The organism is Lysobacter arenosi (genome assembly GCF_016613475.2).
In the GTDB taxonomy this organism is placed as follows: Bacteria; Pseudomonadota; Gammaproteobacteria; order Xanthomonadales; family Xanthomonadaceae; genus Lysobacter_J; species Lysobacter_J arenosi.
Window position 1 is genome coordinate 2897214 of record NZ_CP071517.1, and the last position, 55298, is coordinate 2952511.

Sequence of the window (55298 nt, forward strand, 5' to 3'; positions counted from 1 at the left end):
CGAACCGGCGCAGCACGCGCCGCGCATGCGGCGTCGCGCTGACATCGCGTGCCATCGTTTTTGCACAACGGCCTTCGCGCTGCAGCGCGTCCTGCCTCGCCTGCACGTAGCCGCGCATGTGCGTGGCGCTGAATTCGGGATGGAACTGCACGCCCCAGGTGCGCTCGCCCCAGCGGAATGCATGGCAATCGTCCTGCTGCGAGCGGGCCAGCACGGTCGCGCCCTCGGGCGCGCGCAGCACGGTCTGCAGGTGCGTGGCCTGCGCGGCGAACTGCGCCGGCAGGCCGGTGAACAGCGGGTCGTGCTCGGCGTGCGGGTGCAACTCGAGTCCAATCGTGCCCATCTCGCGTCCGGCCGGGTTGTCGCCGACCTCGCCGCCGAGCGCATGCGCCAGCAACTGGTGGCCGTAGCAGATGCCGAACAGCGGCATGCCCGCCTGCGCGGCGTCGCGCAACCACTGCGCGCTGCGCTCGCTCCAGTCGCGGCGCTCGGTGACCATCGCCGCCGAGCCGGTAATGATCGTGCCGGCGAAACCTTCGCGCCCCGGCAGCGCCTGGCCGCCTTCGACATTGACCACCACCGCCTCGTCGGCCTCCAGGCCGGCGGCGACGCGTATCCAATGGGGAAAGCCACGATGACGGCGCATCGAGGCAACGGGCTGGCCGGTTTCGACGATCAAAAAGGGTCGCTTGTGGCGATGGGTCACGGTGCAGACAACACAGGCAAGGGTGGAACGACTCCCTGCGACTAGCGACTGGGCGCAGGCAGGAAGGGCAAAAAATCCAGCGGCATCAAGGCCCGCGGCTATACTAGCGCGCTTTGCAGCACGTCAATCGGGAACCATGGCCGCACCTACCTTCCAGGAACTGATCCAGCGACTGAACGCCTTCTGGGCGGACCAGGGCTGCGTGCTGATCCAGCCGCTCGACCTGGAGGTCGGCGCAGGCACGTTCCACCCGGCCACGTTCCTGCGTTCGCTCGGCCCGGAGCCGTGGAATGCGGCCTACGTGCAGCCCTGCCGCCGCCCCACCGACGGCCGCTACGGCGAGAACCCCAACCGCCTGCAGCGCTACTACCAGTACCAGGTGGCGATGAAGCCCAGCCCCGACAACATCGTCGAGCTGTACTTCGACTCGCTCAAGGCGCTCGGTGTGGACCCGCTGGTGCATGACCTGCGCCTGGTCGAGGACAACTGGGAATCGCCGACCCTCGGCGCCTGGGGCCTGGGCTGGGAAGTCTGGCTCAACGGCATGGAAGTGACGCAGTTCACGTATTTCCAGCAGGCCGGCGGCATGGAATGCCGTCCGGTGCTGGGCGAGATCACCTACGGTCTCGAACGCCTGTGCATGTACCTGCAGAACGTCGACAACGTCTTTGATCTGGTCTGGACGCACGGTCCGGACGGAACGCCCGTTACTTACGGCGACGTCTACCACCAGAACGAAGTCGAGCAGAGCGCCTACAACTTCGAACACGCCGACGTCGCCGAACTGTTCCATCGTTTCGACGCCTGCGAAGCCGAAGCGCAGAAGCTGATCGAGCTGGGCCTGCCGCTGCCGGCCTACGACCAGGTCTGCAAGGCCAGCCACAGCTTCAACCTGCTCGATGCGCGCCGCGCGATCAGCGTGACCGAGCGCCAGCGCTACATCCTGCGCGTGCGCCGCATTGCCCAGGGCGTGGCCGAAGCGTATTACGCGCAGCGCGAGAAGCTCGGCTTCCCGGTGCTGAAGAAGACGCAGCAGCCTGCGTAAGAAGAACGAGAAACGTGACGACATGAAACCGCTGCTGATCGAACTGGGTACCGAAGAACTTCCCGTCAAGGCGCTGCCCGGCCTCGCCCAGGCCTTCTTCGATGGCGTGATCGATGGCCTGCGCAAGCGCGGCGTCGCCTTCGCCCGTGGCGAATCCAAGCCGCTGTACACGCCGCGCCGCCTGGCCGTGCTGCTGCCCGGCGTCGCCGACGAACAGCCGGAACAGAAGTCCGAGGTGCTCGGCCCGTACCTCAACATCGCCCTCGACGCCGACGGCCAGCCGACCAAGGCCCTGCAGGGCTTCGCCGCCAAGGCCGGCATCGACTGGACCGCGCTGGAGAAGACCAGCGACGGCAAGGGCGAGCGCTTCGTCCACCGCGCCGTCAAGGCCGGTGAGCGCACCAGCGCGCTGTTGCCGGAAATCCTGCGGGAGGCCATCGCGGCCATGCCGATCCCCAAGCCGATGCGCTGGGGCGATCACGACTATGGCTTCGCCCGCCCCGTGCACTGGCTGGTGGTGCTGCACGGCAAGGACGTGGTCGATGCGCAGATCTTCGGCGTGACCAGCGACCGCATGAGCCGCGGCCATCGCTTCATGCATGACAAGCCGGTCTGGTTCAGCACGCCCGGCGACTATGTCGAGTTCCTGCGTGGCGCCAAGGTGCTGGTCGACCCGGACGAGCGCCGCGAACGCATCGTGCTGGAGGTCAACGCCGCCGCGACCGCGGCTGGTGGCAGCGCGCGCATCGACAGCGGCATCCTCGAGGAGGTCAACGGCCTCACCGAGTGGCCCAAGGCGGTGTCGTGCAGTTTCGAGCGGCAGTTCCTGGCAGTGCCGCAGGAAGCGCTGATCGCCACCATGGAAACCAACCAGAAGTTCTTCCCGGTGCTGGACGCCGAAGGCAAGCTCAGCGAGCACTTCATCGGCATCGCCAACATCGAGTCGCGCGACGAGAGCGAAGTGCGCAAGGGCTACGAGCGCGTGATCCGCCCGCGCTTCTCCGATGCCAAGTTCTTCTTCGTCGAGGACATGAAGCAGGGCCTGTCGGCGATGAACGACGGCCTGAAGACGGTCAAGTACCAGGACAAGCTCGGCTCCATCGCCGACAAGGTCGCCCGCGTTGCGACGCTGGCCGAGATGGTGGCCGCGCAGGTCGGTGTCGACCCGCAGCAGGCGCGCGAGGCCGCGCTGCTGGCCAAGGCCGACCTGCAGTCGCGCCTGGTCGGCGAGTTCCCGGAACTGCAGGGCATCGCCGGTCGCTACTACGCCGCGGTCGAAAACCATCCGCTGGAAGTCGCCCACGCCCTCGACGAGGCCTACATGCCGCGCTTCGCCGGCGATGCGATCGCGCCGAGCCCGCTGGGCCAGGTGCTCGCCATTGCCGAGCGCCTGGACACGCTCGCCGGCGGTTTCGCCGCGGGCCTCAAGCCCACCGGCAACAAGGACCCGTTCGCACTGCGTCGCAATGCGCTGGGCCTGGCGCGCACCCTGCTCGAAGGCGGGCACGACGTGGTGCTGCACGACCTGGTCGAGCGCGCGCTGTCGCTGCAGCCGGTCCAGGGCAAGGACATCAGCAGCTACGACATCACCAGCTTCGTCTACGACCGCCTGCGCGGCTATTACGCCGACCGGGGCGTGGCCGGCACGCAGTTCGACGCGGTCGAGAACGTCGCGCACGACTCCTTGCCGGACTTCGACCGTCGCCTCAATGCCATCGGCGAGTTCGCCAAGCTGCCCGAGGCCGAGGCACTGGCCGCGGCCAACAAGCGCATCCGCAACATCCTGCGCAAGGTCGAGGGCGTCGTTCCCGACGCGATCGATCCGGCCCTGTTCGTCGAGCCGGCCGAGCGCGAGCTCGGCGAGGCCGTCGACAGCGCGGTGGCCGATACCGATCCGCTGCTCGACGGCCGCGATTATGTGGCCGTGCTCGGTCGCCTTGCGCGCCTGCGCCCGCAGGTCGATGCGTTCTTCGACGGCGTGATGGTGAACGTCGACGATGCGAGCATCCGCAACAACCGCCTCGCCCTGCTCAAGCGCCTTTCCGAGCGGCTGGGCAGCGTGGCCGCGATCGAGCACCTGTCGATGTAATGCCAACCCAGGCCGCGGCTGCAATGCGCCGCGGCCGGCTCACGGATTGTTCACTGGCTGACGGATGAAGCCCGGTTATCCTGCATTGATGCGCCCCAAGTACCGTCTGTTGGCCACCGCCGTGTTGACGATCGCCGCAGCCGGGAACGCCCAGGCGGCGAAGGTCACGGCTGTCGATATCCGGGGCCTGGGCGAGGTTGAAACGCTGAACGTGCGTGGCGCCTTGTCGCTCGTCCAGGCGATCGGCAAGGACCTGTCCGGACGCCGCCTTGGCTACCTGGTCCGCGAAGCCGATGACGAGACGCGCGAGGCGCTGGAGCCGTTCGGCTACTACTCGCCGAAGATCGAAGTCACGCGCGAAGGCAGCGGCGACAACACCAAGGTGATAGTCACTGTCGCCCTCGAGGAGCCGGTGCGCGTGCGCCGCGCCGACATCGCCATCATCGGCGAGGGCAGCGAAGACAGATACCTGAAGGAAGACCTGGCGGCGTTCAGGCCGCAAACGGGCGACATCTTCGACCACGCGCTTTACGAGGCCAGCAAGACCAAGATCACCCGGCGCCTGGCCGAGCGCGGTTACTTCGATGCCGACTTCACCTCGCGCAGGGTCGAGGTCACGCGCGCGCAGCATGCCGCTGACATCGACCTGGTATGGACCAGCGGCGGCCGCTACGACATGGGTCCGATCACCTTCGTGCAGACGCCGCAGACGATCATCCGCAACAGCCTGCTCGACAAGCTGGTGTACTGGGAACAGGGCAGCTACTACCACCAGGGCAAGCTAGATCGCTTCCGCGAATCGCTGGCGCGGCTGGACTACTTCTCCTCGATCGAAATCGAGCCAGATCCCGAGAAGGCCGTCGACAACCAGGTGCCGGTCGCAGTGACCCTCACGCCCGCCAAGCGCACCGTCTACACCGCCGGTGTCAGCTACGGCACCGACAGCGGTGCCGGTGTGCGGCTGGGCATGGAGCGCCGTTACGTCAACGATCGCGGCCACAAGGCACTGGGCCAGATCGACTGGACCGAAACGCGCAAGACCGCGACGGTGCAGTACCGCATTCCCGCCTTCGCCTGGCTCGACGGCTGGTACACCTTCAGTGCCCAGTACTACGACGAGCAGAGCGATTACATCGACACGCGCAAGGTCGAGCTGGTCGCCAGCCGCAGCGGCCAGATCAGCCGACGTCTCAATGCGATTGCCTCGATCCACGCACTGCGCGAGCGTTGGGCGTATGTCGCCGACGACGATGGCGACGTCAGCACGCCGGTGCAGTACCGCAACGCCACGTTCCTGTATCCGTCGCTGCGCGGTGATTACATCGATGCCGACGACCGCATCTTCCCGCGCAAGGCGATCGGCATCACGCTGGAGGTGCGCGGTGGCCTGGAAGGCGTCGGTTCCGATGCCAACTTCCTGCAGACCTGGGGCGTGGCCCGCTGGTACCACGGCATGGGCGCGAACAATCGCCTGATCGTGCGTGGCGAAGCCGGCGGCACGTTCACCAACGCGCTGGTCGACATGCCGCCGAGCCTGCGCTTCTTCGCCGGTGGCGACCGCAGCATCCGCGGTTATGCCTACCGTGAAGTCGGGCCGTCGACCATCGGCAGCGACGGCAAGAAGTACGCGCTGGGCGCCAAGAACGTGCTGACCGGCTCGGTCGAGTTCGAGCATTACTTCAACGACACCTGGGGCGCGGCCGGCTTCGTCGATGCCGGCGATGCCTTCGACGACACGCCGGACATCCACACCGGCGTAGGCTTCGGCGTGCGCTGGAAGTCGCCGGTGGGACCGGTGCGGTTCGACATCGCACACGGCCTGAAGGACCCGGACTCGCAGTACGAGATCTACCTCAACATCGGCGCAGACTGGTGAGGTGGTCATGAGCGAACAGACACCGCAAGGCAGCAACCAGACGCCCCCCGACCCGCACGAGGAGCGCATCGCCGAGCTGCGCCAGCGCCGCCGCGCACGCCTGCGCTGGCTGGCGATCCGCGCGAGCCTGCTTGCCGGCGTGCTGACGCTGGCGCTGGCCGCCTTCGTCTACTGGCTGCTGACCACGATCGGCGGTCGCGACCTGTTGCTGGCGCAGATCGTTTCGCGGCTGCCGGAGAACGCGGCGCTGTCGTGGCGCTCGGTCGACGGCCCCCTGACCGGCCCGCTGACGATGAACGGCGTGCGCTTCACCTATGACCGCATCGTGTTCACCGCCGACCGCGTGCACCTGGATCCGGCGATCCGGCCCTTGATCCGCAAGCGCCTGCGCCTGGATGCGTTGCAGATCGCCAATGCGCACCTGGAGCTGCCCAAGAGCGACGAGCCGTTCGAGCTTCCACGCTGGCCGGAGGTGCTGCCGGAGATCGCGCCACCGCTGGAACTGCAGGCCGACGACGTGCGCGTCGATCGCTTCCTGGTCACGCAGGAAGGCGAGGAGCTGATCGACATCCGCACCCTGCGCACCGGCCTGGATGCGCAGCAGGGCAAGCTGCATGTCGAGCGCCTGTACCTGGACAGCAGTTACGGCCGCTTCAACCTCAACGGCGACTACGTGCCGCGCGAGGACTACCGCACCAACCTGACCGCGAGCGGCCTGCTCGCCGCCGCCGATGGCCGCACGCCGGCGCGCATCGGCCTGGTCGCGCGCGGCGACCTGTCACGCATGAACGTCGCCATCGCCGGCCACGTTCCCGCACCTCTGCATGCGAGCCTGGTGCTGCACGGCAAGGACGATCCGCACTGGAACGTGGTCGTCGATGCCGAAGGCCTCGACCTGGGCCTGGTCACGGCCGCCGAGAAGAGCGACGACGACCAGCTGCTGATCGGCAGCTTCAGCGCCGACGGCGTTGGCGGCAACGCCAACCTGCGCGGCGAGTTCCGCCAGGGCGACCTGGTCGCCACCGTGCTGCCGTCGAAGGTGCGCCTGGAGAACCAGGTGCTCGACGTGCAACCGCTCGCGCTGCGCGTGTTCGATGGCGCGGTGACGCTGCGTGGCCATGCCGATTTCAAGGATCCGGAGAACGCCAGCTTCCGCTTCGCGGTGAACGCACGCGAGCTGAAGTGGGGCGGCGAGAAGAGCACGGCGCAGACATCCGGCGGGGCGGCGGAAGCATCGCCGATGATCGGCGCCGATGCCGACCTCGGCTTCGCCGGCACGCTCAAGGCCTGGGCGGCGATCGGCAACGCGACACTCAGTCGCGATGGCGAGAAGGCGCTGGTGCAGTTCGATGGCCGCGGCAACGACGAACGCATGCTGCTCAAGACGCTCAAGGCGACGATGCCCAGCGGCAGCCTCGATGGCAGTGGCAGCGTGGCCTGGGCGCCGGCGCTGGGCTGGGACATCAATGCCCGCCTTGCCGGCTTCGATCCCGGCTACTTCGCGCCGGAGTGGAAGGGCTCGATCAACGGCCAGCTGGCGACGAAAGGCTCGACGCGCGACGACGGCGGACTCGAGATCGGCGTTGACGCGACCAATCTCGGCGGCCGCCTGCGCAACCGCCCGCTCAAGGGACAAGGCCGCTTCACCATGCACGGCGCCGGCACGACCGGCGGCGAGACCGCCTACGAAGGCGATGTCGCGCTGTCGCTCGGCGGCAGCCGCATCGATGCCAAGGGCAAGGTCGCCAGCAATCTCGACGTCGACGCGAAGTTCTCGCCACTGGTGCTGAGCGACCTGTTGCCCGACGGCGCCGGCACGCTGCGCGGGACGCTCAAGCTCAGTGGCCCGCGCACGGCGCCGGACGTGGTCGCCGACCTCACCGGCAGCGGCCTCAAGTACGGCGACTACCGCGCCGATTCGCTGAGCGCGAAAGGCCGGCTGCCGTGGCAGCGCGGCAACGGCGCGATCGCGGTGCGCGCCAGCGGTCTCGATGTCGGCGTGCCGGTGTCCTCGCTGACATTGGATGCGCGCGGCGCCGTCGAAGCCCTGCAAGTGCAGGCGCAGGCGCGCGGTGACATCGGAACGCTCGAGTTGTCGGGCAATGCGAACAAGCGCGGTACGACCTGGGAAGGCGCACTGGCCAGCTTCCAGTTGGCGCCAGCCAAGGGCGCATCGTGGCGGCTGCAGCAGGCCGCGCGCTTCCGCTGGGACGGCCGCAATGGCGCGTTGAGCAACAGCTGCTTCGCCTCCAGCGGCGGCGGTTCGCTGTGTGCCAGTGCCGACTGGCCACGGCGTGGTCTCGACCTGCGCGGCCAGGGCCTGCCGCTGACCCTGCTGGTGCCCTACCTGCCCGAGCGCGAGGAGCGCCGGCCATGGCTGCTGCGTGGCGAGATCTCGCTCGAGGGCCAGCTGCGCCCGGTCGGCAACGCCTGGCGCGGCCAGTTCAACCTGCGCTCGGCCGGTGGTGGCCTGAAGAACAGCGAGCGCGCGCGACGCGAGATGCTCAGCTACGACAACCTCGTCCTCAATGCGACCTTCGATCCCCGGCGCATCAATGCCGAGCTGAGCACGGCGTTCAACAGCGGTGGCCACATCGACGCGCGCATCACCACCGGCTGGGACGACTTCGCGCCGATCGCCGGCGAGGTGTCGGTCAACACCGACGAGCTGGTGTGGATGGAACTGTTCTCGCCGGACATCGTCGAACCCAAGGGCCGGCTCGATGCACGCATCACCCTGGCCGGTACGCGTGCGCGTCCGCAGCTGGGCGGCCAGGCGCGGCTGTCGCAGTTCACCACCGAACTGCCGTCGTTGGCGATCGTGCTGGAGGACGGCGATATCCGCCTCAACGCCCAGCCCGATGGCAGTGCGCGCATCGATGGCCTGGTGCGTTCGGGTGAAGGCATCCTCAATGTCGACGGTTCGCTCAACTGGCAGAACATGGACGCGCCGCTGACGCTGACATTGCGCGGGCAGAACGTGCTGGTGTCGGACACGCGCGACCTGCATGCGGTGGCCAGTCCCGACATCCAGGTGCGCTACGCCGCAGGGCAACCGTTGCAGGTCACCGGCACGGTGACCGTGCCGTCGGCGAAGATCGACCTGGAGCGGCTCGACCAGGGCGTGTCGGCGTCGCCCGATGTCGTCGTGCTCGATCCGGAGGACCCGGAGAACACCGGCGCGACGCCGCTGGAGCTCGACCTGACCCTGGCGCTGGGCGACGACGTGCGCCTCAACGGCTTCGGCCTGGACGGCAGCCTGGGCGGCAAGATGCGCGTGCGCTCGCATCCCGGCCGCGAGATGACCGCCAGCGGCCAGCTGAGGGTGCAGGGTCGGTACAAGGCCTACGGGCAGGAACTCGACATCACCCGCGGTGAGTTGTCCTGGTCGAACGGTCCGGTCGCCGACCCGATCCTCAACATCCGCGCCGAGCGCGTCGTCGGCGATGTCACCGCCGGCGTCGACATCCGCGGCCGCGCCAGTGCGCCGACCGCGAACGTCTGGTCGGATCCGGCCAGTTCGCAGTCCGAGGCGCTGGCCTACCTGACCCTCGGCCGCCCGCTGGCCAGCGCCAGCACCGACGAAAGCAAGCAGCTCAATGCCGCCAGCGCCGCGCTGTCGGCCGGCGGCAGCCTGATCGCCTCGCAGCTCGGCGCCAAGCTCGGCCTCGATGATGCCGGCGTCAGCGACAGCCGCGCGCTCGGCGGCAGCGTGCTGGGCATCGGCAAGAACATCTCACCGCGCCTGTATGTCGGCTATGGTGTGTCGCTGCTCGGCACCGGCCAGGTGGTGATGCTGAAATACCTGTTGCGCAAGGGCTTCGACGTGCAGATCGAATCGAGCACGCTGGAGAACCGCGCGTCATTGAACTGGCGCAAGGAGAAGTAGCGCGTCGTGCTAGCCTGCCCGCTCCCCGGGGAGGACGACCATGCGCACGACACTGCTGGCACTGCTGTTTCTGGTTCCAACTCTTGCGCTGGCCGGTACTCCGCTGCCCGATGGGCCGCACCTGGTGGTCACCGGCGAGGGCAAGGTTTCGGCCAAGCCCGATTCGGCACGCATACGCTTCGATTTTTCCAGGCGCGCTTCACGCCCGCTGCCGGCCAAGCAGCAAGTCGATGCGGCGGTGAACGCGCTCCTCGATGGCCTGCATGGATTTCCGATCAAGGCCGACGATGTGAGGGCCTCCGATCTGTCGGCATCCGAGGACATCGACTACAACGACGACGGCAAGCCGGTTTCCAACGGATTCCTTGCCGAGCGCAACGTGACGGTGGTGCTCAACGACCTGACCCGCCTCAACGAGTTGCTGGATTTCGGACTGGATGCCGGCGCGAGCGGAATCGGCAATGTCGAGTTCGCCTCAAGCCACGCCAAGGCGCTTCGCGACGATGCCAAGCGCAAGGCTGTCGACGATGCCCGTCTGCGCGCGGGTGAGCTTGCCACTTCGTTCAACGCCCAGATCGGCCCCGTCTACAGCATCAACAGTCTTTCTGCGAAGCTGCAAGAGGGATATCGGTACGGCGAGTCCACCACCCTCGACTCCATCACGGTCACAGGCACCCGTGCGCAGGGCCGCTACCTGCAGCCGGAAGTCGAGTACCGCGAGTCGATCCAGGCGGTGTTCGAACTGAAGCGCTGAGGCAACGGCTAGAATCCTGCCGTGCCTGCGTCACGGCGACGGCGGCATGATATGGACTGGTGATTGATGACCCTCATCCTGCAGACGCAACGGCTCAACCTGCGCGAGCTCAATGAACTCGATGCACCCTTCATCCTCGAGTTGCTGACCGATCCGTCGTTCCTGGAGAACATCGGCGACCGCGGCGTGAGCGACCTCGACAGCGCGCTGAATTACATCCGCACCGGTCCCGGCGACAGCTATGCGCGCAATGGCTATGGCCTGTGGCTGGTCGAACTGAAGGACTCAGGCATTCCGGTCGGCACCTGCGGCCTGATCCGCCGCGACACGCTGCCGGCCGCCGACATCGGCTACGCATTCCTTCCGCGACACTGGGGACAGGGCTACGCGGTCGAGGCCTGCGCGGCAGTGCGCGACCGCGCGCTGCGCACTCTGGCGATGCCGCAGTTGCTGGCGATCGTGTCGCCCGGCAACGATGCCTCGATCAAGGTGCTGGAGCGGATCGGGCTGAGCTTTCGCGAAATGGTGCAACTGGGCGCAGATGCCGAACAGTTGAAGCTGTATTCGCTGGACGCATGACGACCCGCGACCGTGGCTAGTTCGCCAACAGTTTGATCAGCCCGGCGATGAGGCACCCGCTCCACAGAAGCGAGAGAGTTACCCGTTTGAATCGACGCTCCATCTCCGATCCCCCTGATCGTGCGAATTCCTGCGCACGTTGTACCCAAGGATTGTGTCCTTCGGTAGACAGCCGAGACTTATTCTCATAAGGGCGACGGATGCCCGCGCGCCAGCCAAGCGTGACGCAAATCCCACTTCTCCCGCGCCGCTGAATTCACCTGCCGGCATCGAGATGCGTCAGGAACAGCCGCAGATCGAACTCCAGCTGGTGGTAATCCGGCTCCATGTGCGTGCACAGCTGGTAGAAGGCCTTGTTGTGATCGGTCTCTTTCATGTGCGCAAGTTCATGGACGACGATCATCTTCAGGAACTCGGCCGGCGCATCGCGGAACACCGTGGCGATGCGGATCTCGCGGCTGGCCTTGAGCTTGCCGCCGTGCACCCTGGAGATCGCGGTATGGGTGCCCAGCGCATGCTTCATCACCTGCAGCTTGCTGTCGTAGACCACCTTGCCCAGCGGCACCGCCTTTCGCATGTGCCGGTCCTTGAGCGCCTGCACGTACTCATACAGCTGTCCGTCGCTGCGCACGGCGTGGGCCTGGGCGTACTTGTCGGCCAGCATCGCGCCCAGCCGGTCCTGCTCGATCAGTTCGCGCACCCGCTCCTGAACGTGTGGCGGATAGCCGGCGAGGTACTTCAGCGGTTCCATCGGTGCGGGGCGGGTGCGAAGGGGTCGGAGGGTATGATGGGCCCGAAATCCCCAGGCACGAATCAGCGACATGGCGAAGGCGAATCCCCTTCAGGAACAACTGCTCAAGGCGGGCCTGGTCAAGAAATCCAAGGTGGCCGAGGTCGCGCGCGAGCAGAACAAGGCCCGCCATGCCAAGGGACCGTCCGGCCCCGGCGAGATCCAGCTGGAAGCCGAGCGTGCGCGGGCCGAGAAGGCCGAACGCGACCGGACACTGGCGGCAGAGCGCAAGGCGCAGCTGCGCGTCGCCGAACTGCGCGCCCAGGCGCGACAGATCATCGAGGACAGGAAAGTCCCGCGTTCGGGTGAGAGCGAGTACCGCTTCACCGTGGACGGCGCCATCCGCACGCTGCTGCTGAATGCGGACCTGCGCAAGAAGCTGTCCACCGGCGCCCTTGTGATCGCCCGCCTGGACGACCGCTTCGAACTGTTGCCGCGCGAGGCCGCCGACAAGGTGCGCGAGCGCGATGCCGGCATGATCGTGCTCGACCACGGCCAGGACGCGGGCACGGATCCTGCCGCTGCAACGTCCGAGGACGACGCGTACTACGCGCAGTTCCAAGTGCCCGACGACCTGGTCTGGTAGTAGCGCGGTCCAGTCGCCCTTACAGCGGTTCCGTGACCGGAACCGGACGCCCCTGCTGACCGGCGATGGCGTGATTGACGTCGCGATGGCCGGCTTCGTCGTCGCGCACCGCGATGACAACCTCGCGCAGCCGCGCATCGGCCGGCAACTTCCAGTACTCGATCGCGATCGCCGGCGCCGGCACGTTGTCGATGCGACCGGCGTCGATCTCTTCCAGGTAGCGCGTGTAGCTCACCACCGCCTCTTCCTCGAAGTAGCCGACCAGGCGGTGCGCGGTGCGCGAAGAGACGATGTAGAGCAGCAGGTAGAAGGTGAAGAACAGTGCCTGCGCGATCAGCACCATCATGCGTTCGAACCAGCTCGGTTTGGCGATCTCCATGAACGTCATCAGGTGCATGCGTTCGTTGTCGGCCTCGTCCAGCAAGGTGCGGATCCAGCCCTTGTCGTCGCGCATCCAGCGCAGGCAGCGCAGGTGCAGCAGCGCGCCACCGACCATGCCGGGCACGGCGGCGACCGTCTCCAGGACGATCGCGCGATTGCCGTAGCGCTTGGCGAACAGAGTGTCGGCGAAGAAGCGCAGGAAGCGCGTCGTTCCGTAGGCAACGCGGTCCGACAGGTTGCGCACGGGGTGGTGCAGATCGACCGGATGGGTGGATCCAGCGTTCATCGGGAGTCTCCGGACCGGACGATGGCCCGGCCGATGGCAAAGGAATCTAGGCGACGCGGTCGTTCGCGACCAGCCATGCCGGTGGACATGCGCTGTTGAGCAACGGGCACCAATCGACAGCGCCTATGACGCGGACCGTTCATGAGGCCTGGCGCGTCGTGCGCGCTCCGTCCAGAAAGATGTCCACGGCCTGGATCACCCTTGGACTCCACTCGCGCTCCGTCAGCGGTGGGCGCACGCCCAGCACGACTTCGAGGTGCGAGTCGTCGCGCAGCATGCCGATGAAGTGCTCGGCCGCTTGCGCCGGGTTGGCGAGCGTGACCACTCCGGCCGCCGCGTAGCGCTCCAGCAACCGCGCCAGGCCCGACGCCGCCCGGCCCGAACCGTTCTTCAGGAACGCATTGGCCAGGCCCGGCATGCGCCCACTCTCCGACACGACCAGCCGATAGACCGCGACGGTCCTGGGATCCATCAGCACCTGCATCACCGCACGGGCGAAGCGGATCAGCGAAGCGCGCACGTCGTTGCCGACGTCCTCGCCGGCGTCGGGTATCGCCTGCAACGCGGCTTCGGACAGGTTGGTGACCATCGCCGCGAACAGATCGTCCTTGCCGCCGAAGTGGCTGTAGATCGCGCGCTTGGAGCCTCCGACCTTCTCGATCACCGCGTCGATGCTGGTGTTGGCATAGCCATCACGCAGGAACAGCTCGCTCGCGGCCTCGAGTATCTGGTTGCGCAGCTCGTCGGAGCTGCGACGAGGCCGGCGCGGAGAGGCCTGGTCGGCGGAGTTGGGCGGGGGATTGGGCATGGGGCCTCCGGCTCTTGAACGGAACGGTCTTGACATTAACGGTACTGGTCATTACCTTTATTCGCAACGGTACTAGTCAGTACCCAACCAGCCACCGCGACCGCCGCCACAGGTGCTTCATGGCGATTCCCCCTTCCCAGGCAGGAGCGAATCCCCCGCTCCCGTTTCCTCATGAACCCTGCTGTGCGGCGGTGGCGGCGGATCGGGCCGATCGACCCGGAGGAATCCCGCAATGACCTCACGCCCGTCACCGCCCCGTCGCCCACGTCGCGCCGGCGCGGCCCTCTGCCTGGCCGTGCTCCTGCCCGGCTGCATGGTGGGTCCGGACTTCGTCAGGCCCGACGACGGTCTTCAACAGGCCGTGCTGACCCCGCGGGCCGAGCACGCCGACGCGGCGCAGCCGACCGGTTCCAGCGTCCCCGCGCAGTGGTGGACGCTGTTCAACGACGCATTGCTGTCGGACCTGCAAGCGCGTGCGCTGGCGTCCAACCTGGATGTGCAGACCGCCTCCGCCCGGATCGAGCAGAGCCGCGCGCAACTCGGCATTGCCGCCTCGGCGCTGCTGCCCAGCGTGGGCGCCAGCGCCAGCTACTCGCGCGAGGCACTGAGCGAACACGGCAAGTTCGCCGCGCTGGGCGCACCTTCAACGCCGAGCGATTTCTGGCAGCTCGGCTTCGACGCCAGTTGGGAAATCGACCTGTGGGGACGCGCCCGCCGTGTCCGCGAAGGAGCGCGCGCGAGCCTGGATGCCGCGCTGTACGAACGCGAGGCCACGCGCGTGGCCCTGTCTGCCGAGGTCGCCAGGGCGTACCTGCAGTTGCGCGGACTGCAGGCGCAACTGGACATTGCCGAACAGAACCAGGCCATCGGCGAACGCACGCTCGGCCTGGCCGAAAGCCGCGAGCGCAATGGCGTCGCCACGCGCTTTGAAACTTCCTCCGCCCGCGCGCAGCTGGCGACGATCAATGCATTGGTTCCCGAGCTGGCGCAGCGACGCAACGCGCAGATGAACGCGCTTGCGTTGCTGCTGGGCGCGCCGCCACGCACGCTGGATGCGGAACTGCGCGAAGCGATGCCGTTGCCTTCGCTGCCGGTCAACGTGCCGGTGGGCGTCTCCTCGGAACTGGCGCGCCGGCGACCGGACATCCTGCGCGCCGAAGCCCAGCTGCACGCCGCCACGGCCGCGATCGGCGTGGCCAAGGCCGACTTCTATCCGCGCATCGGCCTGAGGGGCCGGATCGGCGTGGAAGCATTCGAGAGCGGGGATCTCGACAGTTGGGATTCGCGCTTCTTCTCTGTCGGCCCGACCGTATTCCTGCCGATCTTCCAGGGCGGCAGGCTGACCCGCCGACTCGAGTTGAACGAAGCGCGGCAGAAGCTCACCGCCCTCGCCTACCGGCAGACGGTGCTGCGCGCCTGGCACGAAGTGGACAACGCCCTCGATGCCTGGGCCGCGCAACAGCGACAGCATGCCGAGCTGGTCATCGCGTTCGAGCAGAGTTCCGAAGCGTTGCGCGTCGCCGAGCGGGGTTATCGCGAAGGCGCCGCCGACTACCTGAGCGTGCTGACCGCGCAGCGCAACGTGCTGGCCAGCCAGACCAGCCTCAATGCCAGCATGACCGGCGCCGCGCTCACGCTGGTGAATCTCTACAAATCGCTCGGCGGTGGCTGGAATCCGGAGGACGTCGAACTCTCTTCGGCTCCGGTGGCTTCGGCCTCCGCTCCGGTCGGACCCGGGCAGTGACCCGCGCGACGTCGCCAGCATCGCCACTGACCCCGGTTGCCCCGGCCGCAGCGGGCAAGCCGTCTCTGCGTCAGGTCGGCGCGCTGCTCGGCATCTTCCTCGCCGCGATGATGGCGGGACTGAACAACCGCGTCGGCGCGCTGGCACTGGCCGATGTGCGCGGCGCGCTGGGCTTCGGCCTGGACGACGCATCCTGGGTCTCCACCGCCTACACCGCCGGCGAACTGATCGCGATGCCGTTCGCGGCTTGGTTCGCCATCACACTCTCGGTGCGCCGCATGCACCTGTGGATGGTCGCCACCTGCGCCGCGCTGGCAGTGCTGCTGCCCTTCGTCGAGAACCTGGACCTGCTGATCGGCCTGCGCTTCGTGCAAGGCATCAGCAGCGGCACGTTGATTCCGATCCTGATGATGGCGGCGCTGAAGTTCCTGCCGCCGCACATCCGCCTGCACGGGCTGGCGCTGTACGCGATGACGGCGACATTTGCGCCGAATCTGGCGATCTGGCTGGCCGGGCAATGGACCGACGCAATCTCGGACTGGCGCTGGGTGTACTGGCAGATCGTGCCATTGGCGCTGGTGGCCGCACTGCTGGTGAGCCGCGGACTTCCGGTCGAAGCCGTCCAGACGCCGCGATTCCGCCAGGCCAACTGGCTGGGCATGGCCATCGGGGTGCCGGCACTGGGGCTGATCACGATCGCACTCGACCAGGGCGTGCGGCTGGAATGGTTCAACTCGCCGTTGATCACCTTCGCGCTGCTGGCGGGCCTCGTGCTGCTGTTCGCCTACCTGCTGACGGAGTGGTACCACCCGGCGCCGTTCCTCAAGCTGCAGATCCTCGGACGGCGCAACCTGGCACTGGGCTGCATCCTGTTCGTGCTGCTGCTCGTAGTGCTGCTGTCGGGCTCGCTGCTGCCGGCCAACTACCTGGGGCAGATCCAGAACTACCGCGCCATGCAGACCGCGCCGATCGGCCTGATCGTGGCCCTGCCGCAACTGGTGCTGGGGTCGCTGGTCGCGCTGCTGCTTTACCGGAAGTGGATCGATGCACGGCTCGTGTTCGCCTCCGGGCTGGCCCTGATCGCACTGGCCTGCCTTGCCGCCTCGCAACTGGACGCCGACTGGAACTGGAAGCAGTTCGTGGCTGCGCAGACGTTGCAGGCCTTCGGCCAGCCCATGGCGGTGGTGTCGATGCTGTTCCTGATCACCAGCGTGGTGCAGCCCGCGGAAGGTCCTTTCATCTCCGGCACGATCAATGCGCTGCGCGCGTTCGGTTCGATGCTCGGCGTGGCGGTGGTGGCGCAGTTCACCACCGTTCGCGCCCGCTTCCATGCCGAGATGCTGCTCGACCACGCGGCCCTCGTCGGCAACTCGCTGCCTGAGGCGCCGGAGCCTTCGCAACTGATGCAGATGATCGCGCAGCAGTCGCTGGTGCTGTCGACCGCCGATGCGTATCGCGCACTCGCCGTGCTGGCTCTTCTCATGATTCCGCTCGTCCTGCGCCTGACCCATATCCCCGCGCCTGCGATGCGCGCGCCATCGCCCGCTTCTCCCGTACCTGCCACACCTCCCGTTGCATCCCTTTCTCACGGATAACCGCCATGGCATTGCCGAAGACAGCCAGGGTCACCGTTGCCGCACTGCTTCTCGCAGTGGCCGTCGGCGGCGTGATCCTCCTCAACCGCCACGAGTCCCGTGCATCGACCCAGTCCACCGACGACGCCTACGTACAGGCCGACTTCACGACTGTCGCGCCACAGGTGTCGGGAACGGTCGATGCCGTCCTGATCAAGGACAACCAGGTCGTGAAGGCGGGCGACTTGCTGGCCACTATCGAGGACAGCGACTTCATCGTTGCCGTCAACTCAGCCAAGGCCCAGGTCGAGGGCGCCAAGGCTACCGTCGCCGGTCTGGAGGCGCGCCTGGTGCAACAGGAGACGGCGATTCGCCAGGCGCAGGCAGCCCTGGATGCGGACAACGCCTCGCTGAAGCTGGCGCGGACCAATCGCGCGCGCTACTCCAATCTGGCTGCCGACGGATCGGGCACCTTGCAGGCGCTGCAGCAGGCCGAAGCGCAGTTGAGCATCCAGCTGGCAGCGCAACAGAGGAATCAGGCGGGGCTGCAGGCCGCACGCGAGCAGGTGGGCATCCTCAAGGCGGACCTTCAGAAAGCCCGGGCGGCCCATTCGCAGGCGTTGTCCGGCCAGGCTTCGGCCGAGCTCAAACTGTCCTATACCCGCATCCGTGCGCCGGTCGGCGGCACGATCGGGCAGAAATCCGTGCGCGTCGGTGCCTTCGTCAATGCCGGCAAACCGCTGCTGGCGATCGTTCCGCTCGATGCGGTCTATGTCGCCGCGAACTTTCGCGAGACCCAGCTGGCACGCGTGCGGGCCGGACACGTCGTCGACATCCAAGTCGATGCGCTGCCTGGCCAGGTCCTGAAAGGAAAGGTGGAGAGCCTTGGCCCCGCCAGTGGTGTCAGCTACTCCGCCGTTGCGCCGCACAACGCCACCGGCAACTTCACCAAGATCGTGCAGCGACTTCCCGTCCGCATCAGCATCGATCGCGGCCAGCCGGCGGCGGCGATGCTGCGGGTGGGCATGTCGGTCACGCCGATGATCCGCGTCGGTGAGAAGGGCTAGGCACGCAGACGTTCACAACCAACGACAACTAGAAAGCAATCATGAGCATCATCCCCCCGCGCAATGCATCCGGCGCACGGCGAGACGCGATCCTGCGGGACGTCGCCGATGCCATCCGGAACGTGGATGGCGATCCGACGAACATCGAGAGCGTCATCGCCGCGAGCAATACCCGTCAACAGGAAGTCGTCGCCCAGTTCGGCAGCAGCAGCGGCCTGCTCATCGCCCTCATGGAGAAGGTCGCCAGGTCGACGCTGGAGCCACTGGGTTACTGCAGGAACGAGGAGGAGTTCCGCGCGAACCTGCTAGAGTTCGCCATCCGGATGACGAACGAGCATTCCGGCTTGCAGCTGCAGCGCCTGTACCGGATCGCGCTCACGGGCGTGATCAGGGATGCCAGTGTCGGCCGCGACGCTTACAGGCATGGCCCGGGGCTGGTGAAGGATGAACTGGCGCGATTCTTCCGCGCCGCGCAGTCGGCCGGCATCGACCTGAGCGGCGACAGCCACCGCTTGGCTAGCCATCTGATGGCGCTGCTGCGGGCCAGGTGGAGCCTCGTCGGCGTCGCGCCGCGCAACATCGTTGCCGCGTCCCAACAGCGCGACGTGAACCAGATAATCGAACTGTTCTGTGCCGGTATTCAATCGGAGGCGCGGAGTGACTACGTTGTTCCCCAGGTCGCTTGAGTCGGACCAGGCCCCCGTCGCGCGGATTCCACAGCGCCCGGATCTGCTGCGGGGCGATGGCGTGCCGGAAGAGCTGGCGATCGAGGTCGACGCCAACGGTTCCCCGGTGACGATCGAGGCCGCTACCTGGCTGATCTGCTTCGTCCCGGGGCTCCGTCGGCAGTGGTGGCACCGCTTCGCCGATGCGCGGCACAAGCATGTGTTCGCGTTGCGCGAGGTCGGCGACGGCACCTGGCTGCTGGTCGAGCCATGGTGGACACGAATGATGGTGAACGTGCTTACCGTCGATGAAGCGACCAAGTTCCTGCGCTGGGCAGGAGTGGGCGACATCCTGCAGGTGCGCGAATCGATTCCGGGTTGCGGCAGCCAGATGCGCGGGTGGTCGAACTGCAGCGTGCAGATGGCCTACCTGCTCGGCCGTTCGTATCGGACATGGACGCCGAATGGGCTTTACCGACGCCTGCTGCGCGAGCCCGACACGCGCCGCGTCGATGCATCGACCTTGCTGAAGAAGCATTTCCAGTTCGTGGCGAACCGAACGGTCAACATGACGCTCAGGGCGATCCCGAGGCGGCGGGACGAGTCGCTCGATGCCACGTTGCTGGCCCTCGGCACCGGCGTGATGACGGCCATGACCTCGATATCGGCGATCGGTCTGTACAAGGTCGTGGTCTCGGATTCGAGCCGGTTCCAGGACGCAGCGGACATGTTCTGGGCGCTCGGCCCCGGGCGTGCGATCGGGCGCGTCCGCGAAGCGCTGGAGGATGCCAGGCACCGCGGCGAGATCGACGTCGATGACTGCCATGTCGCCGCGCTCGAGTTCATGGCGATGCTCCGCGGCAATCTTTATCTGGAGACCGTGTTCGGCTTGCGCGGAGCGCCGGCGGCCAGCGAGATCGGCGACCACGTGCGCTCCGTCATCGCTGTGTTCCTGCACGGAGCGCGGCCGGCGGTCGGCAGTGGTGGCGGCCGCGCGGATTTCGCAATGACGGGTGCGATCTGTCATTCCGGTCTGGAGATGCCACCGACGCACGCCCTGACGGCGGCAGGGCTGATCCGCGAGATCGGCGAATCCGCGCGCGAGATCGTCGACGGTAACGACTGGCAGCAAGTGGCCGGTTGGGCCGAAGCCGTCTGGCGCGGCTATTCGAACTGCACCGGCCTGCCCTGGGAGCAGGCCTCGGCGCGCATCCACGACGTGTGGAAAGCGACGGGCTACCCGGACAGGTCTTCCACGAGCGACGCAGGCTTCGTGCGCGAGTAATGCAGCAGGCGGCCGCGGAACGGCGGCAGGTCCTCGTCGTCCATCGGGCAGCGCTCTTCGATCAGCGCGAAGCCTTGGGCCGTGAGAAGACGGGTGAAGCGCGTGCTGTGGCCACGGCCGGGGTCGGTGACCACCACTTCGGCCGTGGGCAGCGCATGCCGCTCGACGACGCTGGACAGCAGCAGCGCGTGATCGATTTCGTACAGCACATCGCTGGCGATGATCAGGTCAAAGTGCCCCAGTGTCGGCAGCGGTACGTCCCAGCGCATGTGGCGATAGTGCAGCGCCGGCAGCGCATTGAGCGCAGCATTGTAGGCAAGGAAAGACTCGGCCAGCGGATGCATGTCGGAAGCAACCACATTCGCGCCGCGGCCCTGCAGCACCAGGCTGGCCAGGCCGATACCGCAACCGAGTTCGAGCACGCGCTTGTCGGCGACGTCGAAGCGGTGCATGGCCTGCGCAAGCAGGCGCCCTGCCGGCCAGATCTGGCCGAACAGGCTCCATTGCGCGGACGAGATGCCCAGGCGCTCGCCATGGCCGTCGGGATCGGAGAACTGCTGTTTGTCGCTGAGAACACGCAGACGGTAATCGTGCCCACCGATGGGGACGATCTGGTTCCGGGTGGTATAGCCTGGCACTGGCGCTCCCGGCCTCGCGAAGAGGCGGGTGGACTCACATGAATGGGAGCGAGGCGTGCGGGCGCCGAGCGGCAGAGCAGACGCGCGGGTCACGGCGCGTGCTTGAGAAACATCCTACACCCGACGGGCTGGCGAGCCGGCGAGAAAGGAACGTGGAGGCGCCTACACGACCTCGATCCGCACGTCGGCGAACCACAGTTGCTGCCAGCGCAGTGGCTTGTCTTGAGCGCTGAGCAATCGCGGTTGCGCAACCTGCTCTGGCGCGAAGTCCGTTACCCCGTCGACTGCGCGCACGTTGAGGGCGGCGAACAGGCGATCCTCGCTGCGATAGGTCGCCGTCACCAGCACGCCGCATCGGGCGCAGACGATGAACTCCGCCTGGTCGGAACCTTGCCGGTAGTGCACAGCGGCGTCGCCGCCATGCTGCTGCAAGCGCAGGATTCCGGCCGGATCGGTCAGCCAGGCCGCGCCGTGCTTGCGGCAGAAGTCGCAATCGCACGCGCGTGGCGCGTAGTCGTGCGCGGGACGGGACAGCGTCGCCTGCATGACCAGGTTGCGGCAATGGCAACTGGCATGGACGACGGAACCGGTCACGGCACCAGCCGATAGTGCTGACCTTGCAGTCGCGGCTTGCCGTCGACGACGTCGGTCCAGACCACATAGGCGCCGTCGTCGCCGAGTGCCAGCTGGGCGAAGCCGGTGGCCCGCCCGCGCCCCTGCAGGCGCGCGACTTCGACGCGTTGCTGTTCGCGCGCCAGGTCCGTCGTGTAATGCGCGAGATGCAACGACTGCACGCCGGCATCCTCGCGCATCCACAGCATCCAGGCACCGTCCGCATCGAGCGCGAGATCGACGCGCCCCTGCACCGGCATGCCCTGGTCGACCGTCAGCGGCGCAGCAAAGCTGTCGCCGGCATCGCTGCTGCGCGCCAGCTTCAGCGCGGGCATGTCGCCGGCCGCGGTGTACCAGGCCACGATTGCGGCATCGCCGTCGGCGGCAACGGCAGGGCCGTTGACCGGGCAGGCCGGCATCTTCCAGCCATCGGCGTGGACCGGGTGCGCCGGCGTCCAGGCATCGCCCTGCAGGCGGGTGATGGCGATGTCGCGGATCTCGTCAGGCGTGCGATCGCGATAGACCAGCAACGGCCCGCGGCCGCCGAGGGCGACATCGGTCTGGCAGCAATCGCACGTCATCGTGTCGATCTCGCGTTCGCCGTCGCGCTTGAGCGTTGCGTCGAACAGCGCGGCGCGCAATGTCATCGCGCCACCACCGTGGCCCTCGGCACCACCGTGGCCATGACCACCACCGCTGTTGCGGCCGTCGAGCCAGGCGATGCCGAGGCGATCGCGCGATGCCGGCCACAGCGAGACGAAACCATGTTCGGTCGGCGTGCCGTCATCGTTCACCAGCACCGGTTGCGACCAGGTACGGCCCTCGTCGCCGGAGCGGACCAGCGCGACGTCGTACGCGTACGGCGCCTTCGCCGACTTCTTCAGCCAGTGTGCCCACAACGCGCCATCCGGCGTCACGGCAAGGTGCGGCGTGTCGGCCCAGTTGACGAACCAGTCGTTGCCGCGCGCGATCTCCTTCGCTTCGCTCCATCCGCCCTTGCCGTAGCGGGCGAACTTCAGCGTGTGTCCGTCGCCTTCGGTCTCGATCCAGGGACAGCAGGAGCGAACCGTCTGGTGCGCGCACGAGATCCGGCTGCGCGGCCACAGGCCCTGGCCCGTCGGCAGTGACCATGCCTCGGCCACCGCCAGGGTGGCCGTGGTTGGCGCGGCTTGCGTCGACGTGGCCGCGCCGGTCTGGACGGGCGCATCGGTACTCGGGGTTGAGCGGTCGCAGGCGACCGCCAGCAACAGCAACAGCGGGAGGAGGGCGGGCTTCATCGAGGGCGGCTTCATCGGCGCAAGCCTAGCGCGCCGGGCGAGCCGATGGGATGCCTGCCGTCAGAACTTGCCGTTGCCGTTTTTCCACTGCTCCCGCGGCGGGATCGCTTCTATGGTGTCCCAGTGCTCGGCGATCTTGCCGTTCTCGATGCGCCACAGGTCGTAGAACGCCACGTGCTGGCTGCCCGTCTGGCCCTCGCTGACGGAGAGAATGAAGTTGCCCTCGCCGAGGATGCGGTGGACGCGCTCGTACTTCATCGCCCTGCCCTGCTGGGCCATCGCGTACAACGCGCTGCCCAGCGCCGACAGTCCGTTGGCGATATTCGGGTTGTGCTGGATGTAACGGTCGCCGTCGAAGTAGCCCGCCAGCCTGTCCATGCGTCCGTGGACGAGGATGTCGTCGAGGAACGAGCGCACCAGCGCCTTGTTCACCGCGGTCTGGTCCAGGTCGACGACCAGCAGCGTGCCGTCGATCATGCTGTGACCGCTGGGGTTCGGCGCGTCGGGCTTGTCCTGCAGGTTGTCCCAGTGTTCGACGATCTTGCCCTCGTCGAAGCGGAAGATGTCGAAGCCGATCTTCGGTCCGAAGAAGTCGTAGTCGGTATGGGCGAAGACGAAATCGCCGTCCTGGAACACGCGCACCGTGTTCACCCTGGCGCTGCCCTCGGGGAGTTGCTGGAGCAGTTCGCCGAAACCGGCCAGGCCGTCGCCGACGGCCAGGTTGTGCTGCACGTACCGGCTTGGGTGGATATAGCCCACCGGGTGGGCATCACCGGTTTCTATGCTCTTCAGAAGCAGTGCCACCTGCTCCTTGGGCGACATGGTCATGGTCGTGTCTCTCGTTCGATGCGGTCGGTGGTCATTTTCCGCATCGGGCCCATGATTCACAGGTCGATGGGCGACAGCCAGCTGTGAATTTCGGACATCCTGCGATGCGCAAACGGCAAGTCGACAGCATCTTGCGTGTCGCGTACCAGCCGCCTGGCGAGTACGGGCTGGACGTGGAGGTTTTCACGGTGGCTGCGTTGCGCGGTCGCGTCGACGACGCTCACTTCCGTGTCACGCAACGCATCGCTTTCCACATGCTGATCTGCGTGACCGGATCATTGCTGGCACTGCGGCCGGAGCAGGTGCTGCACAAGTTCTTCAAGCGCGACGCCGGCTGCGCGCCGGGTGAGTTCCGGCGCCGGCATTCGTCCTGAGGTCAGGCGACGCGCGCACGGCGCGCGCGGGTCAGGTGCACCAGCAGCAACGAGATCGCCGCCGGCGTCATGCCGGGGATGCGCTGCGCCTGGCCGATGGTCTGCGGGCGCACGCGCTCGAGCTTTCCCAGCACTTCGGCCGAAAGACCGCGCACACCCGCGTAATCGAAGTCGTGCGGAATGGCCGTGGTTTCGTGGCGCTGCTGGCGCTCGATTTCCTCACGCTGGCGATCGAGGTAACCGGCGTACTTGACGCCGATCTCGACCTGCTCGGACACGGCTGCGTCTTCCACCGCGGGACCCAGCGACGGCACCTGCATCAGCTTGGCGTAGTCGAGTTCCGGACGCTTGAGCAGATCCAGCGCGCTGGTCTCGCGGCTGATCTCGATGCCGAGCACGGCCATGGCCTCGCGGCCCAGGGCATTGCCCGGCGCGGCCCAGACCGCGCCCAGGCGCGTGTTCTCGCGTGCGACGGCTTCGCGCTTGGCGTCGAAGCGGGCGAAACGGGCGTCGTCGACCAGGCCCAGTTCGCGACCCACCGGCGTCAGTCGCGCGTCGGCATTGTCCTCGCGCAGCTGCAGGCGGTATTCGGCGCGCGAGGTGAACATGCGATACGGCTCGCTGGTGCCGTGGGTGATCAGGTCGTCGACCAGCACGCCAAGGTAGGCCTCGTCGCGGCGCGGCGACCAGCCTTCCAGGCCCTTGGTGAAGCGCGCGGCGTTGACGCCGGCGAGCAGGCCCTGCGCGGCGGCTTCCTCGTAGCCGGTGGTGCCGTTGATCTGGCCGGCGAAGAACAGGCCCGACATCGCCTTGGTCTCCAGCGTCGACTTCAGGCCACGCGGGTCGAAGAAGTCGTACTCGATCGCGTAGCCCGGACGGGTGATGTGCGCGTTCTCGAACCCGCGGATCGAGCGCACCAGCGCCAGCTGCACGTCGAACGGCAGCGAGGTGGAGATGCCGTTGGGGTAGATCTCGGCGACGTCCAGGCCTTCGGGCTCGACGAAGATCTGGTGGCTGGGCTTCTCGGCGAAGCGCACCACCTTGTCCTCGATCGAGGGGCAGTAACGCGGGCCGATGCCTTCGATCTGGCCGGTGTACAGCGGCGAGCGGTCGAGCGCGCCGCGGATGATCTCGTGGGTCTGCTCGCTGGTGTGGGTGATCCAGCACGAGACCTGGCGCGGATGGTCGGCGTGGCTGCCCATGAAGGACATCACCGGGCGCGGATCGTCGCCGGGCTGCTCTTCCATCACCGAGTAGTCGAGCGTGCGGCCGTCGATGCGCGGCGGCGTGCCGGTCTTGAGACGGTCGACCACGAACGGGCCTTCGCGCAGGCGCGCGGCCAGCGCGACGGCGGGCGGATCACCGGCGCGGCCGGCGGCATAGGTGGTCTGGCCGACGTGGACCTTGCCGGCCAGGAAGGTGCCCGCGGTCAGGACCACGGCCGGCGCTTCGAAGCGCAGGCCGGTCTGGGTGATCGCGCCGGCGACGCGGCCATCGGCGAAGACGATGTCGTCGACCGCGGCCTGGAACAGGGTCAGGTTGGGCTGGCTCTCGACCGCGCGACGGATGAAGCTGCGGTACAGCGCGCGATCGGCCTGGCAGCGGGTCGCGCGCACGGCCGGGCCCTTGCTCGCATTGAGCCGGCGCCATTGGATGCCGGCTGCATCGGCGGCGCGCGCCATGATGCCGCCCAGCGCATCGATTTCCTTGACCAGGTGGCCCTTGCCGATGCCGCCGATGGCCGGGTTGCAGCTCATCGCGCCGACGGTCTCCACCGAATGCGTCAGCAGCAGCGTGCGTGCGCCGGCGCGTGCAGACGCAAGCGCGGCCTCGGTGCCGGCATGGCCGCCGCCGATCACGATCACGTCGTACTGGTAGAAGTTCTGGCTCATCGGGTCCTGGGGTCTTTGGCGACTCATCGGGCTTCGCGCCGCTGGCGAATTTTAGGCCACCGCGGTTTGCCCTGCCGGTCAGTCTGAATGTCACGTGAAAGTTGGCACGGTTCCTGCTTTGTACTTATTGCACCCAGCGGGGCAGGCGCTCATCGCCGGCCGGATTTGGAACAGGGGCTGGCCAAGCGCTCGCGGGGGAAGCCGGGGGGCCGAATGTCGGGGGACGTTCGGCCCCTCTTTTTTTTTGGCTTCGCCTTCAAAAAACCCAAAGTTTGCTGCGCAAACCATGGGCCCCATCGGTAGGTCTCCAATCCCCTGCGGCTGCCGCCGCGCCCCCTTACCAAGGGGGCTGCCGCTTCCAGAAATTCTTTCGCGCCGGGTTGTCGCTTCGGGGAGTCGTCCTGGGCGGGGCCGCGCCTCCTTCTCGAACGCCTGCTCAAACGCAAACGACCCCGCCTGGGCGGGGTCGCGGGGAGCGTTTGGAGCTTTCTTCGACTCGGCCGCGCTTGGCGCGGCGGGCCGGAATGGGCGCCGACGCCCGACGGGGACGGAACAGGGGGGATCCGTGGTTCCTCGCCGGGCGCCGACATGGAAGCTGGGCCGCTTTGCTGTTTACGTCCAAAAGCGACGTAATCGGTCAATAGCCGCAGATTGCCGTCAGTCGAGCCGAGACGCAAGCGGAAAAATGTGAATTGCGGCCAGCTTGCGCAACCCCATCAGGGCTCGTGTCGCGGTGCGCGCTCGCGACCTGCCGACGGACGGCGCGGGGCGTCATTTCGCGGCATCGGACGCGGCTCGTTGGTCGCTTCCGGGTTGGTCGGTCGAACCGCCGAACCGGGGCGACCGCCAGGTCGCGGACCAGGCTGCACTCCCGGCTGTGGCGTCGGGCCCTCGCCATTCCAGCCGGGTCGGTTCGGGTAGTTGCCGTACCCGCCGCCATGGCCCTGACCGTAGCCGTAGCCGCCGCGCCCGCGGTAGCGCGGGTAGTTGTAGTACCCGTGCCCGCCGCCGTACCCCGGGTAGCCGGGACCGTAGCCGTGGCGATATGGATAGGCGTAGCGGTGCGGGTAGGCGTAGCGGTACGGGTAGCCATAGCCATAGCCGTAGCGATATGGATAGGCATAGGGGTAATACCCGCCCCAGCCACCGTAGTAGCCGCCATAGCCGCCACCGTAGCCGCCGTAATAGCGGTACTCGACGCTGGGTCGACCGTAGTAGTAGTCACCCGAGCCACCGTAGCCGCGGTAGCCGTAGTCGGTGATGCAACCCGCCAGCAGTGTCGCGGCGAGTGCAGGTATCAGTAGTTTGCGGATCATGATGCGGAACCCCCCGGGTCAGGCCGTCAGCATCAGGCCGTGGAATTGAACTCGGCCTTAATTTTTCCGGCTCTTGCCTGCTGCGGGTTAACGGGGCTCTCCCCGCCCCGGCGGATGCCGCCGCTCCAGATGCAGGAAGACCGCGCATTGCCCTATCCGGGCACCGATGCCAGCATGCCACGCTTTGTTTCCATCCCCCGAGAGCGTCGATGACCCTGCACCGTGCGTCCGGCCAATGGCGGCTGGGACTGATGCTCACCCTGGTCACCGCGCTGTGCTGGGCGACGCTGCCGGTCGCGCTGAAGCTGGTCCTGGAGGTCCTCGACCCGATCACCCTGACCTGGTTCCGCTTCCTGGTCGCGGCGGTCGTGACCGGTGCCTGGCTCGGCGCACGCGGCAAGCTCGGCGGTTATGCCCAGCTGGGTCGCCGCGGCAGCGCGATGCTGGCGCTGGCGGCGCTGATGCTGGTCGGCAACTACGTCTTCTATCTGCTCGGCGTGCAGCACACCACGCCGGCCAACGCCCAGCTGCTGATCCAGCTGGCACCGCTGTTGATGACACTGGGCGGCGTGTGGGTGTTCGGCGAGCAGTTCCGCGCCGCGCAATGGTTGGGCCTGGCCCTGCTGGTGACCGGCATGGTGCTGTTCTTTGCCGACCAGCTGGCAGCCAGCGCGCGGGCGCCCGGCTACGTCTTCGGATCGGCGCTGGTCATCATCGGCGCGATCGTATGGGCGGTGTACGCGCTGCTGCAGAAGCAGTTGCTGCTGCGCCTTGGCTCGATGCAGGTGCTGCTTTTCATCTACGCCTTCGCCAGCGTCGCGCTGCTGCCGTTCTCGCACCCGGCGGCGCTGCTGCAACTGGACGCGGTGCACTGGGCGATGCTGCTGTACTGCGCCTTCAACACCATCGGCGCGTATGGCGCCTTCGCCGAGGCGTTGGCGCACTGGGAGGCATCGCGGGTATCGGCGATCCTCGCCACCACGCCCCTGCTGTGTATAGCGGCAGCCACCGCCGTGCATGCGCTGTGGCCGCAATGGCTGGCACCGGAACGGATCACCACGCTGGGCTGGATCGGCGCGGCGTTGGTGGTGGCCGGCTCGGCGGCGGTGAGCCTGCTCAACCGGCCTGCGCCGCGCTAGCATCGGCGCATGACCAACGCCGCTCCTGCCCAGCCCGCCGCCCGCGCCGCCACCCTGCCCGATTTCGACGCGGTCCTGGCCGCCGCGGCGCGCATCGCGCCCCATGCCCACGTCACCCCGGTGCTGCGTGCGCACAGCCTGGATGCGCTGGCCGGTTGCGAGCTGCACTTCAAGGCCGAGCACCTGCAACGCGCCGGTGCCTTCAAGTTCCGCGGCGCGTGCAATGCGATCTGGTCGCTGACGCCGGACGAAGCCGCACGTGGCGTGGTCACGCATTCCTCGGGCAATCACGGCGCCGCCCTGGCCCTGGCTGCGCGCACGCGCGGCGTGGCCTGCCATGTGGTGGTGCCCGAAGGCGCGGTTGCCGCCAAGGTCGCGGCCATCGAAGCCTACGGCGCGGTGCTGCACCGCTGCGCGGCCACGATCGCCGCGCGCGAAGCCAAGTGCGCCCAGGTCCAGGCCGACACTGGCGCCGAGCTGGTGCATCCGTATACCGATTCCCGCGTGATCGCCGGCCAGGGCACTGCAGCGATGGAGCTGCTGGCCAACGACACCGCGTTCGACGCGCTGATCGTGCCGGTCGGCGGTGGCGGCCTGGCCGCAGGCACGGCGCTGAGCGTGGCCGCGTTGTCGCCGCGGACGAAGTTGTTCCTGGCCGAGCCCAGCGGCGCGGCCGAGACCTGGGCATCGATGCAGCGCGGCGAGCGCGTCACCGAGTTCACCCCTGATACCGTCTGCGACGGCCTGCGCGGCACCCTGGGCGATCCCAACTTCGTCATGCTCCACCAGCACCGCGCCGAAGTCCTCAAGGTCGACGACCGCGACACGATCGCGGCGATGCGCCTGCTCTGGCAGCGCACCAAGCAGATCGTCGAGCCGTCCTCGGCCGTTGCGCTGGCGGCAGTGCTGACGCGCAAGGACCTGTTTGCCGGTCAGCGCGTGGGCATCGTGCTGTCGGGCGGCAACGTCGATCCGGACGCACTGCCGGAACTGTTCGCGCGCGGCTGACAGGCCGGATGTCGGAACAGCGTTAACGCTAACGTCGGTCGCCACAGGGGTTCGGCTGGCCATTGGCGGCACCGGTCACGTTCGCGACCACCCGCTGCGCCGCTATTATCCCCATGCCGGCTCTTCGCCGGCGTCGCCAAGCCGGCCACCCCCGCCGGCGGCCCGCAAGGACACGCGATGATGAAGATCGACGGAACCCGCAGCCACGACCGCGCCACGGAGCTGATCCTGGCGTACTACGCGGCGTTCAATCGCGGCGACTGGGACGCGATGCTGGCCCTGCTTGGCGAGGGCATCATCCACGACCTCAACCAGGGCCCGCGCGAGATCGGCCACGAGGCCTTCGCCGCGTTCCTGCAGCGCATGGCGCGCAGCTATCGCGAACAGTTGCACGACATCGTGGTCATGGTGTCCCCCGACGGGGCGCGTGCCGCGGCCGAGTACATCGTCCATGGCGAGTACGTGGTCAGCGACACCGGCCTGCCCGAAGCACGCGGGCAGAAGTACGTGTTGCCCGGCGGGGCGTTCTTCGAGGTCAACGACGGACGCATCCAGCGCGTGAGCAACTACTACAACCTCGAAGACTGGATCGCCCAGGTCGGCGGCTGAGCCTCCTTCTCCCGGCAGGTTGCTGTGTGTCGGCCGGGCTGCGACAGACGCCTTACGTTTGACGCCGTAGAGTCGGGCCACCCGCCCGATCCATCGAGTCCGCATGCCCCGCGCCCTGCGCTCACCGTCGCTCTGGATCGCCGTGATGGCGATGGTGCTGGCGCTGTGCTTCCTGGGCACGCGCGGGATGTGGGATCCGGACGAGGGCCGCTACAGCAATGTCGCGCTGATCATGCTCGACAGCGGCGACTGGCTCAATCCGCATCGCAACCACGAGGTCGGGCACTGGACCAAGCCGCCGCTGACCTACTGGATGATCGCCTCCAGCATGGCGGTGTTCGGCGCCAACACCTGGGCCGCGCGACTGCCGGCGGCGCTTTCGTACCTGCTGTGCGTGTGGTTGACCTGGCGCATCGCGCGCAGGTTGTCGCCGGGCAGCGAGCCTGCCGCGGCGCTCGCCTATGCCAGCATGTGGTTCACCGTCGGCGCATCGCAGCTGATCACCACCGACTACATCCTGTCGGCGTGCGAAACACTGGCGATGTGGGCCTTCGTCGAGGCGCGCTTCACCCGCACTGCTGAAGCCGGCGAGTCATTGCATCCGCGCCTCTGGATCGCGCTGATGTGGGCCGGATTCGCGCTGGCCTTCATCACCAAGGGGCCAGCCGGACTGGTGCTGTTGCCCGTCGTGCTGCTGTTCGATTTCCTGATGCCGGGGCGGCACCGGGTGCTGCAATGGTCGGGCATCGTGCTGTTCGCGGTGCTCGCCTTGCCGTGGTACCTGGCGGTGTTCCATGGCAACCCGGGGCTGTTCCATTACTTCGTCGGCGACGAGCTGGTGAACCGAATGACCACCGGCGAGTTCGGCCGCCACGCCGAGTGGTATGGCTGGATCGAGATCTACCTGCCAACGCTCGTGGTCGGGACGCTGCCCTGGACGCCGACACTGTGGCGATGGGCACGCGGGTTGCCAGCACTGGCTACACCATGGCGCGGCGATCCGGCACGACGCCAGGCCGACGCGCACTGGCTGCTGCCATGCCTGTGGCTGCTGTTGCCGCTGCTGGTGTTCTGCTTCGCGCGGTCGCGGATGCCGCTGTACCTGTTGCCGCTGTTCGTTCCGATCGCCTTGATCGTGTCGCTGCAATGGCAAAGGGAGAGCCGGCCACTGCCGCGCTGGCCGTGGCTGCTGGCATGGGTGGCGCTGTTGCTGGCGCTGAAACTGGCGCTGGCCTGGTGGCCGACGCACAAGGATGCCAGGGCCTGGGCCGACGCCATCCGCGAACGCTCGCGCGTGCCGGTGGAGGAAGTGGTGTTCGTCGAGGACATGGCGCGCTACGGCCTGCACCTGCACCTGGGGACCGGTACCGAAGTGGAAAAGATCTCGCTGGAGACATTGGAGCAGCCGCGCTTCAACCCGACCTACGACGAGCCGCTCGTGGTCGAACTGGCCGAACACGAGAGCGGCGTGGTCTGGGTGTGCAAGCAGGTCGACTGGCCGGTCGTGCAGGCGCGCATCCATGCGCTCGGATACCGCGCAACGCTACTGGGTACGCCGTACCAGCGCCGCGTGATGTTCGAAGTCCATCGCCAGGACGAAACCGGTCAGCGTGCGGCGCCAGCCACGGCCAGGTAGTCCAGCCCCTGGCTCAGCAGCAGGCGCATCACCGACGCGCGCTCGGTGATCGGACGGGTCTGCAATGCATCGAGCAGCGCGCCGACCGAACGGCATCGTGCCGGATGGTCGCTGCCGTTGAGCCCGGCAAGGAAACCGTCGTTGAGGATCGCGGCGCGGACACCGGCGGCCTTCAATGCCTGCAGTGCCAGCGCGGGGTTGTAGGGTTGCGGCGGGTTCTGCGCGGAGGCGACGAAGAAATCGGCGACGGCGTTGGCGAAGCGCACGCGGCTGGGCTGGCTCAGCTGCGAGGCAATCTCGTTGTAACCGTCGACGGTGCGTTCGGCGTCGGGATCGAACAGCTCGCACATCACACGCGAGTCCTGCGGCGACTGCGCGCCGGCATGGATCGCCTGGAACAGGCCGTCGACGCTGGCATCGGGAGCGCGCAGCAGCATCTGCCGACTGTCGCCAAGCAGTGCTCCGGCATCGATGCCCCATTGCTCCAGCGATCCGCTCTGGGCGGATGCGGGCGGGGCAAATACTGAAACGCCGGCGAGCAGCGACAGGGCCAGCAGCGGACGGAAAGCGAGACGGGTGATGGTCGGCATGGGTGGAAATCTAACCAGCGGCACCTGAACGTGCGCGGGGCTTCGAGAAGCCCCGTGCCGGGCTACGCACCACGGTCGCCGCGCAGCTCCTGCGTCGCGCGCCGGTCGCCGGCCGCCGCGCGCGCGGCGACCAGGCTGAACACGACGATGCCGATCACCACCAGCACCGCACCGCCGAGTGCGCGGCCCTGCGGCCACTGCTCGCCCAGCCACAGCACGCCGATCAGGGTGGCGAACAGGATCTCGGCCGCCTGCATCGCTTCGGCCGCGGCCAGCGCCGTGGGATCGTTGCGGACCATGCCTGTGGCCTGGAAGAACAGGATCGTGGCAATCACGCCGGCGCCCAGGGCGACGCCGCCGGCAAGCCAGACCTGTCCCATCGATGGCAAGCCGGTGCCGGTCCAGGCCAGTACCGCCACCGCCAGCCACATCGGCTGGCTGGCCAGAGTCATGCCGAACACGCGCTGGGTGGCGTTGAGTTCGACGCCGGCCTTCTCCAGATGCAGCAGCAGGCCGCGATTGCCGAGCGGGTAGGCGAAGGCCGATACCGCGACCAGCACCAGTGCGATCCAGCCGTCGCGATCCAGGGCGCCACCGCCGTGACCGAACTGCATCAGCAACACACCGGCCACGACCAGCAGGCCGGTGAGCAGCGCCGGCATCGGGATCCGGGCGCGATCATCGCGATAGAGGAACGGCGCACACAGCATGCCGGCGATCACGGTGAGCTGGAACGTGCCGGCGACCAGCCACGACGGTCCACTCGATGCGGCGAAGCTCAGGCACAGGTAGAACAGGACGAAACCAATGCCGCTCCACAGCAGCCACGGACCCGGATGCGCGCGGATCGCGCGCCACACCGGACCCATGCCGCCCTGCCAGCGCATCACCGGCAGCATCAGCGGCAGCGTGATCAGGTAGCGCAGCGATGCGGTCCAAGCCCAGTGCCCGCCTTCGACCGCGGCGGCGCGGTTGAGCACGTAGGTGCAGGTGAAGAAGAACGCCGACGCCAGGGCAATGGCGACCGCGGCCAGCGCGACACGGCGCATGGTCATGGGCGCTTCCGGATCGGGATGCGGCTCACCGGCACCTGCACTTCGTCGACGCCGCCGACGCGGATCGGCGTGCCCGGTTGCGGGCCCCAGGCGTGTGCGTAGATCACTTCCCAGGTCGCCGGCAGGCGGCCGTCGCGACGCCACGGCTCGTAGGCCTGCGCGGCGCGGGCGAAGCGAGCGCGGCCGGTCAGGCTGCGGCGACGGTCGATGTTGGCGTTGGTAGCACCGAGCGTGCGCAGCTCGCGCATCAGTTCGCCCAAGTCGGCATGGCCGAGCACGAACTCGTCGCGGTCGAGCACCGGATTCTTGAAGCCGGCGGCGATCAGCGCGTCGCCGAACTGCGCGATCGTGGCAAACGCACTCACGTGCGGCACGTTGTCGGCTTCGGCGAAGGCGCCGCGCAGTTCGTGCAGCGTATCGGGACCAAACGTCGACACCAGCAGCAGGCCATCGGGCTTGAGCACGCGGCGGAAACCGGCGAACACCGCCGGCAGGTCCTCGACCCATTGCAGACACAGGTTGGAGAACAGCACATCGACGCTGCCGTCGCGCAGCGGCAGCGCGCGCGCGTCGGCACAGATGGCATCGGGACGCGCGCCACCGAGGAAACGCGGGCGCCAGCCGCCGGAGTTCTGGCGGGTTTCGCGCAGCATCGGCAGGGCCAGGTCGAGCGCGACCACCTGCGCCTTCGGCCAGCGCTTCTGCATGGCGATGCTGGCGTGGCCGGGGCCGCAGCCGATGTCGAGCACCACCTGCGGCGGTGCGCGACCGTGCGCGGGATCGTCGAGGTAGTCCAGCTGCTCCATCAGGCGCGAAGCGACTTCGCGTTGCAGCGCGGCGGCGTTGTCGTAGCCATGGGCAGCGCGGGAGAACGCGCGGCGGACCTGGCGGTGATCGAACAGTTCGGTCATGCCTGCACCTGCGCCACATCCAGCGAGGCCATGAACGCATCGATCTCGTCGGCCACCTGATCGGTCGCGCCCAGGAAGGGCGCATGCCCGGCGTGGGCGATCACCACGCTGCGCGCATCCGGTGCCAATGCCGCCGCAGCGGGCATCGCACCTGCGGGGACCAGGCGGTCGCGGCGCCCGGAGATCCACAGGCTCGGCACCTGCAACCCGGCAAGTTCGGCGCGCAGGTCGAGGCCGTCGAGCAGGGTCAGTCCTTCCTGCAGCGCGCGCTCGGCCGGTTCGCCGCGCTCGAACGCCTGCACCTTGAGGCTGCGCAGTTCCTCCTGCGCATGCGGCGAGCCCAGCGCCTCCAATGCGAGGAAGCCTTCGAGCGTGCCGCGAAAGTCACGACGAAGGGCGTCGCCGAAATCGCCGAACAGTTGCGGCGTGACGCCATGTGGCCAGTCCGTGCCGGCGACGAAGCGCGGCGACGAGGCGATCATGATCAGGCCGCGGACGTGCTCGGGGAAATCCAGCGCGGCGCGCAATGCGAACTGCCCGCCCAGCGACCAGCCCAGCCAGACCGCGTCGGGGACGCGCGCGACCAGTTCGGCGGCCAGCGCTTCGGGCTGCAGCGGCGTGGCGTCGTCGCGCGAATGGCCGTGGCCGGGCAGGTCGACCAGGTGCAGGGTGTAGTGGTCCGCCAGGCGCTCGGCCAGGGGCGCGAACAGGCCGCCGTGCATGGCCCAGCCGTGGATCATTGCCAGCGCGGGACCTTGCCCGCGCGTCTCGATGTACATGTTGTTGCCTTGGAATGCTTGGGAACAACGCCTTGCGGCGTGGGGGATGTTCCGGTGTACGGAGCTAGCCGGAGCGATTATCCGGGTTCATGGCGCCGCCGCCTGTACGGAAAGCGCCGAAAGCACCGCAAGCGCGTCCTCGCGCCGTTCCGTGGGGACCAGCAGGTGGTCGTGGTGGAAGCCCGCCAGCACGTTGCAGGCGATGCCGTGCCGCGCCAGCGCTGCGGCGACCGCGGCGGTCAGGCCGACGGCATCGAGCGCCGAATGCACGCCCAGGCTGAGCCAGGCCGCGCGGAAACCGTAATCGAGCCGCAGCGCATCGGCCTTGGCGCGGGGCAGCACGTAGGTGACGCCCTCGTCTTCGCGAACGCTGGCTTGCGCCAGCGCGGCCAGCCCCGGATCAGACTCGGGTCGGCTGACGAAGACGAACTCGCCTTCGCGCGCGGTCACCTGCAAGCCGGCGAGCAGGCGCGCAAGATCGCGCTGCCCGCTCATCGAACCAGTGCGAGTCCGCGCTCGGGCAGGCCGGTGCGGCCGATGTTGGCGCGGTCGCGGGCGTAGGCAATGGCATCGACCAGGCCGTCGACATCGCCGGCGCCGTGCAGCGCCGACAGGGTCACGCGCAGGCGCGCGCGGCCTTCGGGCACCGTCGGCGGGCGGATTGCGGCGACCCAGTAGCCGGCCTGCTCGAGCGACTGCGCCATCGCCAGCGCGCGGTCGTCGTCGCCGCACATCACCGGCTGGATCGGCGTCTGCGAATCGAGCAGGTCCAGGCCAAGGCGCTGCGAGCGCTCGCGGAAGCGGCCGGTCAGCTCTTCGAGCTTGTTGCGGCGCCAGTGTTCGTTGCGCGCCAGCTTGACCGCCGCCAGCGTTGCCGCGGCCTGGGCCGGTGGCAACGCGGTGGTGTAGATGTAGCTGCGCGCGGTTTCGGCGAGGTGGCCGATCAGGTCGGCATCGCCGACCACGGCCGCGCCGTAGCCGCCCAGGGCCTTGCCCAGCGTGGCCAGCTGCAGCGGCACGTCGTTGGTGCCGAGCTTGGCCGCGGCGACCGTGCCGCGCCCGTCCGGGCCGGCCACGCCGATGCCGTGGGCATCGTCGACATAGAGCAGGGCCTTCTGCACGCGGGCGACCAGGGCCAGCTCGCGCAGCGGGGCGACGTCGCCGTCCATGCTGAAGACGCCGTCGGTGGCGATCATCGCCATGCCTTCGGGCATGCCGCGCAGCTGGCGGATGGCGCCCTCGGCGTCGGCATGCGGGTAACGGCGCAGGCGGCAGCCGGCCAGGCGCGCGGCGTCGATCAGGCTGGCGTGGTTGAGACGGTCCTGGACGCAGACGTCCTCGTCGCCGAGCAGGGCCTGGATCACCGCCAGGTTGGCGAGGTAGCCGCTGCCGAACAGCAGCGCCCGCGGCGCCCCGAGCCAGTCGGCCAGTTCGCGCTCGAGCGCGTCGTGGATGGCGTGGTGGCCGCAGACCAGGTGCGAGGCGACGCCACCGGCGCCCTCGCGCGAGGCCGCGTCCTGCAACGCGCCGACCACGGCGAAGTGCTGCGACAGGCCGAGGTAGTCGTTGCCGCAGAAGTTCAGAAGGGACCGACCGTCGACCACGCAGCGCGCACCATCGCGCTGGGTGACCGTGCGGCGCACGCGGACGCGCGCGCTGGCGACGCGCTGCTCGCGCGCTGCATCGATGCGCTCACGCCACGTCGCCCGGGCCATGGTCAGGCCGCGCAGGTCGGGGTGGCTGAACGGAATGACGACGACGACGGGTCGCCGTCGATTTGTTCGACGATTTCGGCGTGCACGGTTGTCCCCTGTTGAGTGACCTGCATCGGTCGCAGGCCCAGTCGGGCAAACAATGCCATATCCCGCTCCGTGTCGGGATTACCGGTCGTCAGCAATTTCTCACCGTAGAAGATGGAATTTGCCCCGGCCAGGAAGCAAAGGGCCTGCAATTCGTCGCTCATGGCCTCGCGGCCGGCCGACAGGCGGACCATCGAGCGCGGCATCAGGATCCGGGCCACGGCCACGGTACGGACGAATTCAAACGGGTCCAGCTGCTCGGCCCCGGCCAGCGGGGTGCCCTCGACCTGGACCAGGCGGTTGATCGGCACCGAATCCGGGTGGGCCGGCAGGTTGGCCAGGGTCTGCAGCAGGCCGGCGCGCTGCTCGCGCGACTCGCCCATGCCGACGATGCCGCCGCAGCAGGTCTTCATGCCGACGTCGCGGACGTGGGACAGGGTGTCGAGCCGGTCCTGCATCTCGCGGGTGTGGATGATCTGGTTGTAGAACTCCGGCGCCGTGTCGAGGTTGTGGTTGTAGTAGTCCAGGCCGGCCTCGCGCAGCGCCTGCGCCTGCGTGCCCGAGAGCATGCCCAGGGTCGCGCAGGTCTCCAGGCCCATGGCCTTCACTTCCGTGATCATGGCGGCAACCTTCGGGATGTCGCGGTCCTTCGGCGAGCGCCAGGCCGCGCCCATGCAGAAGCGGCTGGCGCCGGCAGCCTTGGCCTGGCGGGCCTTCTCGATCACCGCCTCGGTGCTCATCAGCTTCGTCGCCTCGACCCCGGTGTGGTAGCGGGCGGCCTGCGGGCAGTAGCCGCAGTCCTCGGGGCAGCCGCCGGTCTTGATCGACAGCAGCGTGCTGACCTGGATCTCGGCCGGGTCGAAGGTCTCGCGGTGGACCTGGCCGGCGCGGTGCAGCAGCTCCGGGAACGGCAGGTCGAACAGGGCGCGGACCTCGGCCCGCGACCAGTCATGGCGCAGGGCGCTGGGGTCGAGGGTGGGTGCAGAAGCGGAGGGGGCGGCGCTGACGGCTGACATGGGGCTTTTCCGACGGTTGCAGCGGGACAGGGCCGGCAGTCTGGAAAGGGTGACGGATGCTGTCAACCAAACAGGGGGCGGCACAGTTGACGGCGGTCCGCGAGGCTGGCTGCGGCGCCTCGGCGCGGCCCTGTGGCCGTCTCGCTGCCTGCTTTGCGGCGAGCTTGCCGGCGGTTGCGGACTGGACCTGTGCGACCCCTGCCTTGCCGCCCTGCCCTACAACCGCCAGGCCTGCCACCGCTGCGCCCTGCCCCTGGCGACCGCCATGACCCATTGCGGCGCATGCCTGCGGCAGCAGCCGCCGCAAACCGCGGCACGCGCGGTCTTCGTCTATGCCGCGCCGATCGACCGGCTGCTGCCGCGGGTGAAATTCCACGGCGATCTGGCCAGCGCCCGCCTGCTGGCGACCCTGATGGCGCGCAACCTCGCCGATGCCGAGCGGCCGCAGGCGCTGGTCCCCGTGCCGCTCCACCCCTCGCGCCTGCGCGGCCGTGGCTACGACCAGGCGCTGGAGCTGGCCCGACCGCTGGCGAGGGCGCTGCGGTTGCCGCTGCGCGACGACCTGCTGTTGCGACGGCGCGCCACCGCGGCGCAGTCGACACTGGATGTCGATGGTCGCCGTCGCAATCTGCGTTATGCCTTCGCGATCCGTGCCGATACGGCGCTGCCGGCGCATGTCGCCGTGATCGACGACGTGATGACCACCGGCGCCACGGCGCGCGCCGCGACCCTGGCGTTGAGGCGAGCAGGCGTGGCGCGCGTCGACGTGTGGGTGTGCGCGCGGGTGCTCTGACACGCAGGGTTCGTCAGCGCGGCGCGTACCCGTCAAAATGGCGAGTCACGAATGGCAGTGCATTACCGGTAGGGCAGCGCGATGCGGATTGGAATCGACTTTGGGACCAGCTATTCGGCCGCGGGCGCCGTGGTCGATGGCCAACTGCAACTGATCCGTTTCGGAGACGAGAGGCAGTTCCGCACGACGGTGTTCTTCCCGCTGCGAATGCCCGATGTCACGCAGTTCGAGCTGACGCCGGAACTGGAAGACCAGGTGCGGGCGCTCGTCGCCGGCGCGAAGCGCGACCAGAGCCAGGAACAGGCGCGCGTGCAGCGCCTGCGCGAGGAAGCCATGCGGCGGCCGGCGCATCTTCGCGACGAGGCGCTCGCGCTGGTGCCGACGGCGCGCAAGCAAACCGACCATGAAATGCACCGTGCCGCGGTCGTGGCCGTGCGCCGGCAATGGGCGGCCAACGAGATCCGCAAGGCGATGGAAGCCGGCGCCGACGTGCAGAACGCGCTGTACGGCGACGAAGCCGTCAAGGCGTACATGGCCAGCGGCACCGGCCATCTCGTCGTCTCGCCCAAGTCGATGCTCGGCTACAAGCTCGAAGGCAATGCGCGCGAGGCACTGTTGCGGATCGCCACGCAGCTGCTGCGCCATATCCGCACCACCGCATCGGCGCAGCTTGGCACCGATGTGCGCGCGGCCGTGATGGGCCGGCCGGTGCGCTTTCGCAGCAGCATGAAGGAAGCCGGCGGCGTGCAGGCGCTGGAAATCCTCACCGATGCCGCCTACGCGGCCGGATTCGATTCGGTCGAATTCCTCGAGGAACCGGCGGCGGCGGCGTACGGGTATCACCGTGCCGTGGCGACGCCGCGCCGGACGCTGATCCTCGACATCGGCGGCGGCACGACCGACATCGCCCTGGCCCATGTCGGCGGCACGGCAGCTGCGCCGGTCATCGACGGCTCGTGGGGCGATCCGGTCGGCGGCACCGACGTCGACATCGAGCTGAGCATGCGCGGCGTCATGGCGCTGTTCGGCAAGGGCGTGACGCCGACGGCCGTGCATCGCTACTACGAGGCCTCCACCGTTCACGACCTGGAGCGGCAGAACCGGTTCCAGCACGCGTCGTTCAAGCATGTGCAGGCGCCTTACGGCGAGCGCCTGGAGCAGCTCAAGCATCCCGGCCACACCGTGCGCCTCAACCGCGCCGTCGAGCAGGCCAAGATTCGCCTGAGCGACGAGGACCGGGTCGCGTTCGATCTCGACTACATCGAGGACGGACTGCAGGTGCACCTGGACAAGGAGCGGCTGCGCGATGCTGCCAGCCCGTTCCTGCGCCATCTGGGTGATCTGATGCGTCGGGCGAAGACGGAGCTGCCCTACGAACCGGAAGTCGTCTACCTCACCGGCGGCATGTCGCGCTCGCCTTACGTGCCGCTGGCGGCGAAAGAAGTCTTCCCCGGCGCGGAGATCGTCAGCGGCGATGCGTCGCTGGGGGTCGTGACAGGCCTGGCGCACGCGGCTGCGGCAAGTTGAGAAACCGGCCGACTTGACCTGACTGCGCGCGCGCCGTATCCCTGCTGCGACTCTCACCGACAGGAGCGGGCGATGGGCAGGATGGCGGAGGATTCGGTGGCGCGCAGCGGCTGGGTGTTCGTGCTGTACGGCGTCATCGCGCTGGCGTTCGGCGTGGCGATGCTGAGCTGGCCGCAGCGGACCGTGCAGGTGATGGTGATGGCCTTCGGCCTGCTCGCCCTGATCGATGGCGCGGTCAGCCTGCTCAGCGTGTTCCGCAAGGACATCGCGCTGCCGAACTGGTTGCTGCTGGCCTATGCGGTGGCCTCGATAGGCCTGGGCGCGCTCGCCCTGTACCAACCGATGTGGCTGGCCGAGGCGATGCTGTGGCTGCTGGCGCTGTGGCTGATCGTGGCCGGCGTGGCACGACTGGTGTTCGCCTCGATGCTGCGCAAGCTGGTCAGCGGCGAATGGCTGCTTGCCCTGAGTGGCGCCCTCGCGATCGCGCTGGGCGTGCTGTTCCTCGCCAAGCCCGACATCGGCCTTGCCACGATCGCGCTGTGGGTGGCGATCGGTGCGCTGCTCTATGGCGCGTTCCAGCTGCTGATCGGCTGGCGCCTGCTGCGGCGCCAGACGACCTACTGAACGGTCACTGCTTCTTCGGCTTGGCGATGTCGGCCTTGGGCCGTGCGCCCGAGCCGATGATCGCCTCGGCGCGGATCTCCATCGGCGCGCCCTTGGAGAACAGCGCCGTGGTGCCGACCGCCGTCCACGCCGGGTAGTGGTCCTTGAAGAATTCGCGGTGCACCTTCAGCACCGGCTCGACCACGCGGCGGAACTCCTCGTGGTCGCGCGCGACGTGGAAGCTCTGCAGTTCGACCACGTCGGCCATGGTCGCGCCGACCGTCGCCAGGTGCGCCTGCATCTGCTGGAACGCCCAGCGGACCTTGGCCTCGTCGGTATCACCGACCGCGGCCGGAATGCCGGAAATGATCACGCGATCGCCAATGCGCACGACCGGACTGTAGTGGATGTCGTGGTACGAGTCTTCCCAGCCGGACGGGGCGAGGTGTTCGCGCGTCGGCTCTTGCTGGGCATGGCCGGACTCGATGGCGGCACAGATCAGGAACAACGACAGGCACAGGCGACGCATGGGCAGGCTCCGGCACTGGGGTGAACAAGCCGATTCCAGCGCGATTCCGGCGCCGGCGCCAGTCACGAAAGTGCATTTGGGCTTCACGTCCCCCAGACCGGCCTGAGTCCACCCTGCCGGCCACGACGCACACGGAGATCGGCGATGAGCAGCACGGGACTGTTGGCGAGCCTGGGACGCAGCTGGTGGGTGCTGGTGGTGTACGGCGTGATCGCGGTGCTGTTCGGCATCAGCGCGTTCGTCTGGCCGGGAAGCACCGCCGTCGCGATTGCCTGGGCCTTCGGCGTGATGGCGCTGGCCGAAGGCGTGATCAGCGCGATCGCGCTGTTCCGCAAGGATGTCACCGTGTCCAAGGGTTGGCTGGCGCTGTACGCGATCGCCTCGATCGTTTTCGGCCTCATGGCGGTGATGCATCCGCTCGCCGTAGCCGGGATCCTGCTGCTGCTCCTGGCGGTGTGGCTGGTGGTCGCCGGCATCTGGCGCATCGTTCTGGCGATCCGCGTGCGCAAGGAGATCGAAGGCGAATGGCTGATCGCGCTCAGCGGCGTGCTGGCGATCGCGCTGGGCGTGATGTTCTTCGTCCACCCGGCCGCCGGGCTGGTGACCGTGGCGTTGTGGATAGGCGTTGTCGCGCTGGTCTACGGCGTGCTGCAGATCATCGCCGGCTTCCGCCTGCGCAAGCTGGTCAAGGCGTTCTAGGCGCTCAAGCCGCCGGAGTTCGCAGCGCGAAATCGGCCGCGATGCCGAAGAACACCGTCAGCCCGACCCAATGGTTGTGCAGGAAGGCGCGGAAGCAGGCCTTGCGATCGCGCGTGCGGGCAATGACGAACTCGTACACGACCAGCGCCGCGGCAACCGCCACGCCGGCCCAGTAGTACGAGCCCATGCCGGCGCGCTGGCCGACCAGCACCAGCGCGCTGAAGAACAGCGCATACAGCACGCCCTGCGCGACCAGGTCGAGCTCGCCGAACAGGATCGCGGTGGACTTGCTGCCCATGCGGATGTCGTCTTCGCGGTCGACCATGGCGTACCAGGTGTCGTAGGCGGTCGCCCAGACGATGTTGGCCGCGTAGAGCAGCCAGGCCAGCGCCGGCACTTCGCCGCGCACCGCGGCGAAGGCCATCGGGATGCCCCAGCCGAAGGCGAGGCCGAGGTAGACCTGCGGCAGGTAGGTGTAACGCTTGAGGTAGGGGTAGCTCGCCGCCAGCAGCACGCCAACGAAGCTCATCCAGACGGTCAGGCGGTTGAGGGTGAGCACCAGGGCGAAAGCCGCCAGCATCAGCACAGCGAACAGGACCAGCGCCTCGCGGCCGCGCACCGCGCCGGTCGCCAGCGGGCGTTCCTTGGTGCGTTCCACGTGCGGGTCCAGCCAGCGGTCGGCGTAGTCGTTGATTACGCAGCCGGCCGAGCGGGTCAGCCAGACGCCGGCGCTGAACACGAACAGGGTCCACAGCGGCGGCATGCCCTCGGCGGCCAGCCACAGGCCCCACCAGGTCGGCCACAGCAGCAGCAGCCAGCCGATCGGGCGGTCGCCGCGGACCAGCTGCCAGTACAGCGACAGGCGCGCCTTCCACGGGGCGACGGCGGGGGTTTCGAAGCGTTCGTAACTCATAGTCCAGCGACAGATTCTGACCGATGCAGGGTCGGTTGTTGGTTGATTGGCGCCCGGATGGCGCGAAATGCGGCTCCCGGCGGGCCGCGGCAGCCCGTAGCCGGGCATTTGCAGCTAGAATGCCAGCCCCGCGCGGAGCGACTGTGATCGGATTCATCCGGTCAGGCCATTCGCGCAGGATCTTAGCCAGGCGCCCGTAGCTCAGCCGGATAGAGTAGTGGCTTCCGAAGCCATTGGTCGGGGGTTCGAATCCCTCCGGGCGCGCCACTTCCGTGTCATGCCATGTTGGTGGCACGGGGGCGGGCTTTATACTGGCCACTATTCGTCGAAGCTAAGCGCACCCACGGGGTGCGTGCCATAGGTGGGTTTGTGCGCAATTACGACCTTGAGTTCCTTAAGAAATTCTCGATGGTGATCGGCTTCCTGATGCTGGTCACCGTGGGCCTGATGGTCGCTGCGATGTACGTGCACGACCAGCTGCCGCCTGAAATCAACCCGGACGTGGCCAAGCGCACCGCCGAGCGCATCGCGCCGGTCGGCGCGGTCTACGCCGGCACCACCGGTGCCGCGGCCCAGGCCGCCGCTTCGGCCGCTGCCGCTGCCGCTGCCGCCTCGCAGGTCGCCTACGGCGGCACCACCGACGGCTCGGTGATCTTCAACAACCTGTGCACCGGCTGCCACACCTCCGGTGCCGGCGGCGCGCCGACCCTGGACAAGGCCCACTGGGCCGAGCGCCTGCCCAAGGGCAAGGACACCCTGCACAAGCACGCCATCGAAGGCTTCACCGGCACTGCCGGCGTGATGCCGGCCAAGGGCGGCAACCCGGCCCTGACCGACGAGCAGGTCATCGCCACGGTCGACTGGATGCTGAGCAACCTGAAGTAAGTCCACCGCGACTGCTTCGCGCGACGCCGCCTTCGGGCGGCGTTGTCGTTTCCGGGGAACGCTCCGGCGAGCGGCGACAAGCGGTTGTCGCCTGCGCTCGTGATAATGCGCGACCGCCCTCAGCCAGACGCGCCATGACCCGTCCCCGCCCGACCGCTTTCGTCCTGCTGCTGGCGCCGTGCCTGCTGGCCGGCTGCGGCACCCTGCCCGGTGCCGGCACCGACGCCGTTGCCCCAGACACTATTGCTGTGGGCCACGTGCAGGGGAACGGCGCACAAAGCCCGCTTCTGGGGCAAACGGTGACGATCGAGGGTGTCGTCAGCCAGCGCGCCGGCAGCGCCGGTGGCTGGTTCGTGCAGGACACGGGCGATGGCGACGAGGCAACCTCGGACGCGATCCTCGTGGCCGATTCGCAGACCGCGGCGCCGATCCAGCCTGGCGACCGTGTCCGCGTGCGCGGCGTGGTGGTCGAGCAGGCCATCGGACGCGCCAGCCGCACCGCCCTGGAGCAGACGCAGATTCAAAAGCTCGGTCGCGGCACGCTGAAGGCCTTCGCGGTCGCCGATGCCCTGCCGGACTGGGAACGCCTGGAGGGCATGACGCTGCGGGTCGATGCGCCGCTCCTGCTGGCCGACAGTGGTGACCTGGGCAAGCACGGCCGCGTCCTGGCCAGCGTCGGCGAGCGCTTGTGGCAGTCCACCGAACGCGCCGAGCCTGGCAGCGATGCACAGCGCGCCGTCGTTGCCGACAACGCGCGACGCCAGCTTTGGCTCGAGGCGAACGACGGCACGGCGGCATGGCCCGACGGACTGGCGCAGGCGCGCAACGGCAGCCGCCTCGACGGCGTGAGCGGCGTGCTCGACCAGGCACAGTCCGGCTATCGGTTGCAGCTCGACGCGATGCCGACACTGCATGCGGCGGCGCGCCCGCAACCGCCGCAGGTGCCGGGCGACTTTCGCATTGCCGCGCTCAACCTGGAAAACCTGTTCAACGGCGATGGCCACGGCGGCGGTTTTCCGACCCCGCGCGGCGCGCGCACGTCGGCCGAACTGACCGCACAGCTGGCCAAGCACGTCGCCACCATCAACGGCTTGGATGCCGACATCGTCGCGCTGATGGAACTGGAGAACGACGGCTACGGTCGCGACTCGAGCATCGCCACCCTGGTCGACGCGCTCAACGCCCAGGGCGGCACGTGGCGCTTCGTCGATGCCGGACAGGGCCCGGGCGACAACGCGATCCGGGTCGGCCTGATCTACCGCAGCGACCGCGTCCGCACGCAGGGACGTCCGGCAACGATGGAGGGCGGCCCGTTCGGACCGCACAGCCGCGCGCCGATGGCGCAGGCGTTCGTGCCGCTGAAGGACGGTCGCGTCGATGGCTCGACGTTCGTCGTCGTTCCCAATCACTTCAAGTCGAAGGGATGCAGCGGTGCCGAAGGGGCCGATCGCGACCAGGGCGATGGCGCTGCATGCTGGAATGCGACGCGCACGCTGTCGGCGCGTGTGCTCGCCAGCTTCTTGCTCGCCAACCCAACCGGCTACGGCCGCGCCCTGACATTGCTCGTGGGCGACTTCAACGCGTATGCGCGCGAATCGCCGCTGCGGACCCTCGAAGACGATGGCTGGCGCGATGCGTTTGCCGTCGCCGGTGTCGCCTCACCCTACAGCTATGTCTATGACGGCCAACTGGGCCGGCTCGATCACGCCCTGCTCAGCCCGGCCCTCGCGCAACGCCTGCGCGGCGCGGCCGAGTGGCACAGCAATGCCGACGAACCCGACAGTGCCGGCTATCGAGCAGGCGGTGCCGGTCCGTGGCGCAGTTCCGACCACGATCCGCTGCTGCTCGGCTTCGACCTGCGCGGTCGATAGCCCGCCACCGGGGCGGATTACGGAGACTGAACCCGCCGCCCCGTATCATTGCCGCATGAACAGTCCTGCGTTCCCCACCGCCGCCGCCACGACGCTGCTGCTGGAAGGTCCGGTCGGCGTGCTCGAAGCCACCGTCGAAGCCGCCGAGGCGCCTGCGCGACGGGTCGTCGCCATCGTCTGCCACCCGCTGCCGACCGACGGCGGCACCATGCACAACAAGGTCGTGACGATGACCGCGCGCGCGCTGCGCGAGTCGGGCGTGGCGACGGTGCGTTTCAACTTCCGCGGCGTCGGCGCCTCCACCGGCAACTTCGACCACGGCAACGGCGAAGCCGATGACCTGCGCTCGGTCGCTGCGTGGGTGCGCGAACAACGTCCGGACGCGCAACTGTGGCTGGCCGGTTTCAGCTTCGGCTCCTACATCACGATCAAGTGCGCGGCCGAACTCAAGCCGGGCATGCTGATCTCGATCGCCCCGCCGGCCGCCGGTCGCAGCTGGGACTTCAGCACGCTGGTGCCGCCGGAGTGCCCGTGGCTGGTGATCCAGGGCGAGTCGGACGAGATCGTCGACCCGCAGGCGGTCTACGCCTGGATCGACAGCCTCAAGCAGCTGCGGCAACCGCCGGAGCTGGTGAAGATGCCCGACACCAGCCACTTCTTCCATCGTCGCCTGATCGACCTGCGCGGCGTGATCAAGCACGGCGTGAAGCCCTACCTGCCACCGGAACAGGCACCGCAGGACGCATGAGCACCGAGGCATTGGTCGCGCCCGCGACGCCGTCCGCGCTGTACGCCGCCGGTGTCGCCCGCGGCGACTGGAACGACGATCCCGCCCAGCACGCGGCGTTGCGTGAACTCGACCGCGTCCATGCCGCGCTGCTGGTGCCGCGCAAGCGCGGGCTGCTCGATGGCCTGCTCGGACGCAAGCCGGAGGCGGCGAAGGGTCTGTACCTGTGGGGCGGCGTCGGGCGTGGCAAGACGTTCCTGATCGACATGTTCTACGACTCGCTGCCGGCGCAGGACAACAGCGACGATCCGATCGGCAAGCGCCGCACGCACTTCCATCGCTTCATGCGCGAGGTCCATGCGCAGTTGCGCGCGCATGCCGGCGAGAGCGATCCGCTGGCGGCGATCGCGCGCAAGTGGGGGCAGGAGCTGCGCGTGCTGGTGCTGGACGAATTCTTCGTCAACGACATCGGCGACGCGATGCTGCTCGGCCGCCTGCTCGAGCGCCTGTTCGCCGAGGGCGTGGCGCTGGTCACCACGTCCAACACCGAACCGCGCAACCTCTACAAGGACGGTCTGCAGCGCGCCAGCTTCGTGCCCGCGATCGCCCAGCTGGAACGTCATTGCCGCGTGCTCCATCTCGACAGCGCCCACGATTACCGCCTGCGCGCACTGACCCGCTCGCCGGTGTACCGCGCGCCGCTAGACGCGGCGTCCGACACCTGGCTGGGCGAACGCTGGCACGAGCTCACCGCGACGTGCCCGCGCGAGGAAGGCCCGCTGGTCATCGACGGCCGCGAGATCCCGGTGCGCGCACTGGCCGAAGGCCACGCCTGGTTCGATTTCGCCGCGCTGTGCGAAGGCCCGCGCGCGGCCAGCGACTACATCGAGATCGCCACCGAGTGCCACACGGTGCTGGTGGGTTCCATACCTCTGTTCGACGGCAGCAACGACGACCCGGCGCGACGCTTCGTCCACCTGATCGACGAGCTCTACGACCGCCACGTCAACCTGGTCTGCACCGCGGCGGTGGTTCCGACCGCGCTGTACGCCGGCAACAAGCTCGCCCACGCATTCGAACGCACCGCCTCGCGGCTGATCGAGATGCAGTCGGCCGAGTACCTGGCGTTGGAACATCGCGGTTGAGAGCGCCGAGGCTGACGCCTCGGAGCACAAGCCTCAGATCGCCGACTTGCGCGCACCGCGGCCGCGCATCGCCGCGAGCACGGCATAGACCATCACCAGCGCCGTCAGCGACAGAGCGATGGCCAACCATTCGTTCTCGCTGAGCGTGGCCAGGATCGCGGCCATCGTCAGCACCGCCAGGGCGGGCACCAGCGGGCCACCGGCCAGCACCAGCGGCTCGCCCTGACCGCGCAGATCGATCTGCTGCGCCCGCCAGGCCGCTACCGCCACCGCGGCGAACACCAGGCAGATCGCCCCACCGGAAATCAGCGCCAGCGTCTCGAAGCTGCCAGCCACGGCCAGCACGATGGCGACACCGGCATGGGCGAACAGGCCCAGCATCGGCACGCGATGGCGCAAGTCGACCAGGCCGAACGGCCGCGGCAGGAAGCCGTCGCGACCGAGCGCGAACAGCAGCCGCGACGACGAGAACAGGTTGCCCATCAGGAAGCCGAGCATCGACACGCAGGCGGTGACCAGCAGCAGGGTACGGCCGGGGTTCCACAGCGCGTGGGCTGCGTCGGCGATGGGCGCGTCGCTGCCGGGCAGGTCGGCGCCGAGCACGCCCTCGCACACGGCCTGGATGCCGATGTAGAGCAGGACCACGATCACGATCGCGCTCATGGTCGCCCGCGGCACGTGCTTGGCCGGGTCGCGCACTTCGCCCGACGGCACCAGCGCGGTTTCCATGCCGGCATAGGCGAACACCACCAGCACCAGCGAGGAACCCAGCGCCGGCCACGAAGGCACGGCGGTCCAGTCGAAGCTCACGTGCTGCCAGTCGATGAAGAACAGGCCGAGGGAGGCGAGCAGGAACAGGGGCGTCAGCTTCAACGCCGCCAGCACCACGATCATGCGCGCGCCGAGCTTGACGCCGAACGCATTGAGCGCGAACAGCGCGCTGTACACCGCGGCGATCAGCAGCGCGCGCGGCGAAGCGTGCGAGAACTGCGGAAACGCCTGCGCGACCTGGCTGCTCAGCGCCGCGGCGACGCCGGCGCTGGAGGCGACATTGCAGATCCACATCAGCGCGCCGGTAAGGAAGCCCGCGAACGGACCGAAGCACGCAGTGACATAGGTGTAGGGCCCACCGGTCGCCGAAGCGCGACTGCCGACGGCGGCGAAGCACAGCGCGATCGGGATGATCGCCACCGCACCGGCGACGAAGGCCAGCGGCGCGACCTTGCCCATCCGCGCGGCCAGCAGCGCCGGCAGCATGAAGATGCCGGCGCCGACGATGATGTTGATGATCGAAGCGCCCAGCTGGAAGGATCCGAGCGAGCGCACCAACGCGGCCTCGCCCCTTTGCGACGTCTCGGGGGCGGTGCTGGCGGTTTCCGTCATTGGGCTTGCATCGGTCCGGGCTTGCGGGGGAGGGTCGCACACAGGCACCGGGCATGTCTAAGCTTGCGCTGCCCCCACACCGCTCCCTCCCCTCGCGGGAGGGAGACTCAAGGACGATTCCCCCGTGAACCTTGCCCTGTTCGATTTCGACGGCACCATCACCACCCGCGAGATGTTCGCCGACTTCATGGGCCACGCCGTCGCGCCCAGGCGACTGGCCATCGGCAGGATCGTGCTGGCGCCGATGCTGGTCGGCTACAAGCTCGGCATGGTCAGCGCCAACCGCGTGCGCTCGCGCGTGGTCGATTACGGATTCCGCGGCGCCGACCTGGCCCACGTCCAGGCGGCGGGCGAGCGCTTCGCGCGCGAAGTACTGCCGGCGGTGCTGCGGCCGAAGGCTCTGGAACGCATCGCCTGGCACAAGGCGCAGGGCGACAAGATCGTGGTCGTCTCCGGCGCATTCGACCTGTACCTGTCGCACTGGTGCGCGCAGCACGGCCTGGAGCTTCTGTGCTCATCGCTGGAATCCAGCGATGGCGTGATGACCGGGCGCTACGACGGCGAGCAGTGCGCGGGCGAGGAGAAGGCGCGGCGCGTGCGCGAGCGTTATGACCTTGCTGGCTTCCCGGTCATCTATGCCTACGGTGACACGCATGAAGACCTGGATCTGCTGGAACTCGCAGATCGCAGGTATTACCGGTGGCGCGAAGTCGCGTGATCGGCCGGAACAAGGTCCTTGGATCCCCGCCTTTGCGGGCAATCCCCGGCCCGGCGGACGACGCCAACCGGAAGTCAGGAGTTACTTCGGCGCAAGGATCTTCGACAGCCGATCCTGCGTGCCGGCGATGCGCTCCAGGTGCGGGTACTTCAGACCGTCGCGGTAATCCAGGCGCACCGTCCGCACCACCTCGCCGTGCTTGACCACCAGCTCGATCGGCTTTGAACCATCGCGGTTGGCCTTGATCGCGTCCTTGAGGCGATCGTTCTCGAACGCATAGCCGTTGACCGCGAGCAGCGTGGCACCGGGCGCGATGCCGGCGTCGAACGCCGGACCGTCCCAGCGCACGCCGCTCACCGTCGCATCCTTGTTCGACACCGACATGCCCAGCGACGCACTGAAGTCCGCGGACTTGCGATCGCCCTCGATACCCTTGTGGTACTCGCTCGGCGTATCGGTATAGACCAGCTTCCAGCCACTGGAGGCCAGGCCATCCAGCGGCGCCGCATTGGCATCCACACGCTCGCGCAGGAACGACGCCCAATCGTAGGCAGCCACACCGTTGAGCGTGCGCGCGACCTCGTCGAAGTCATACGTGTTGACGTCCCAGTCGCCATCCTTGACGCCGAAGAACGCCTTGGCGAAGTCATCGAGCGAGCGCTTGCCGCCACTGAGATCGCGCAGCTTGCTGTCGACCGCCAGCCAGATCAGCTGCCCCGCGCTGTAGTAATCCTCGCTCATCTGCCAGCTGCGGTACGCCTGCGGCTTGCGCGAATTGATGATTGGATCGAGCGTGGTGTCCTGCACGTTGCGCCAGGCGAAACCGGGGCGATCGGTGCTGTAGGTGGACGCGACCAGTGCCAGCGCATCACGCGCCTGCTCCGCGCTCCACAGGCCCGAGCGCGCCGCCAGCACATAACCCCAGTACTGCGTCTGGCCCTCGTACACCCACAGCAGCGTGTCGCTCATCGGCACGTTGAAGTTGGGCGTGGTCAGGTCGGCCGGACGCCGGTACTTGCCGTTCCAGGAATGGGTGAACTCATGCGGCAGCAGGTCGCGATCGGCCGCGTTCTTGCCCCACTCGGTGAAGTACTCCGGGCCGACGCCATTCTCGCTGGAGCGCTGGTGCTCCAGGCCGTTGCCGCCCATCTGGTCCGACAGCGAGAACAGGAAATCGTAGTGATCGTAATGGCGCGCGCCATACAGCTTGTAAGCCTGGTCGACGAGCTTGCGATGCGCCTCGATCTGCTCCGGCTTGGCCTCCAGGTACTTCGGATCATCGGCGACGATGTTCAGGCGCACCGGCACCTTCGCACCCGGATCGAGATCGACCTGCTTGAAGTAGCGGCCGGCGTAGACCGGCGAATCGAGCAGCGTGTCGAACGGCACCGGCTTGTAGCGCAGCGTGTCGCCTTCCTTCGAGGCCACCTCCAGCGCCGTGCCGGCCTGCCAGCCGCCGGGCAGCTTCAGTGCCGGCGCGATCTGGATCTGCCGCGCGTAGTGACCGGCCGGGTACAGCGCGACCCTGGTTCCACTGCAGGTTGAGCATGTCCTGGGTCATGGTGATGCGACCCTGCTCGCCGGCGGTCGGCGTGAGCACATCGAAGCTGACCTCAAGCGTGCTGACGCCCTCGGGCACGACCAGCTTGAAGGCGTAGACATCGAGCGGATCGCGACGCCAGGCGATCGGCTGGCCATTGCCGCTGAACTTCAGGCCGGCGACGCGATTGACCGGGCCGCTCGGCGAATGGTTGCCCGGGATCCATTGCGGGTACAGCAGCGTCAGCGGACCGGGCTGCACCGGGATCTGCTGGCTGGCGCGGAACACGCGATGGCTCAGGTCGGTGGCATCGATGGTCAGCGACAGCGTGCCGGGATAGGCCACGTCCTGCGGTGGCGCGGTCTGCGCCTTGGGTGACGGGTGCGGCGAGCAGCAAGGAAACCAGCAGCGGCAGCGCGCGCAGGCGCGGCGCAGCAGACGAACGACGAAGCATGTACCCAACCCCTGAGGAAGACGGCCAACCCCGCATCGTTACGAGGGTTGGCGCCTGAGCACCCCTGCCATTGGGCACGGTCGGGCGTGACCGCGGCCACGTTCGCCACAATTGGCAAAGTTGCCCATCTTCCCGAGGGCAATGCTAGACCGGTCTTCCGCTCTCGCGCATCAACAGGTCGAAGCGCTCCCAGCGCAGCTTGCGCCGGTAGACCTTATTGGTCGGCCGCCACTCGATCGCGCCCTTGGACACGAGCAGCGTGCCGAACCGCTTGCCATCGCGCTCGACCACGAACTCGACGTCCTCGCGACCCAGCTCGCGCTTGGGCAGGTTGAAGATCACCTTGTGTGCCATGCGTGTCGCTCCGCCAGGCCGGCTCGCGGCCGATAAGCGACTCTAGCGCCGCGGCGTCAACGCCACGTCGGCATCGCGGCGCCACACCAGGCAACGGTTGTTGGCGGGCATCGCCACGTCCTCGACCAGGCGCAGGCCGAGGGCGGCGGCGAGCGCATCGACGTCAGCCGCGTCGCGGATGCCCGAACGCGGATCACGCGCCTTCAGCCAGCCATCGAACTCGCGGTTGCTGTCGCTGCTGTACTGGCCGTCGTAGTTGAACGGTCCGTACACGACGACCACCGCGCCCGGCGCAATCACCTGTCCGAGACCGGCGAAGAACGCCTGCACTTGGGGCCAGCCCATGATGTGCAGCGTGTTGGCGCTGAATACCGCATCGAAGCGGCCATCGCCGCCGGCGCAAGGCCACGGTCCTGTCGACACGTCCAGTTCGACCGGAGCGGGCGTGTTGCCCAGCGCCGCCTCATCGAGCCACATGCGGATGCCCGGCAAGGCATCGGCCTGGTCGCTGCACTGCCAACGCAGCCAGGGCATCGCCGCGGCGAAGTACACCGCATGCTGGCCGGTGCCGCTGCCCACTTCGAGCACGTCGCGGCGATCGGCGAAGTGCCGGCGCAGGACTTCGAGAATGGGATCACGGTTGCGATCGCAGGCGGGGGCGTAGGGGCGCTCGGTCATGAACGGTTTATAGCGCGCACGCGTCGCAGTCACCATCAACCGGCTATCCTCCCCCGCGTTTACACCCCGCACACGGCAACGGGCGCACGGTGCGCCCGTCACGCCAAACCTACGTCGCGCCAATCCAGCCGGAGAACCTCCATGTTCCGTACTCTTTCACTCGCGGTGATCGCATTGACGCTTGCCGGTTGCGCGTCGGCACCCCCGGCTGCCGGTGGCGCCGTGCCGCCGTCGGGCATCTGCAATGTCGAGGCCGCACGCTGGGCGATCGGCCAGGGCGTCAACGACGACATCGTCAACCGCATCCTGCGCGACACCAGCAGCCGCGACGCGCGCGTGCTGCGCCCGGGCCAGCCGGCGACCATGGACTACCGCGAAGACCGCATCAACGTCGACGTCAACGACCGCGGCGCGATCACCGGCCTGCGTTGCGGCTGATCGGCGACACCATGCGCCGTCGCCACCTCGGCCTGCTGGCCGCGATCGTCCTCATTGGCCTGTGGCTGTGGACGAAGCGCTCCGACAACGGCGACCTGCACCCGCCGGTGGCGACACCGGCCGGCCAGGTGGCTGTGCCGGCGCCGCCGCCGGTGCCAGCAACAACGGCGCAGTACCCTGACTTCCTGCCACGCGAAGCGCATGACGTCCTCGCCCGCATCGCGCAGGGCGGTCCGTACGCCCACCGCCAGGACGGCGGCGTGTTCCAGAACCGCGAGAAGCGCCTGCCGGCGCAACCACGCGGCTATTACCGCGAGTACACGGTGGAGACGCCGGGTTCGGACGACCGCGGCGCGCGCCGCATCATCACCGGCGGGGATCCGCCGGTGGAGTACTGGTACACGCAGGACCATTACCGCAGCTTCCGCCGCTTCGAGCTGCCGTCGTCGGAGGCACGTCAATGAGTGCAACCGACCTGCGCTCGATCCTCGCCGATCCGGAACACAGCGGCGCCTATTTCATCGATGTGCGCGATACCGAGTCGATGGCGCAGGCCGGCGAAGCGCTGGATTACGCGGTGCTGCGCGTGGACCTGGCCGGCTGCAACGACAAAGCCGACCTGATGCAGCGCTTTGCCGCCGCGGGACAGTTCCCGGACTGGTTTGGCGGCAACTGGGATGCCCTGGCCGATGCCCTGGCCGACCTGTCGTGGCGGCCGGCCTCGGGTTATCTGTTACTCGTTGAACACGCCGATGGCTGGCGTGCCGCGCATGGCGAGTGTTTCGACACGCTGCTCGACATCCTCAACGAGACCGCCTTCCGCTGGGCCGGCAACCACACCGCGTTCTGGGCGTTGCTGCCGTTTCCCGCCGAGCTGCTGGCTGCGCTTGAAGACTAGTCCAGAAGGCGCTTAATGACAGCTCCCAGGTGCGTCCACAGTGATAGTGGTTTGGCGGCGTTCTTGCCAGTTAGCTTGGCACGATTGCGCTGTTCTATCTCGCGTGCCTTATCTAGGCGGTCGCGTTCCTGCACCTGAGCAATTCTTGCTGCAGCCATTTGACCTGACCAGACAATCTTGTTGTTTTTGATCCAGTAATGCGAGCGGCAAGCATAGTTCCAGTTGCCGATAGATGGATACAAACTCACGCGATCGCCTTGGCGAACTAGGCGCCAATTGGACGGCGATAGGGGCGTCACAACCTTCTCTCCGCATCCGCACGCGCAGAGGTGCGAGGCCGTTCGATATCGCTCGCTTATGTAGAGCACGCCGGTGGCCAGCGATTGGGGTATGAATTCGACTAGCTCGGGACGGATGGTGCTCATTCTTCTTCGACCTGCAGCCGGGGGCCACGATTGAGGGACATCAAGTTCACCCCGAACGAAAGGTTGTACGGCTTGAAATCGTCCCCGTAGAAGCCCTGGTGCTGTTTCCACTTCATGACCGCGAGCAGCGCATTGATCGCGTTCATGTCTGCGACTTGGATGTTCTCTTGATAGAGAACATCCTCGTCATCTGGGTCCATCGGGATGTAGTCGCTGACATGATCGGACTTCGCCTTAGTGACCAATGTCGCGCGACACGTTCCGATCAGGGAGTTGGTCGCGGCGACGAGCTTCAGGTTCATTCCAGCATCGATGAAAGGGATTCCGCTCTCGACCAAGTGCTTGACGAGCATCGCTCGCGCATCGCCCTTGTCCACACACAGAAACACAAAATCGAAACCAGTCAACTCCACGACGTTGTGCGTGTCTAGGAAGTAGGCGTGGCTGACAATTCCGCGTCGCATTAGCTCGTATTTGCGGACGAAGTATTCGGTCTTCGGCTCCTTCGCATTGACATCGTCGAGCGAAGCGGCCCCAAGTGCGCGGAACGCGTTGTGGCTGCCGAATATGTCCCCATCGAAGAGGTGGATCTCGCCGACTGGTGTTTTGGCGATCTGATCGAGTATGTAGGAACCAGTTCCACCCAGTCCAACTATCGCAATGCGTCCCGTCAACTTTGCCGAGATCGCCAAGATTTCTGCTCGCGCAGACGCAGTGTCGGGATAATGGAAAACTGACTCGCCTTCCTGCGTCGCAACTACACGACCGGTTCGCGCATCGACATCCTTGTCGATGGCCTTCGCCTGGTTCTGGATCAAGCGGATGTAGTGCGTAACCTTTGAGTAGTGTTCGGGGAACCCGTCCGCACCAAACGGCTTGTTTGAGAACTGATGACGGACGGGGAAGCCGGGCAGCAAGTCGCGTTGTTGTGGATCGATGCCAAGGTCCAGCACCGTGCCGTTTGGGTAGCAGGGATACTCACCCGTCCACCAGACCTGGTGGTTATCGCCATGCCCGCTGTTTGGGCGCACCACCTGGTCGTCTTGTCTCAAATACAGACAGGCAAGTGTCGCGTATCGCACGACTTTCTGGGCCGTCACGTAAGGGATCGAGTG

At 67.8% G+C, this 55298-nt stretch carries 53 protein-coding genes, 1 tRNA gene and 1 pseudogene (2 of these 55 cut by a window edge); 30 read left to right on the top strand and 25 right to left on the bottom strand.

What is annotated here, in order from left to right; genetic code table 11:
- A protein-coding gene (locus tag HIV01_RS13345; protein ID WP_280633566.1) for a glutamine amidotransferase crosses the window boundary here: on the bottom strand, positions 1-706 show its 5' portion. Its footprint begins 32 nt before the window's first position; 706 of the gene's 738 nt are visible here — the first part of the coding sequence; the start codon lies at positions 704-706; its stop codon lies off the left edge, out of view.
- Positions 707-842: 136 nt separating this feature from the next.
- On the opposite strand from HIV01_RS13345, the gene glyQ reads away from it, so the two are divergent.
- The 6 genes from glyQ (at position 843) to HIV01_RS13375 (ending at position 10938) form a co-directional block, all read left to right on the top strand.
- Complete coding sequence (glyQ, locus tag HIV01_RS13350; protein WP_200607848.1) at positions 843-1751, top strand: glycine--tRNA ligase subunit alpha; 909 nt, start codon at positions 843-845, stop codon at positions 1749-1751.
- A gap of 22 nt (positions 1752-1773) precedes the next feature.
- Positions 1774-3840 (top strand): glycine--tRNA ligase subunit beta, encoded by a 2067-nt coding sequence (glyS, locus tag HIV01_RS13355; RefSeq protein WP_200607849.1) that lies wholly within the window; start codon positions 1774-1776, stop codon positions 3838-3840.
- 88 nt (positions 3841-3928) lie between these two features.
- The gene (locus HIV01_RS13360; RefSeq protein ID WP_200607851.1) at positions 3929-5716 is read left to right on the top strand and encodes an autotransporter assembly complex protein TamA; all 1788 of its coding nucleotides are present in this window, start codon (positions 3929-3931) and stop codon (positions 5714-5716) included.
- Positions 5717-5723: 7 nt separating this feature from the next.
- Positions 5724-9605 carry a translocation/assembly module TamB domain-containing protein gene (locus HIV01_RS13365; RefSeq protein ID WP_200607853.1) on the top strand — a complete coding sequence of 1294 codons (3882 nt, stop codon included), beginning with the start codon at positions 5724-5726 and terminating at the stop codon, positions 9603-9605.
- 40 nt (positions 9606-9645) lie between these two features.
- Positions 9646-10359: an SIMPL domain-containing protein gene (locus HIV01_RS13370; protein WP_200607855.1), complete on the top strand. Its 714-nt coding sequence runs from the start codon at positions 9646-9648 to the stop codon at positions 10357-10359.
- 66 nt (positions 10360-10425) lie between these two features.
- Positions 10426-10938 carry a GNAT family N-acetyltransferase gene (locus tag HIV01_RS13375; RefSeq protein WP_200607857.1) on the top strand — a complete coding sequence of 171 codons (513 nt, stop codon included), beginning with the start codon at positions 10426-10428 and terminating at the stop codon, positions 10936-10938.
- A 256-nt stretch (positions 10939-11194) separates the two neighbouring features.
- On the opposite strand, the gene HIV01_RS13380 is transcribed toward HIV01_RS13375, so the two are convergent.
- Positions 11195-11761: a M48 metallopeptidase family protein gene (locus HIV01_RS13380; protein ID WP_425600233.1), complete on the bottom strand. Its 567-nt coding sequence runs from the start codon at positions 11759-11761 to the stop codon at positions 11195-11197.
- Between HIV01_RS13380 and HIV01_RS13385 the strand changes: the two genes are divergently transcribed.
- Positions 11760-12314 (top strand): DUF2058 domain-containing protein, encoded by a 555-nt coding sequence (locus HIV01_RS13385; protein ID WP_200607861.1) that lies wholly within the window; start codon positions 11760-11762, stop codon positions 12312-12314. The genes HIV01_RS13380 and HIV01_RS13385 overlap by 2 nt on opposite strands.
- A 19-nt stretch (positions 12315-12333) precedes the next feature.
- On the opposite strand, the gene HIV01_RS13390 is transcribed toward HIV01_RS13385, so the two are convergent.
- Positions 12334-12981, bottom strand: a complete 648-nt coding sequence (locus HIV01_RS13390) for an alternative oxidase (RefSeq protein ID WP_200607863.1) — start codon at positions 12979-12981, stop codon at positions 12334-12336.
- A 139-nt stretch (positions 12982-13120) separates the two neighbouring features.
- A complete protein-coding gene (locus tag HIV01_RS13395; protein WP_200607865.1) occupies positions 13121-13789 on the bottom strand; it encodes a TetR/AcrR family transcriptional regulator in 669 nt (222 codons plus the stop codon).
- 232 nt (positions 13790-14021) lie between these two features.
- On the opposite strand from HIV01_RS13395, the gene HIV01_RS13400 reads away from it, so the two are divergent.
- Genes HIV01_RS13400 through HIV01_RS13420 form a run of 5 tightly spaced genes read left to right on the top strand, consistent with a single transcriptional unit; the run spans position 14022 to position 20124 of the window.
- Positions 14022-15533 carry an efflux transporter outer membrane subunit gene (locus HIV01_RS13400; RefSeq protein WP_200607867.1) on the top strand — a complete coding sequence of 504 codons (1512 nt, stop codon included), beginning with the start codon at positions 14022-14024 and terminating at the stop codon, positions 15531-15533.
- Positions 15530-17128 (top strand): MFS transporter, encoded by a 1599-nt coding sequence (locus tag HIV01_RS13405; protein ID WP_245156804.1) that lies wholly within the window; start codon positions 15530-15532, stop codon positions 17126-17128. The genes HIV01_RS13400 and HIV01_RS13405 overlap by 4 nt, the downstream gene beginning before the upstream one ends.
- Before the next feature lie 56 nt (positions 17129-17184).
- Positions 17185-18174, top strand: a complete 990-nt coding sequence (locus tag HIV01_RS13410; RefSeq protein ID WP_245156805.1) for an HlyD family secretion protein — start codon at positions 17185-17187, stop codon at positions 18172-18174.
- Positions 18175-18215: 41 nt separating this feature from the next.
- Positions 18216-18860 (top strand): TetR/AcrR family transcriptional regulator C-terminal domain-containing protein, encoded by a 645-nt coding sequence (locus HIV01_RS13415; protein WP_200607871.1) that lies wholly within the window; start codon positions 18216-18218, stop codon positions 18858-18860.
- The gene (locus HIV01_RS13420; protein WP_200607873.1) at positions 18832-20124 is read left to right on the top strand and encodes a TetR/AcrR family transcriptional regulator C-terminal domain-containing protein; all 1293 of its coding nucleotides are present in this window, start codon (positions 18832-18834) and stop codon (positions 20122-20124) included. The genes HIV01_RS13415 and HIV01_RS13420 overlap by 29 nt, the downstream gene beginning before the upstream one ends.
- On the opposite strand, the gene HIV01_RS13425 is transcribed toward HIV01_RS13420, so the two are convergent.
- From HIV01_RS13425 to HIV01_RS18175, 4 genes are all read right to left on the bottom strand, one after another.
- Entirely contained in the window at positions 20076-20762 is a 687-nt protein-coding gene (locus tag HIV01_RS13425) for a class I SAM-dependent methyltransferase (protein ID WP_200607874.1), read from the bottom strand. The two genes, HIV01_RS13420 and HIV01_RS13425, sit on opposite strands and share 49 nt — an antisense overlap.
- Positions 20763-20924: 162 nt before the next feature.
- On the bottom strand, positions 20925-21356 hold the full coding sequence (locus HIV01_RS13430; protein ID WP_245156806.1) for a GFA family protein: 432 nt from the start codon (positions 21354-21356) through the stop codon (positions 20925-20927).
- Positions 21353-22651: a sialidase family protein gene (locus HIV01_RS13435; protein ID WP_207526961.1), complete on the bottom strand. Its 1299-nt coding sequence runs from the start codon at positions 22649-22651 to the stop codon at positions 21353-21355. The genes HIV01_RS13430 and HIV01_RS13435 overlap by 4 nt, the downstream gene beginning before the upstream one ends.
- Positions 22652-22711: 60 nt before the next feature.
- A complete protein-coding gene (locus HIV01_RS18175; RefSeq protein ID WP_245156807.1) occupies positions 22712-23479 on the bottom strand; it encodes a nuclear transport factor 2 family protein in 768 nt (255 codons plus the stop codon).
- A 104-nt stretch (positions 23480-23583) separates the two neighbouring features.
- Between HIV01_RS18175 and HIV01_RS13445 the strand changes: the two genes are divergently transcribed.
- Positions 23584-23853 (top strand): hypothetical protein, encoded by a 270-nt coding sequence (locus HIV01_RS13445; RefSeq protein WP_200607877.1) that lies wholly within the window; start codon positions 23584-23586, stop codon positions 23851-23853.
- Positions 23854-23855: 2 nt separating this feature from the next.
- Here HIV01_RS13445 and mnmG read toward each other — a convergent pair whose 3' ends face one another.
- The gene (gene mnmG / locus HIV01_RS13450; RefSeq protein ID WP_200607880.1) at positions 23856-25745 is read right to left on the bottom strand and encodes a tRNA uridine-5-carboxymethylaminomethyl(34) synthesis enzyme MnmG; all 1890 of its coding nucleotides are present in this window, start codon (positions 25743-25745) and stop codon (positions 23856-23858) included.
- Positions 25746-26461: 716 nt separating this feature from the next.
- Positions 26462-27061, bottom strand: a complete 600-nt coding sequence (locus HIV01_RS13455; RefSeq protein WP_207526962.1) for a hypothetical protein — start codon at positions 27059-27061, stop codon at positions 26462-26464.
- A gap of 209 nt (positions 27062-27270) precedes the next feature.
- Between HIV01_RS13455 and HIV01_RS13460 the strand changes: the two genes are divergently transcribed.
- The 4 genes from HIV01_RS13460 to HIV01_RS13475 all read left to right on the top strand — a co-directional run bounded on the left by HIV01_RS13460 (position 27271) and on the right by HIV01_RS13475 (position 31453).
- Entirely contained in the window at positions 27271-28200 is a 930-nt protein-coding gene (locus tag HIV01_RS13460) for a DMT family transporter (protein WP_200607884.1), read from the top strand.
- A 9-nt stretch (positions 28201-28209) separates the two neighbouring features.
- Entirely contained in the window at positions 28210-29208 is a 999-nt protein-coding gene (locus HIV01_RS13465) for a pyridoxal-phosphate dependent enzyme (RefSeq protein ID WP_200607885.1), read from the top strand.
- Between the two features lie 180 nt (positions 29209-29388).
- On the top strand, positions 29389-29817 hold the full coding sequence (locus HIV01_RS13470) for a ketosteroid isomerase-related protein (protein ID WP_200607886.1): 429 nt from the start codon (positions 29389-29391) through the stop codon (positions 29815-29817).
- 103 nt (positions 29818-29920) lie between these two features.
- Positions 29921-31453 (top strand): ArnT family glycosyltransferase, encoded by a 1533-nt coding sequence (locus HIV01_RS13475; protein ID WP_200607887.1) that lies wholly within the window; start codon positions 29921-29923, stop codon positions 31451-31453.
- Here the strand turns inward: HIV01_RS13475 and HIV01_RS13480 are convergent.
- From HIV01_RS13480 to bioB, 7 genes are all read right to left on the bottom strand, one after another.
- Positions 31423-32043 carry a hypothetical protein gene (locus HIV01_RS13480; protein WP_200607889.1) on the bottom strand — a complete coding sequence of 207 codons (621 nt, stop codon included), beginning with the start codon at positions 32041-32043 and terminating at the stop codon, positions 31423-31425. The genes HIV01_RS13475 and HIV01_RS13480 overlap by 31 nt on opposite strands.
- 62 nt (positions 32044-32105) lie before the next feature.
- Positions 32106-33098, bottom strand: a complete 993-nt coding sequence (locus HIV01_RS13485) for a multidrug resistance efflux transporter family protein (RefSeq protein ID WP_245156808.1) — start codon at positions 33096-33098, stop codon at positions 32106-32108.
- Positions 33095-34009 (bottom strand): malonyl-ACP O-methyltransferase BioC, encoded by a 915-nt coding sequence (bioC, locus tag HIV01_RS13490; protein ID WP_200607891.1) that lies wholly within the window; start codon positions 34007-34009, stop codon positions 33095-33097. The genes HIV01_RS13485 and bioC overlap by 4 nt, the downstream gene beginning before the upstream one ends.
- Complete coding sequence (gene bioH / locus HIV01_RS13495) at positions 34006-34788, bottom strand: pimeloyl-ACP methyl ester esterase BioH (protein WP_200607893.1); 783 nt, start codon at positions 34786-34788, stop codon at positions 34006-34008. Before bioH ends, bioC begins: the two co-directional genes overlap by 4 nt.
- An 87-nt stretch (positions 34789-34875) precedes the next feature.
- Positions 34876-35283 (bottom strand): ACT domain-containing protein, encoded by a 408-nt coding sequence (locus HIV01_RS13500; protein WP_200607895.1) that lies wholly within the window; start codon positions 35281-35283, stop codon positions 34876-34878.
- The gene (gene bioF / locus HIV01_RS13505) at positions 35280-36503 is read right to left on the bottom strand and encodes an 8-amino-7-oxononanoate synthase (RefSeq protein WP_200607897.1); all 1224 of its coding nucleotides are present in this window, start codon (positions 36501-36503) and stop codon (positions 35280-35282) included. Before bioF ends, HIV01_RS13500 begins: the two co-directional genes overlap by 4 nt.
- A gap of 2 nt (positions 36504-36505) precedes the next feature.
- Positions 36506-37603, bottom strand: coding sequence for a biotin synthase BioB (gene bioB, locus HIV01_RS13510; protein ID WP_200607899.1), 1098 nt, complete (start codon positions 37601-37603; stop codon positions 36506-36508).
- A gap of 40 nt (positions 37604-37643) precedes the next feature.
- Between bioB and HIV01_RS13515 the strand changes: the two genes are divergently transcribed.
- From HIV01_RS13515 to HIV01_RS13525, 3 genes are all read left to right on the top strand, one after another.
- Complete coding sequence (locus tag HIV01_RS13515) at positions 37644-38396, top strand: ComF family protein (RefSeq protein WP_425600284.1); 753 nt, start codon at positions 37644-37646, stop codon at positions 38394-38396.
- A gap of 81 nt (positions 38397-38477) precedes the next feature.
- Positions 38478-39923 (top strand): Hsp70 family protein, encoded by a 1446-nt coding sequence (locus HIV01_RS13520; RefSeq protein WP_200607901.1) that lies wholly within the window; start codon positions 38478-38480, stop codon positions 39921-39923.
- Positions 39924-39995: 72 nt separating this feature from the next.
- Positions 39996-40547 (top strand): HdeD family acid-resistance protein, encoded by a 552-nt coding sequence (locus tag HIV01_RS13525; protein ID WP_200607903.1) that lies wholly within the window; start codon positions 39996-39998, stop codon positions 40545-40547.
- Positions 40548-40551: 4 nt separating this feature from the next.
- Here HIV01_RS13525 and HIV01_RS13530 read toward each other — a convergent pair whose 3' ends face one another.
- Positions 40552-41055 (bottom strand): Rid family hydrolase, encoded by a 504-nt coding sequence (locus HIV01_RS13530; protein WP_200607904.1) that lies wholly within the window; start codon positions 41053-41055, stop codon positions 40552-40554.
- A 144-nt stretch (positions 41056-41199) separates the two neighbouring features.
- Here HIV01_RS13530 and HIV01_RS13535 point away from each other — a divergent pair, with 144 nt between their 5' ends.
- Complete coding sequence (locus tag HIV01_RS13535; RefSeq protein WP_200607906.1) at positions 41200-41754, top strand: HdeD family acid-resistance protein; 555 nt, start codon at positions 41200-41202, stop codon at positions 41752-41754.
- A 4-nt stretch (positions 41755-41758) separates the two neighbouring features.
- Here the strand turns inward: HIV01_RS13535 and ubiA are convergent, their stop codons facing one another.
- A complete protein-coding gene (gene ubiA, locus HIV01_RS13540) occupies positions 41759-42667 on the bottom strand; it encodes a 4-hydroxybenzoate octaprenyltransferase (protein WP_200607907.1) in 909 nt (302 codons plus the stop codon).
- A gap of 190 nt (positions 42668-42857) precedes the next feature.
- On the opposite strand from ubiA, the gene HIV01_RS13545 reads away from it, so the two are divergent.
- The 5 genes from HIV01_RS13545 to zapE all read left to right on the top strand — a co-directional run bounded on the left by HIV01_RS13545 (position 42858) and on the right by zapE (position 47295).
- A tRNA-Arg gene (locus tag HIV01_RS13545) sits at positions 42858-42934 on the top strand.
- 102 nt (positions 42935-43036) lie between these two features.
- Positions 43037-43552, top strand: a complete 516-nt coding sequence (locus HIV01_RS13550) for a c-type cytochrome (protein WP_200607909.1) — start codon at positions 43037-43039, stop codon at positions 43550-43552.
- Positions 43553-43686: 134 nt separating this feature from the next.
- Positions 43687-45423, top strand: a complete 1737-nt coding sequence (locus tag HIV01_RS13555; protein WP_200607911.1) for an ExeM/NucH family extracellular endonuclease — start codon at positions 43687-43689, stop codon at positions 45421-45423.
- A 55-nt stretch (positions 45424-45478) separates the two neighbouring features.
- Positions 45479-46171, top strand: coding sequence for an alpha/beta hydrolase (locus HIV01_RS13560; RefSeq protein ID WP_200607913.1), 693 nt, complete (start codon positions 45479-45481; stop codon positions 46169-46171).
- Positions 46168-47295, top strand: coding sequence for a cell division protein ZapE (zapE, locus tag HIV01_RS13565; RefSeq protein ID WP_200607914.1), 1128 nt, complete (start codon positions 46168-46170; stop codon positions 47293-47295). The genes HIV01_RS13560 and zapE overlap by 4 nt, the downstream gene beginning before the upstream one ends.
- A 33-nt stretch (positions 47296-47328) precedes the next feature.
- On the opposite strand, the gene HIV01_RS13570 is transcribed toward zapE, so the two are convergent.
- A complete protein-coding gene (locus HIV01_RS13570) occupies positions 47329-48678 on the bottom strand; it encodes an APC family permease (RefSeq protein ID WP_207526963.1) in 1350 nt (449 codons plus the stop codon).
- 124 nt (positions 48679-48802) lie between these two features.
- On the opposite strand from HIV01_RS13570, the gene HIV01_RS13575 reads away from it, so the two are divergent.
- Positions 48803-49396 carry an HAD family hydrolase gene (locus tag HIV01_RS13575; RefSeq protein WP_200607918.1) on the top strand — a complete coding sequence of 198 codons (594 nt, stop codon included), beginning with the start codon at positions 48803-48805 and terminating at the stop codon, positions 49394-49396.
- Positions 49397-49477: 81 nt separating this feature from the next.
- On the opposite strand, the pseudogene HIV01_RS13580 reads toward HIV01_RS13575, so the two are convergent.
- The 3 genes and pseudogenes from HIV01_RS13580 to HIV01_RS13590 form a co-directional block, all read right to left on the bottom strand.
- Positions 49478-51374, bottom strand: a pseudogene (locus HIV01_RS13580) (M61 family metallopeptidase).
- A 160-nt stretch (positions 51375-51534) separates the two neighbouring features.
- A complete protein-coding gene (locus HIV01_RS13585) occupies positions 51535-51744 on the bottom strand; it encodes a hypothetical protein (protein WP_200607921.1) in 210 nt (69 codons plus the stop codon).
- 42 nt (positions 51745-51786) lie between these two features.
- Entirely contained in the window at positions 51787-52422 is a 636-nt protein-coding gene (locus tag HIV01_RS13590; protein ID WP_200607923.1) for a DUF938 domain-containing protein, read from the bottom strand.
- 141 nt (positions 52423-52563) lie between these two features.
- On the opposite strand from HIV01_RS13590, the gene HIV01_RS13595 reads away from it, so the two are divergent.
- The 3 genes from HIV01_RS13595 to HIV01_RS13605 are packed head-to-tail and all read left to right on the top strand — an operon-like array spanning position 52564 to position 53758.
- Positions 52564-52860 (top strand): I78 family peptidase inhibitor, encoded by a 297-nt coding sequence (locus HIV01_RS13595; RefSeq protein ID WP_200607925.1) that lies wholly within the window; start codon positions 52564-52566, stop codon positions 52858-52860.
- A gap of 11 nt (positions 52861-52871) precedes the next feature.
- Positions 52872-53324, top strand: coding sequence for a guanyl-specific ribonuclease (locus tag HIV01_RS13600; protein ID WP_200607927.1), 453 nt, complete (start codon positions 52872-52874; stop codon positions 53322-53324).
- The gene (locus HIV01_RS13605; protein WP_200607929.1) at positions 53321-53758 is read left to right on the top strand and encodes a barstar family protein; all 438 of its coding nucleotides are present in this window, start codon (positions 53321-53323) and stop codon (positions 53756-53758) included. The genes HIV01_RS13600 and HIV01_RS13605 overlap by 4 nt, the downstream gene beginning before the upstream one ends.
- Here the strand turns inward: HIV01_RS13605 and HIV01_RS13610 are convergent.
- Positions 53755-54183: a ubiquitination-like system serine protease family protein gene (locus HIV01_RS13610; protein ID WP_200607931.1), complete on the bottom strand. Its 429-nt coding sequence runs from the start codon at positions 54181-54183 to the stop codon at positions 53755-53757. The genes HIV01_RS13605 and HIV01_RS13610 overlap by 4 nt on opposite strands.
- On the bottom strand, positions 54180-55298 hold the 3' portion of the coding sequence (locus HIV01_RS13615) for a ThiF family adenylyltransferase (RefSeq protein WP_207526964.1). It continues 93 nt past the right edge of the window; the window shows 1119 of its 1212 coding nt (coding positions 94-1212); its start codon lies beyond the right edge, outside the window; its stop codon occupies positions 54180-54182. Before HIV01_RS13615 ends, HIV01_RS13610 begins: the two co-directional genes overlap by 4 nt.

Bases quoted from the DNA above. Each gene is read 5' to 3' on its own strand.
- HIV01_RS13555 (WP_200607911.1), top strand. From the start codon at position 43,687: ATGACCCGTCCCCGCCCGACCGCTTTCGTCCTGCTGCTGGCGCCGTGC.
- glyS (WP_200607849.1), top strand. From the start codon at position 1,774: ATGAAACCGCTGCTGATCGAACTGGGTACCGAAGAACTTCCCGTCAAG.
- HIV01_RS13560 (WP_200607913.1), top strand. From the start codon at position 45,479: ATGAACAGTCCTGCGTTCCCCACCGCCGCCGCCACGACGCTGCTGCTG.
- HIV01_RS13475 (WP_200607887.1), top strand. From the start codon at position 29,921: ATGCCCCGCGCCCTGCGCTCACCGTCGCTCTGGATCGCCGTGATGGCG.
- HIV01_RS13520 (WP_200607901.1), top strand. From the start codon at position 38,478: ATGCGGATTGGAATCGACTTTGGGACCAGCTATTCGGCCGCGGGCGCC.
- HIV01_RS13590 (WP_200607923.1), bottom strand. From the start codon at position 52,422: ATGACCGAGCGCCCCTACGCCCCCGCCTGCGATCGCAACCGTGATCCC.
- HIV01_RS13525 (WP_200607903.1), top strand. From the start codon at position 39,996: ATGGGCAGGATGGCGGAGGATTCGGTGGCGCGCAGCGGCTGGGTGTTC.
- HIV01_RS13595 (WP_200607925.1), top strand. From the start codon at position 52,564: ATGTTCCGTACTCTTTCACTCGCGGTGATCGCATTGACGCTTGCCGGT.
- HIV01_RS13375 (WP_200607857.1), top strand. From the start codon at position 10,426: ATGACCCTCATCCTGCAGACGCAACGGCTCAACCTGCGCGAGCTCAAT.
- HIV01_RS13435 (WP_207526961.1), bottom strand. From the start codon at position 22,651: ATGAAGCCCGCCCTCCTCCCGCTGTTGCTGTTGCTGGCGGTCGCCTGC.
- HIV01_RS13460 (WP_200607884.1), top strand. From the start codon at position 27,271: ATGACCCTGCACCGTGCGTCCGGCCAATGGCGGCTGGGACTGATGCTC.
- HIV01_RS13390 (WP_200607863.1), bottom strand. From the start codon at position 12,981: ATGAACGCTGGATCCACCCATCCGGTCGATCTGCACCACCCCGTGCGC.
- bioF (WP_200607897.1), bottom strand. From the start codon at position 36,503: ATGGCCCGGGCGACGTGGCGTGAGCGCATCGATGCAGCGCGCGAGCAG.
- HIV01_RS13385 (WP_200607861.1), top strand. From the start codon at position 11,760: ATGGCGAAGGCGAATCCCCTTCAGGAACAACTGCTCAAGGCGGGCCTG.
- bioC (WP_200607891.1), bottom strand. From the start codon at position 34,009: ATGACCGAACTGTTCGATCACCGCCAGGTCCGCCGCGCGTTCTCCCGC.
- HIV01_RS13500 (WP_200607895.1), bottom strand. From the start codon at position 35,283: ATGAGCGGGCAGCGCGATCTTGCGCGCCTGCTCGCCGGCTTGCAGGTG.
- glyQ (WP_200607848.1), top strand. From the start codon at position 843: ATGGCCGCACCTACCTTCCAGGAACTGATCCAGCGACTGAACGCCTTC.
- HIV01_RS13400 (WP_200607867.1), top strand. From the start codon at position 14,022: ATGACCTCACGCCCGTCACCGCCCCGTCGCCCACGTCGCGCCGGCGCG.
- zapE (WP_200607914.1), top strand. From the start codon at position 46,168: ATGAGCACCGAGGCATTGGTCGCGCCCGCGACGCCGTCCGCGCTGTAC.
- HIV01_RS13395 (WP_200607865.1), bottom strand. From the start codon at position 13,789: ATGCCCAATCCCCCGCCCAACTCCGCCGACCAGGCCTCTCCGCGCCGG.
- HIV01_RS13530 (WP_200607904.1), bottom strand. From the start codon at position 41,055: ATGCGTCGCCTGTGCCTGTCGTTGTTCCTGATCTGTGCCGCCATCGAG.
- HIV01_RS13370 (WP_200607855.1), top strand. From the start codon at position 9,646: ATGCGCACGACACTGCTGGCACTGCTGTTTCTGGTTCCAACTCTTGCG.
- HIV01_RS13470 (WP_200607886.1), top strand. From the start codon at position 29,389: ATGAAGATCGACGGAACCCGCAGCCACGACCGCGCCACGGAGCTGATC.
- HIV01_RS13610 (WP_200607931.1), bottom strand. From the start codon at position 54,183: ATGAGCACCATCCGTCCCGAGCTAGTCGAATTCATACCCCAATCGCTG.
- HIV01_RS13365 (WP_200607853.1), top strand. From the start codon at position 5,724: ATGAGCGAACAGACACCGCAAGGCAGCAACCAGACGCCCCCCGACCCG.
- HIV01_RS13585 (WP_200607921.1), bottom strand. From the start codon at position 51,744: ATGGCACACAAGGTGATCTTCAACCTGCCCAAGCGCGAGCTGGGTCGC.
- HIV01_RS13465 (WP_200607885.1), top strand. From the start codon at position 28,210: ATGACCAACGCCGCTCCTGCCCAGCCCGCCGCCCGCGCCGCCACCCTG.
- HIV01_RS13535 (WP_200607906.1), top strand. From the start codon at position 41,200: ATGAGCAGCACGGGACTGTTGGCGAGCCTGGGACGCAGCTGGTGGGTG.
- HIV01_RS13455 (WP_207526962.1), bottom strand. From the start codon at position 27,061: ATGATCCGCAAACTACTGATACCTGCACTCGCCGCGACACTGCTGGCG.
- bioH (WP_200607893.1), bottom strand. From the start codon at position 34,788: ATGTACATCGAGACGCGCGGGCAAGGTCCCGCGCTGGCAATGATCCAC.
- HIV01_RS13600 (WP_200607927.1), top strand. From the start codon at position 52,872: ATGCGCCGTCGCCACCTCGGCCTGCTGGCCGCGATCGTCCTCATTGGC.
- HIV01_RS13445 (WP_200607877.1), top strand. From the start codon at position 23,584: ATGCGCAAACGGCAAGTCGACAGCATCTTGCGTGTCGCGTACCAGCCG.
- HIV01_RS13360 (WP_200607851.1), top strand. From the start codon at position 3,929: ATGCGCCCCAAGTACCGTCTGTTGGCCACCGCCGTGTTGACGATCGCC.
- HIV01_RS13380 (WP_425600233.1), bottom strand. From the start codon at position 11,761: ATGTCGCTGATTCGTGCCTGGGGATTTCGGGCCCATCATACCCTCCGA.
- HIV01_RS13485 (WP_245156808.1), bottom strand. From the start codon at position 33,098: ATGACCATGCGCCGTGTCGCGCTGGCCGCGGTCGCCATTGCCCTGGCG.
- ubiA (WP_200607907.1), bottom strand. From the start codon at position 42,667: ATGAGTTACGAACGCTTCGAAACCCCCGCCGTCGCCCCGTGGAAGGCG.
- HIV01_RS13415 (WP_200607871.1), top strand. From the start codon at position 18,216: ATGAGCATCATCCCCCCGCGCAATGCATCCGGCGCACGGCGAGACGCG.
- mnmG (WP_200607880.1), bottom strand. From the start codon at position 25,745: ATGAGCCAGAACTTCTACCAGTACGACGTGATCGTGATCGGCGGCGGC.
- HIV01_RS13570 (WP_207526963.1), bottom strand. From the start codon at position 48,678: ATGACGGAAACCGCCAGCACCGCCCCCGAGACGTCGCAAAGGGGCGAG.
- HIV01_RS13605 (WP_200607929.1), top strand. From the start codon at position 53,321: ATGAGTGCAACCGACCTGCGCTCGATCCTCGCCGATCCGGAACACAGC.
- HIV01_RS18175 (WP_245156807.1), bottom strand. From the start codon at position 23,479: ATGACCATGTCGCCCAAGGAGCAGGTGGCACTGCTTCTGAAGAGCATA.
- bioB (WP_200607899.1), bottom strand. From the start codon at position 37,603: ATGTCAGCCGTCAGCGCCGCCCCCTCCGCTTCTGCACCCACCCTCGAC.
- HIV01_RS13480 (WP_200607889.1), bottom strand. From the start codon at position 32,043: ATGCCGACCATCACCCGTCTCGCTTTCCGTCCGCTGCTGGCCCTGTCG.